At 74.9% G+C, this 57,355-nt stretch carries 49 protein-coding genes (1 of these 49 cut by a window edge); 26 read left to right on the forward strand and 23 right to left on the reverse strand.

Annotation, left to right across the window (positions count from 1 at the left end):
- Positions 1-49: 49 nt before the first annotated feature.
- The 4 genes from IPL61_39915 to IPL61_39930 all read left to right on the forward strand — a co-directional run bounded on the left by IPL61_39915 (position 50) and on the right by IPL61_39930 (position 4,407).
- A complete protein-coding gene (locus IPL61_39915) occupies positions 50-3,454 on the forward strand; it encodes a hypothetical protein (GenBank protein ID MBK9037346.1) in 3,405 nt (1,134 codons plus the stop codon).
- A 23-nt stretch (positions 3,455-3,477) separates the two neighbouring features.
- Positions 3,478-3,852: a hypothetical protein gene (locus tag IPL61_39920; protein MBK9037347.1), complete on the forward strand. Its 375-nt coding sequence runs from the start codon at positions 3,478-3,480 to the stop codon at positions 3,850-3,852.
- Complete coding sequence (locus IPL61_39925) at positions 3,804-4,073, forward strand: hypothetical protein (protein ID MBK9037348.1); 270 nt, start codon at positions 3,804-3,806, stop codon at positions 4,071-4,073. Before IPL61_39920 ends, IPL61_39925 begins: the two co-directional genes overlap by 49 nt.
- 124 nt (positions 4,074-4,197) lie before the next feature.
- Positions 4,198-4,407, forward strand: coding sequence for a hypothetical protein (locus IPL61_39930; protein ID MBK9037349.1), 210 nt, complete (start codon positions 4,198-4,200; stop codon positions 4,405-4,407).
- Here the strand turns inward: IPL61_39930 and IPL61_39935 are convergent.
- On the reverse strand, positions 4,376-6,457 hold the full coding sequence (locus IPL61_39935; protein ID MBK9037350.1) for a LysR family transcriptional regulator: 2,082 nt from the start codon (positions 6,455-6,457) through the stop codon (positions 4,376-4,378). The two genes, IPL61_39930 and IPL61_39935, sit on opposite strands and share 32 nt — an antisense overlap.
- Positions 6,458-6,544: 87 nt before the next feature.
- Between IPL61_39935 and IPL61_39940 the strand changes: the two genes are divergently transcribed.
- Positions 6,545-7,405, forward strand: a complete 861-nt coding sequence (locus tag IPL61_39940; protein MBK9037351.1) for an NmrA family NAD(P)-binding protein — start codon at positions 6,545-6,547, stop codon at positions 7,403-7,405.
- Between the two features lie 26 nt (positions 7,406-7,431).
- Positions 7,432-8,349, forward strand: a complete 918-nt coding sequence (locus tag IPL61_39945) for an MBL fold metallo-hydrolase (GenBank protein MBK9037352.1) — start codon at positions 7,432-7,434, stop codon at positions 8,347-8,349.
- A gap of 58 nt (positions 8,350-8,407) precedes the next feature.
- Here IPL61_39945 and IPL61_39950 read toward each other — a convergent pair whose 3' ends face one another.
- Positions 8,408-9,781, reverse strand: a complete 1,374-nt coding sequence (locus IPL61_39950) for a hypothetical protein (protein MBK9037353.1) — start codon at positions 9,779-9,781, stop codon at positions 8,408-8,410.
- A gap of 146 nt (positions 9,782-9,927) precedes the next feature.
- Between IPL61_39950 and IPL61_39955 the strand changes: the two genes are divergently transcribed.
- A complete protein-coding gene (locus IPL61_39955; GenBank protein MBK9037354.1) occupies positions 9,928-10,983 on the forward strand; it encodes an SPFH domain-containing protein in 1,056 nt (351 codons plus the stop codon).
- Here the strand turns inward: IPL61_39955 and IPL61_39960 are convergent, their stop codons facing one another.
- The 3 genes from IPL61_39960 to IPL61_39970 all read right to left on the reverse strand — a co-directional run bounded on the left by IPL61_39960 (position 10,984) and on the right by IPL61_39970 (position 14,553).
- Positions 10,984-11,151, reverse strand: coding sequence for a hypothetical protein (locus tag IPL61_39960; GenBank protein MBK9037355.1), 168 nt, complete (start codon positions 11,149-11,151; stop codon positions 10,984-10,986).
- Between the two features lie 104 nt (positions 11,152-11,255).
- Entirely contained in the window at positions 11,256-12,191 is a 936-nt protein-coding gene (locus IPL61_39965; protein ID MBK9037356.1) for a hypothetical protein, read from the reverse strand.
- Between the two features lie 253 nt (positions 12,192-12,444).
- Positions 12,445-14,553, reverse strand: coding sequence for a M13 family metallopeptidase (locus tag IPL61_39970; protein ID MBK9037357.1), 2,109 nt, complete (start codon positions 14,551-14,553; stop codon positions 12,445-12,447).
- Between the two features lie 206 nt (positions 14,554-14,759).
- Between IPL61_39970 and IPL61_39975 the strand changes: the two genes are divergently transcribed.
- On the forward strand, positions 14,760-15,404 hold the full coding sequence (locus tag IPL61_39975) for a DUF2807 domain-containing protein (GenBank protein ID MBK9037358.1): 645 nt from the start codon (positions 14,760-14,762) through the stop codon (positions 15,402-15,404).
- Positions 15,405-15,597: 193 nt separating this feature from the next.
- Here IPL61_39975 and IPL61_39980 read toward each other — a convergent pair whose 3' ends face one another.
- Positions 15,598-16,644: a hypothetical protein gene (locus IPL61_39980; GenBank protein MBK9037359.1), complete on the reverse strand. Its 1,047-nt coding sequence runs from the start codon at positions 16,642-16,644 to the stop codon at positions 15,598-15,600.
- A 128-nt stretch (positions 16,645-16,772) separates the two neighbouring features.
- Here IPL61_39980 and IPL61_39985 point away from each other — a divergent pair, with 128 nt between their 5' ends.
- From IPL61_39985 to IPL61_39995, 3 genes are all read left to right on the forward strand, one after another.
- Entirely contained in the window at positions 16,773-18,440 is a 1,668-nt protein-coding gene (locus IPL61_39985; GenBank protein ID MBK9037360.1) for a Re/Si-specific NAD(P)(+) transhydrogenase subunit alpha, read from the forward strand.
- 9 nt (positions 18,441-18,449) lie between these two features.
- A complete protein-coding gene (locus IPL61_39990; protein MBK9037361.1) occupies positions 18,450-19,838 on the forward strand; it encodes an NAD(P)(+) transhydrogenase (Re/Si-specific) subunit beta in 1,389 nt (462 codons plus the stop codon).
- A 609-nt stretch (positions 19,839-20,447) separates the two neighbouring features.
- A complete protein-coding gene (locus IPL61_39995; GenBank protein MBK9037362.1) occupies positions 20,448-21,929 on the forward strand; it encodes a proprotein convertase P-domain-containing protein in 1,482 nt (493 codons plus the stop codon).
- A gap of 12 nt (positions 21,930-21,941) precedes the next feature.
- On the opposite strand, the gene IPL61_40000 is transcribed toward IPL61_39995, so the two are convergent.
- Positions 21,942-22,397: a peroxiredoxin gene (locus tag IPL61_40000; GenBank protein ID MBK9037363.1), complete on the reverse strand. Its 456-nt coding sequence runs from the start codon at positions 22,395-22,397 to the stop codon at positions 21,942-21,944.
- Between the two features lie 59 nt (positions 22,398-22,456).
- Between IPL61_40000 and IPL61_40005 the strand changes: the two genes are divergently transcribed.
- On the forward strand, positions 22,457-23,902 hold the full coding sequence (locus IPL61_40005; GenBank protein ID MBK9037364.1) for an NADH:flavin oxidoreductase: 1,446 nt from the start codon (positions 22,457-22,459) through the stop codon (positions 23,900-23,902).
- Between the two features lie 15 nt (positions 23,903-23,917).
- Here IPL61_40005 and IPL61_40010 read toward each other — a convergent pair whose 3' ends face one another.
- The 4 genes from IPL61_40010 to cyaY form a co-directional block, all read right to left on the reverse strand.
- On the reverse strand, positions 23,918-24,433 hold the full coding sequence (locus IPL61_40010; GenBank protein MBK9037365.1) for a hypothetical protein: 516 nt from the start codon (positions 24,431-24,433) through the stop codon (positions 23,918-23,920).
- A 160-nt stretch (positions 24,434-24,593) separates the two neighbouring features.
- The gene (locus IPL61_40015; protein MBK9037366.1) at positions 24,594-25,451 is read right to left on the reverse strand and encodes a hypothetical protein; all 858 of its coding nucleotides are present in this window, start codon (positions 25,449-25,451) and stop codon (positions 24,594-24,596) included.
- Positions 25,452-25,462: 11 nt separating this feature from the next.
- On the reverse strand, positions 25,463-26,017 hold the full coding sequence (locus IPL61_40020; protein MBK9037367.1) for a hypothetical protein: 555 nt from the start codon (positions 26,015-26,017) through the stop codon (positions 25,463-25,465).
- A gap of 35 nt (positions 26,018-26,052) precedes the next feature.
- A complete protein-coding gene (gene cyaY, locus IPL61_40025) occupies positions 26,053-26,370 on the reverse strand; it encodes an iron donor protein CyaY (GenBank protein MBK9037368.1) in 318 nt (105 codons plus the stop codon).
- A gap of 37 nt (positions 26,371-26,407) precedes the next feature.
- Here cyaY and IPL61_40030 point away from each other — a divergent pair, with 37 nt between their 5' ends.
- A complete protein-coding gene (locus tag IPL61_40030; protein MBK9037369.1) occupies positions 26,408-27,868 on the forward strand; it encodes a serine/threonine protein kinase in 1,461 nt (486 codons plus the stop codon).
- A 1,045-nt stretch (positions 27,869-28,913) separates the two neighbouring features.
- On the opposite strand, the gene IPL61_40035 is transcribed toward IPL61_40030, so the two are convergent.
- On the reverse strand, positions 28,914-29,648 hold the full coding sequence (locus tag IPL61_40035) for a transposase (GenBank protein MBK9037370.1): 735 nt from the start codon (positions 29,646-29,648) through the stop codon (positions 28,914-28,916).
- A gap of 282 nt (positions 29,649-29,930) precedes the next feature.
- The gene (locus tag IPL61_40040) at positions 29,931-30,779 is read right to left on the reverse strand and encodes a hypothetical protein (protein MBK9037371.1); all 849 of its coding nucleotides are present in this window, start codon (positions 30,777-30,779) and stop codon (positions 29,931-29,933) included.
- 1,327 nt (positions 30,780-32,106) lie between these two features.
- Between IPL61_40040 and IPL61_40045 the strand changes: the two genes are divergently transcribed.
- The gene (locus tag IPL61_40045) at positions 32,107-32,295 is read left to right on the forward strand and encodes a hypothetical protein (GenBank protein ID MBK9037372.1); all 189 of its coding nucleotides are present in this window, start codon (positions 32,107-32,109) and stop codon (positions 32,293-32,295) included.
- Between the two features lie 426 nt (positions 32,296-32,721).
- On the opposite strand, the gene IPL61_40050 is transcribed toward IPL61_40045, so the two are convergent.
- The 5 genes from IPL61_40050 to IPL61_40070 all read right to left on the reverse strand — a co-directional run bounded on the left by IPL61_40050 (position 32,722) and on the right by IPL61_40070 (position 38,418).
- Positions 32,722-34,215 (reverse strand): tetratricopeptide repeat protein, encoded by a 1,494-nt coding sequence (locus tag IPL61_40050; protein MBK9037373.1) that lies wholly within the window; start codon positions 34,213-34,215, stop codon positions 32,722-32,724.
- Positions 34,216-34,470: 255 nt separating this feature from the next.
- On the reverse strand, positions 34,471-35,544 hold the full coding sequence (locus IPL61_40055; GenBank protein MBK9037374.1) for an OmpA family protein: 1,074 nt from the start codon (positions 35,542-35,544) through the stop codon (positions 34,471-34,473).
- Positions 35,541-35,939 (reverse strand): hypothetical protein, encoded by a 399-nt coding sequence (locus IPL61_40060; protein ID MBK9037375.1) that lies wholly within the window; start codon positions 35,937-35,939, stop codon positions 35,541-35,543. Before IPL61_40060 ends, IPL61_40055 begins: the two co-directional genes overlap by 4 nt.
- Before the next feature lie 71 nt (positions 35,940-36,010).
- Positions 36,011-36,556 carry a hypothetical protein gene (locus IPL61_40065; GenBank protein MBK9037376.1) on the reverse strand — a complete coding sequence of 182 codons (546 nt, stop codon included), beginning with the start codon at positions 36,554-36,556 and terminating at the stop codon, positions 36,011-36,013.
- Positions 36,557-36,642: 86 nt separating this feature from the next.
- Positions 36,643-38,418: a glycosyltransferase family 4 protein gene (locus IPL61_40070; GenBank protein ID MBK9037377.1), complete on the reverse strand. Its 1,776-nt coding sequence runs from the start codon at positions 38,416-38,418 to the stop codon at positions 36,643-36,645.
- A gap of 83 nt (positions 38,419-38,501) precedes the next feature.
- Between IPL61_40070 and IPL61_40075 the strand changes: the two genes are divergently transcribed.
- The 4 genes from IPL61_40075 (at position 38,502) to IPL61_40090 (ending at position 41,700) form a co-directional block, all read left to right on the forward strand.
- Positions 38,502-38,756, forward strand: a complete 255-nt coding sequence (locus IPL61_40075; protein MBK9037378.1) for a hypothetical protein — start codon at positions 38,502-38,504, stop codon at positions 38,754-38,756.
- A 133-nt stretch (positions 38,757-38,889) separates the two neighbouring features.
- Positions 38,890-39,171 carry a hypothetical protein gene (locus IPL61_40080; protein ID MBK9037379.1) on the forward strand — a complete coding sequence of 94 codons (282 nt, stop codon included), beginning with the start codon at positions 38,890-38,892 and terminating at the stop codon, positions 39,169-39,171.
- The gene (locus IPL61_40085; protein ID MBK9037380.1) at positions 39,168-40,223 is read left to right on the forward strand and encodes an FAD:protein FMN transferase; all 1,056 of its coding nucleotides are present in this window, start codon (positions 39,168-39,170) and stop codon (positions 40,221-40,223) included. Before IPL61_40080 ends, IPL61_40085 begins: the two co-directional genes overlap by 4 nt.
- 31 nt (positions 40,224-40,254) lie before the next feature.
- Positions 40,255-41,700, forward strand: coding sequence for a hypothetical protein (locus tag IPL61_40090; GenBank protein MBK9037381.1), 1,446 nt, complete (start codon positions 40,255-40,257; stop codon positions 41,698-41,700).
- 241 nt (positions 41,701-41,941) lie between these two features.
- Here the strand turns inward: IPL61_40090 and IPL61_40095 are convergent, their stop codons facing one another.
- Positions 41,942-42,238, reverse strand: a complete 297-nt coding sequence (locus IPL61_40095; GenBank protein MBK9037382.1) for a hypothetical protein — start codon at positions 42,236-42,238, stop codon at positions 41,942-41,944.
- A gap of 20 nt (positions 42,239-42,258) precedes the next feature.
- Positions 42,259-43,947: a GNAT family N-acetyltransferase gene (locus IPL61_40100; GenBank protein ID MBK9037383.1), complete on the reverse strand. Its 1,689-nt coding sequence runs from the start codon at positions 43,945-43,947 to the stop codon at positions 42,259-42,261.
- Positions 43,948-44,226: 279 nt separating this feature from the next.
- On the opposite strand from IPL61_40100, the gene IPL61_40105 reads away from it, so the two are divergent.
- Positions 44,227-44,439 (forward strand): type II toxin-antitoxin system HicB family antitoxin, encoded by a 213-nt coding sequence (locus IPL61_40105; GenBank protein MBK9037384.1) that lies wholly within the window; start codon positions 44,227-44,229, stop codon positions 44,437-44,439.
- A 9-nt stretch (positions 44,440-44,448) separates the two neighbouring features.
- Here IPL61_40105 and IPL61_40110 read toward each other — a convergent pair whose 3' ends face one another.
- Both IPL61_40110 and IPL61_40115 read right to left on the reverse strand, forming a co-directional pair.
- The gene (locus IPL61_40110; protein MBK9037385.1) at positions 44,449-45,174 is read right to left on the reverse strand and encodes a phosphatase PAP2 family protein; all 726 of its coding nucleotides are present in this window, start codon (positions 45,172-45,174) and stop codon (positions 44,449-44,451) included.
- Complete coding sequence (locus IPL61_40115) at positions 45,171-46,520, reverse strand: RsmB/NOP family class I SAM-dependent RNA methyltransferase (GenBank protein ID MBK9037386.1); 1,350 nt, start codon at positions 46,518-46,520, stop codon at positions 45,171-45,173. The genes IPL61_40110 and IPL61_40115 overlap by 4 nt, the downstream gene beginning before the upstream one ends.
- A 93-nt stretch (positions 46,521-46,613) precedes the next feature.
- On the opposite strand from IPL61_40115, the gene IPL61_40120 reads away from it, so the two are divergent.
- The 7 genes from IPL61_40120 to IPL61_40150 all read left to right on the forward strand — a co-directional run bounded on the left by IPL61_40120 (position 46,614) and on the right by IPL61_40150 (position 54,146).
- Complete coding sequence (locus tag IPL61_40120) at positions 46,614-47,924, forward strand: Glu/Leu/Phe/Val dehydrogenase (protein ID MBK9037387.1); 1,311 nt, start codon at positions 46,614-46,616, stop codon at positions 47,922-47,924.
- A gap of 91 nt (positions 47,925-48,015) precedes the next feature.
- A complete protein-coding gene (locus tag IPL61_40125) occupies positions 48,016-48,951 on the forward strand; it encodes a hypothetical protein (GenBank protein ID MBK9037388.1) in 936 nt (311 codons plus the stop codon).
- A 40-nt stretch (positions 48,952-48,991) separates the two neighbouring features.
- Positions 48,992-49,924, forward strand: coding sequence for a bifunctional riboflavin kinase/FAD synthetase (locus IPL61_40130; GenBank protein MBK9037389.1), 933 nt, complete (start codon positions 48,992-48,994; stop codon positions 49,922-49,924).
- A 90-nt stretch (positions 49,925-50,014) separates the two neighbouring features.
- Positions 50,015-50,905, forward strand: a complete 891-nt coding sequence (locus IPL61_40135; GenBank protein ID MBK9037390.1) for a 4-hydroxy-tetrahydrodipicolinate synthase — start codon at positions 50,015-50,017, stop codon at positions 50,903-50,905.
- Between the two features lie 35 nt (positions 50,906-50,940).
- On the forward strand, positions 50,941-51,687 hold the full coding sequence (locus IPL61_40140) for a 4-hydroxy-tetrahydrodipicolinate reductase (GenBank protein MBK9037391.1): 747 nt from the start codon (positions 50,941-50,943) through the stop codon (positions 51,685-51,687).
- Position 51,688: 1 nt separating this feature from the next.
- Positions 51,689-52,741 (forward strand): M20/M25/M40 family metallo-hydrolase, encoded by a 1,053-nt coding sequence (locus tag IPL61_40145; protein MBK9037392.1) that lies wholly within the window; start codon positions 51,689-51,691, stop codon positions 52,739-52,741.
- 10 nt (positions 52,742-52,751) lie between these two features.
- On the forward strand, positions 52,752-54,146 hold the full coding sequence (locus tag IPL61_40150; GenBank protein MBK9037393.1) for a hypothetical protein: 1,395 nt from the start codon (positions 52,752-52,754) through the stop codon (positions 54,144-54,146).
- Positions 54,147-54,311: 165 nt separating this feature from the next.
- On the opposite strand, the gene IPL61_40155 is transcribed toward IPL61_40150, so the two are convergent.
- A protein-coding gene (locus tag IPL61_40155; GenBank protein ID MBK9037394.1) for a DEAD/DEAH box helicase crosses the window boundary here: on the reverse strand, positions 54,312-57,355 show its 3' portion. 73 nt of this gene lie beyond the right edge of the window; 3,044 of the gene's 3,117 nt are visible here — the last part of the coding sequence; its start codon lies off the right edge, out of view; it ends in the stop codon at positions 54,312-54,314.

Raw genomic sequence — 57,355 nt, forward strand, 5'->3', positions numbered from 1 at the left:
CATGAACGACCTGCATAGAGTCGCCGCGGCGCTGTCACTCGGGTTGGCGTTGTCCGCGTGTGCGCACGACGTCACCAGTCCGGAACCGAGGCTGGCCACCGCGAGCCCCGACCTGGTGTGCAACGGCGCGTCGGTGTCGACCGCCGACGGCCGCACCGCGGTCACGCTCACGGGCGCCCACTTCACGCCGATGCCGTCGAGCACACTCGACGAGCCGGTGCGGCTGCTGCTGCCGCGGGTCACGCTGACGCCGCGCACGGCGATCCCCGGCGGCGCCCTGGCGACGACACCGATCGATCTGGCCGACGATCCGGCGTCGGCCGCGGCCAGCCGGGTCCACTGGACCAGCGAGTCCGAGATGGGCTTCGACGTGGTGCCCGCCGACGCGCTGGCTACCGGCGTGTTCGACGTCACCGTCACCAACCCCGACGGCACGAGCGCGGCCTCGATCACCCAGGCGTTCGCGATCATCCCGCCGCCGATCGTCTCGGGGCTCGCGCCACCGGCGATCTGCGACGATCAGGACGATCAGACGGTGACCATCACCGGCGCCAACTTTCTGGTCTACGCCGACCAGGCGCCCAGCGTCACGATCGGCGAGGGCGCCGCGGCCCACACCTACGCCGCCACCGCCGCCGCCGCCGACTGCGCCCCGATCGGCGGCGACCTCACCGAGGCCGACGCCGCGCTGTGCACCGCGATCACGATCACGATCCCGGTCGGCGACGTCGTCGTCACCGCCGCCACCGATCTGCCGCTGGTCGTGACCAACCCGGCGCCGGCCGACTGCGCGTCGACCAGCTCGCCGATCACGATCCGCATCGAGCCGCCGCCGCGTGTCGACGCGGTGGTCCCGGCGACCGTGTGCCAGGGCGGCAGCACGCTGACCGTCACCGGCGCCAACTTCTTGCCGGACGCCGAGGTCGAGCTCCACTGCGGCGCGGTCGTGGTCGCCGCCGCGGCCGTCACCGTGGTCCCCGACGGCACGCAGCTCACCGCCAGCTTCGGCGGCGGCGCGACGCCGGGCACCAGCTGCGAGGTCGTCGTGCGCAACCCCGACGGCTGCGAGGATCGGCCGCTGCCGCACAAGACCGTCACCGTCGTGGCGGGCCCGGTGGTCTTCTACGTCGATCCCGAGGTCGTCTACAACGGGATCAACACCCGCATCACGGTCTACGCCACGACCATCACCCAGCCGCTCGCCGCCAACGCCGTCAACATCCGGCCGACCGGCCAGCCCGGCCCGGTGACCGACCTGACGTTCAACGCGGTCCCCGGCCACCCCAACCGGCTGCAGGCGATCGTGCCGATGGGCCAGGCCCCCGGCGTCTACGACCTGGCGCTGTCCGACAGCACCGGCTGCGGCTCGATGCTGCCGATGGCGATCACCGTGACCGCCACCACGTCGGTGACGCTCGACCATGTGACCCCGCCGTTCGGCGCCACCGCCACCGACACCGCGGTGCAGATCTTCCGCGACGCCGCCGCGCCGCCCCCGGGCGATCACCCGTTCGTCGAGACCCCGCGGGTGTACCTCAACCCGACCAACCCACAGCCGACCGACGTCGCGGTCGAGCTGGAGTCGGTGGCGTTCCTGGACGGCGGCCGCGTCACCGGCGTGGTGCCCGCCGGCACGCCGGCCCACGCCTACGACGTCGTGCTGGTGAACCCCGACGGCACCGTCGGCCTCTTGGCCAACTCGGTCGCCGGCGGCTACACCGAGACCACCGCGCCGCCGCCCGAGATCGACGGCGCCACGCCGGCCTCGATCGTCAACGCCACCGGCCAGGCGGTCACGCTGAGCGGGCGCAACTTCGACGCCGCCGACGTGGTCACGCTGACCTGCGTCGACGCGACCGGCGCGGCGCTGCCGGCCCCCGCCGTCACCTCGACCGCGCCCACCTGCGTCGGCGCCAGCTGCACCCAGGACGTCACGATCAACGCGTCGAGCTTGCCGGCGGGCGCGGTGTGCCTGGTGCGGGTGACCAACCCCGATGGCACGTTCGGCGAGTTCTCGGCGATCGGCGTGACCAACAGCTCGCGCAACCTCAACACGCCCCACGCCGGCCCGATGATGCAGATCGGCCGCCGCGCGCTGGTCGCCGCCGCCGGCAACGCCACCGCCACCAACCGCTTCATCTACGCGATCGGCGGCGACAGCGGCACCCCCGCCGGCGCGCTCGACTCGATCGAGTTCGCGCCGGTCGATCCGTTCGGCACGATCGGCGCGTTCACGCTGGCGCCGTACCCGCTGGCCGCGCCACGCACGCTCGCCGGCGTCGCGACGATCGGCCGCTACGTCTACGTCGTCGGCGGCAACGCCGGCGGCGGCGCGGTGGCGACCGCCGAGCGCGCGCTGATCCTGTCGCCGCGCGAGGCGCCGCGGGTCACCGACCTCGACGTCGCGTTGCGCCCGACCGGCCTGGCGCCGGGCCGCTACCACTACCGCGTCAGCGCGGTGTTCGCGGGCACCGATCCCGACAACCCCGGGGGCGAGTCGCTCGCGTCCGACGAGTTCACGGTGCGCGTGCCGACGTTCCCGGGCCAGCAGGTCGCGCTCACGTTGGTGTGGCGCGCGCCGGTCGACGCCCTCGGCGCGGCGCTGCCCAACGTCGTCGGCTACCGCGTCTACCGCACCGCCGCCGCCGACGCGGCGCCCGGCACCGAGGTGCTGCTGGCGACGACGACCGGCGCCGGCACGACGTTCGTCGACGACGCGACGGCGACGCCGGGCACCGCGACGCCGCTGCCGCTCGGCGCCACCGGCCGCTGGCGGACGCTGCCGGCGCTGGGCACGGCGCGTGAGGGGCTGGCGGTCGCCTGGGCCCGCGATCCGGTCGCGCCGGGCACCGCCTACGTCTACGCGCTCGCCGGCCGCAGCACCGCCACCACCGCGCTGACGTCGTACGAGTACCTGCCGATCACGATCGCGGCCAACGGTCGCCAGACCGCGGCCACCTGGACCGCGGGCACGACCGCGCTCAGCCAGGCGCGCTGGCAGCTGGGCGCCTGGGTGGTGGATCGCAGCGTCTCGACCAGCTACCCGGCCGGCACCACGTACGTGTTCGCCGGCGGCGGCCAGACCGCGGCCGGCGCGGGCGAGACCACGGTCGACGCCGCGCTGGTGACCGCCGGTGGCCAGCTCGGCGTGTGGAACGACGCCGGCGTGCAGAACTTCGGCGTGTCGGTCTCGGGCTACGGCGTGTGCGCTGCCAACGGCCAGCTGTTCACGTTCGGCGGCCAGAACGGCGCGCCCAGCCGCGGCGCCAAGTCGGCGGAGCTCTCGACCCCGCCGACGCTCGCCGCCGGCGCGTGGAACGACGAGGGGCTGAGCATGACCCACGGTCGCTACCTGCTCGGCTCGGCCGTACAGAGCGCGTTCATCTTCTTGCTCGGCGGCCAGACCGACGAGCCGACCGCGGCCAGCCGCACCACCGAGCTGGTGATCTGGTGAGGCCCGCCATGCCCGGAGGTCCCATGCGCATCACGATCGCACCCGCGCTGATGACGCTGAGCGGGATCGCCCACGCCGACCCCGCGGCGCCCCACGGCTACGCCGGCGCCAAGCTCGGCGGCATCGCGCCGCTCGACGGGCTGTCGCCGTTCGCCTCGGTCGGCGTCGAGGTCGGCTACGTGCTGCCCACGGCCGACCACCGCATCTCGATCGGGCTGGTCGTCGACTACACCCAGCCGACCACCACCGGCACCGAGATGGATCCGCGCGTGACCGGCGGCACCTGCACCTGGCGACTCACCGAGCAGGAGCTCGGCGTGATGCCGATCGTGCTGTACCCGCGCGGCCGATGGGCTCGATCACGCCGTACGCCGGGCTCGGGCCGCGCCTGCTCCTGACCCGCAGCACCGTCGAAGACGATGGCGCACCGACGATCGAGGCCACCGAGGAGGTGTCGACCGAGTTCGGGGTCGGGGTGCCGATCGGGGGCGAGCTGCCGCTGGGCCCAGGGCGCCTCACCGGCGAGCTGCTGTTGCAGTACGGCACCTCGACACACCGCGACCGGCGACAGCCACACCGGGGCGGTCGCCTCGCGGTCGGCTACCGCCTGGTTCGATAGGTCGCCCCGGCGAGTGCGCGCCAGCGTACGGTCTTGCTGACCTGGGTGGGATTTCTGCAACCGCGCCCACGTTCGGCGCGACTCACCTGGGACCGCCCGACTTTGGCGGTCGCGAGGAGCCCGCATGAAGAACCCGTTCGCCGCCGCCCGTGTCTGCACCCTGATCGCAGGCATCGCGCTGTCCCTGCTCGTGGCCGCCTGCGGCGACGACGGCGGCGGCAGCGTCACCCCGCCCGCGTGCTTCGCCACCGGCACCGCGTGCGCGACCGACACCGACTGCTGCACCGGCGACTGCAACGACCTCACCGGCGTGTGCTCGCGCACCGCCGGGTGAGTGCCTCGCCGCCGGCAGCGCCTGCCAGAGCGGCCCCGACTGCTGCTCGTTCGCGTGCGTCGACTTCGCGTGCTCGGGCGACCAGTGCACCTCCGACGGCCAGAGCTGCACCGCCGACGGCGCCTGCTGCTCCGGCACCTGCACGGACGGCACCTGCGCGCCGCTCAACGCCGCGTGCCGCACCTCGGGCAACTCGTGCGCGAGCAGCGCCGACTGCTGCTCGCACTACTGCGACGGCGGGACCTGCAACAACGCGCCGTCGTACTGCACGCAGCTCGGCGACACCTGCCAGTTCGGCAGCGAGTGCTGCAGCGGCCTGTGCGACGTCGCCGCCGGCGCCACGCTCGGCGTCTGCGTGCCGGTCCCGGCCGGCGGCGCCACCGGCTGCACCAGCGCCGGCGAGGTGTGCGGCGCCGGCGCCGACTACATGGGCGGCGAGTTGCCGATCTGCGGCGGCGAGTGCTGCGGCCGGGCCTGCCTGCCCTACGGGCCGACCGGCGTGCTGATCTGCCAGCCGTCGAGCGGCTGCCGTCCGACCGGCGAGACCTGCGTCGAGGACAGCGACTGCTGCGGCTCGGCCGGGCTGCCCGACGGCGACGTCTCGAACGTGGTCTGTCAGAAGGAGGGCGACAACCCGATCGGCCGCTGCGACAACGGCAACTCGTGCAGCCCGGCCGGCGCGATCTGCCGCTTGCAGACCGACTCGTGCAACGCCAACGCCAACTGCTGCGCCGGCAACGTGCTCCAGTACGACACCTGCCACCTCGACGCGCTCGGCGTGCCGCGCTGCACCGTCGCCGAGATCGTCTGCACCAACCCGCAGGACTACGTCGGCATGACCTGCGCCACCAGCGCCGACTGCTGCGGGCTGCCGTGCCTGCCAGTGCCGGGCACCGAGTTCACGCTGCGGTGCGGCGCCAGCTGCCAGCCGACCGGCGGCGCGTGCACCACCGCCACCGACTGCTGCTCGGGCCTGCCGTGCACGACGCCGCCCGGCTCGACCGTCGGCACCTGCGGTGATCCGCAGGGCTGCGCGACCTTCGGCCAGAGCTGCGACGCCGCCAACCCGTGCTGCACCAACCTGACCTGCGATCAGGGCACCTGCACCGAGTTCATCCCGTGGAGCGGGCGGTGGCCCGGCGACCGCGACGATCTGTTCGCGCAGCCACGCCTGGGCCGGATCGGTGGCGGTGCGCTCGTGCCACAGCACGTGCACGCCGAACCCGGCCACCTCGAGCGGCGGCGGCCGCAGCGCCAGCGCGACGCCGGGCTCGAACGCAGCCGCGACCCGGCGCGGGATCGTCGCGATCAGATCGGTCGCGGCCAGCACCAGCGGCGCCACCAGGAAGTGCGGCACCGCCACCGCGACCCGCCGCTGCCGGCCGAGCGCCGCCAGCGCGCCGTCGACGAACCCGCCCGCGGTGCCGCGCGGCGCGATCAGCAGGTGGTCGAGCGCGCAGAACCGGTCGAGCGTCAGCCGCGCCCGCGCCGCCGGGTGGTCCGCGCGCATCGCGCAGGTGAAGGTCTCGTCGAACAGGTGGCGCTGGTAGCAGCCGCCGGTCAGGTCGCGCGGGCGCGCCGGCGCCAGGACCACGTCGACCTCGCCCGCGGCCATCGCGCCGCCGATGTCGTCGGGCACCGGCCGCACGAACAGGTCGATCCGCGGCGCCACCTTGGCCAGCCGCGCGACCAGCGCCGGCAAGAGCACCAGCTCGGCGAAGTCGCCGGCGCCGACGTGGAACGTGCGCGCGGTCGTGGCCGGGTCGAACTCGACGCCGCGCCAGACCAGCGCCAGCTCGCCCAGCGCCCGCGCGACCACCGGCGCCAGCGCCTCGGCCCGCGCGGTCGGCACCAGCGCGCCGCGCGGCCCGCGCACCAGCAGCGGATCGCCGAGCTGCGCCCGCAGCCGCGCCAGCGCGTGGCTGGCCGCCGACTGGGTCAGGCCCAGGCGCGCCGCGGCCCGGGTCACGTGGCGCTCGGCCAGCAGCGCGTCGAGCGCGCGCAGCAGGTTGAGATCGACCGCCGCCAGCTCATCATGAACGGTACGCATGACGCGTATGAATACCATCATCTTGGCGCATGCACTCGGGCGCCCCATGATGGCCGCACCCAACCACCGCACCCGAGGAGCTCGCCCATGTTCGCCATCGCTGGAGTCACCGGAAACACTGGCGCCGTCGTCGCCGACACCCTGCTCGCCGCCGGCGCCCCCGTCCGCGTCATCGTCCGCGACGCCGCCAAGGCCGCCCCCTGGCGCGCCCGCGGCGCCGAGATCGCCGTCGCCGACCTCGCCGACCCCGCCGCGCTGACCGCGGCCCTGCGCGGCGCCGCCGGCGCCTACCTGCTGATCCCGCCGCGCCCGACCTCGGCCGAGCCGCTCGCCGAGAACCGCGCGGTCGCCGCCGCCCAGGCCGCCGCCGTCGCCGCCGCCCGCGTGCCGCACGTCGTGCTGCTGTCGTCGGTCGGCGCCCAGCACGCCGACGGCACCGGCCCGATCGTCTCGGCCCAGGTGGCCGAGCGCGTCCTGGCGCCGCTGACCCAGCTCACCGCGATCCGCGCCGCGTTCTTCATGGAGAACTGGGCCGCCGCGCTCGGCATGCTCGACCAGGGCGTCGTGCCGACGTTCGTGCCGCGCGGGCTGACCATGCCGATGGTCGCGACCCGGGACATCGGCAAGGCCGCCGCCGCCGCGCTGCTCGAGGGCCCGCGCGGCGACGTCCGGGTCGAGCTGGCCGGGCCCCGCGACTACAACGCCGATGACGTCGCCGCGGTGCTGTCGACCCTGACCGGCCGCACGATCACCGCCACCGACGTGCCGCTCGACGCGGTCGTCCCGACCTACACCAGCTTCGGCCTGTCGCCGGCGTTCGCGGGGCTGTTCCGCGAGCTCTACGCCGGCGCGGCCAGCGGCCGGGTGGCGTGGGAGGGCGGCCACCGCGCGCTCCGCGGCCAGACCGACCTCGCCACCGTGCTCGCGCCGCTGCTCGCGCGCGCCTGACCCCGTCGCCATCCAGGAGACCGCCCATGCGCTCGCTCATCGCCCTCGCCACCGCCACCACCCTCGCCGCCGCGTGCGGCGGCACGTCCCACCCGCCGCCGACGCCGACGGCCAAGCTCACGATCACGCCCTACGCCGCCGCCGAGTCCGACGTCAACAGCTACGTCATCACCGACGGCGCCGGCGCGATCGTGATCGACGCCACGCGCAACCCGACCGACGGCGCCGCGGTCGCGGCCCTGGTCCGCGCCCGCACCAGCGGACCGGTGACCGTGCTCATCACCCACGGCCACCCCGATCACTTCCTCGGCCTCGGCGCGCTGCGCGCCGCGCTGCCCGACGCGCGGTTCGTCGTCGCGCGCCCCGAGATCAAGGACGACATCATCGGCATGGCGACCTGGATGACCGGCGCGGGCTGGCTGGCCGCGCTGCCGGCGATGCAGCCCCGGACCGTCGATCACCCCGACGGCTTCGACTACGCCGGCGAATTGACCGTGCTGGCCGAGCCGCGCCTGACGCTGCCCGGCGGCGCGCGGCTCGAGCTCCGCGCCGACTACCCGGCCACCGAGGCCGAGCACATGACCACGGTCTACAGCCCCGACGCCAACGCGCTGTTCACCGGCGACCTCGCCTACCACGACGTGCACCTGTGGCTCGGCGTCGGCGTGACCCGCGCCAGCGCCGCCGCCTGGCAGGGCACGCTCGACCAGCTCGACGCCGCGTGGCGCGACCGCGCGCCGACGATCTATCCCGGCCACGGCGCGCCCACGGATCTGACCGTGCTCGCCACCGACCGCGCGTACATCGACGACATCCTCGCGGTCACCGCCGCGAGCGCGTCCGACGACGACGCCCTCGCCCAGATGGCCGCGCGCTACCCCGACCACGCCAACCGCGACCTCCTCCTGAAGATGAGCGTCGCCAACCTGCGGGCGCAGCGGTAGCGACGCGCGCGCCCGTCGCGGCCCGCCGCCGATCGTCACGAACCGTCGGCGCGCGGCCTCAGCCGATCGGCGGGTTGTCGTTGCACACGCCGAGCTCGAGGATCAGGTACAGCAGCACGCGCTCCTGCGGCAGCAGGCCGCGGTGGGTGCCGGGCGCGGTGTGGTAGGTCGAGAACAGCACCCGGCCGCAGCCGGGCGGGTTGAACGTCACCGTCAGCGGCCGCTTGCCGGGGCCGGCGGCGGGCGCGCCCGAGCCGACCACGTACGCGTGGGGCTCGTCGAACACCGGCGCCCCCTGCGCGTCGACGCCGACCTGGACGGGCGTCGTCGCCGCGATCCAGTTCCAGTTGTCGTAGACCCGGAACGCGCCCGGGTCGATCGGGCCGACGTCGCCGCCGGTGTCGTTGCGCGGGCCGATCTGGCCGTCGAGCCACGCCGCCAGGCCCGGATCGGTGACCTCGGCGTCGACGGCCTCGTAGAAGTCGCCGTCGGCGTCGCCGAACCGGGACGGGTCCCAGGTGTCGGTGGCCGGGTCGTAGGCCGCGGCCGGGGTGTCGACGGCGGTGCCGGTGACCGAGGCGCCGAGCTGGATCGGCGCGGGGTAGACGTTGTCCATCCACTCGCCGGACCAGTCGGTGACGTAGAGCCGCCCGCCCTCGGCCACGTAGTCGCGCAGGTTCCGCAGCGCGCGCGGATCGTCGAGCACGGCGACGTTGGCCGTCGACGCGCACGGGATGAAGACCATGTGGTACTGGCGCAGCCGGTCGAGGTCGAGCACGAGCTGGGTCAGCGTGCCCATCGCGACGCCGAGGTCGGTGCCGCCGTTGCTGTACAGGTCGAACTCGCCGGCGGTGCTGGTGAGCCCGCCGTCGACGCCGACCTCGCCCAGGCCCATCTTGCCGAGGATGTCCTGGACCGAGTCGTAGTTGCCGGCCGCGATCGCGACGTGGGGGATGGTCTTGCCGCCGGCCACGTCGAGCGCCGACGGCAGCGTCGTCTCGGGATCGGTCAGGGCCCGGGTCCCCGAGGTCAGCTCGACCTGCTGCTCGAGGCGGAACTGGCCCTTCTCGATCACCAGCCAGAACGTGCCGGCCTCGAGCGTGCCGACGTCGAACCGGCCGTGGGCGTCGGACACCGCCGCGCCGGTGGTGTCGACGCAGCGCTCGCAGTAGACGCCGGCCGGCACCGGCGCCGGCCGCGCGCGCTGCAGCGACACCCGGGCGCCGGCGATCGGGATCTCCTCGCCCGGGGGCACCAGGCCCGGGGCCATGCCCGGCGCCCAGACCGTGCCGGTCAGGGCCGCGAGCGGGCCGCCGTGGGCGTCGGGCCCGTCGTCGTCGCCGGTCACGCCCGAGCCGGGACCGCACCCGCCCGCCATCGCCACGGCGCCGACGACCGCGGCGGCCAGCGACAGGCGACGACCAGGAGGCACGCCGCAATTACAGCCCCGGACCACGACGACGGCAAGCGCCAATCCGACGCCACCGCCAACTGCGTGCGCCCGACCACGCGCGCCGCCGCGGGTGTGCTAGTTTTCTGGTCCGCCGCGTTCTCGCCGGTGCGAAGGAGCAAGCGTCCATGGGCATTCTCGACTTCGTGAAGGGTGGAGTCAAAGAGCTGGCGATCGCCCGCCCTGACTCCTCCAAGGATCAGTGGGTCTACAAGCACCCCGATCAGACCATTCCTTGGAAGGCCCAGCTCACCGTCGATCAAGACGAGGTGGCGCTGTTCTTCAAGAACGGGCAGTTCGTGGGCAGCCTGGCGGCCGGCCGCCACACGCTCGACGGCAACAACATCCCGTTCCTCGGGCAGCTGGTCGACAAGTTCACCGGCGGCAACGTCTTCATCTCCGAGGTGTTCTTCGTCAACACCCGCGAGCACCCGTCGATCAAGTTCGGCACGTCGGTCGGCGACATCCCCGACCCGCAGACCTCGCTGCGCGTGCGCCTGATGGTCCACGGCGAGTTCTCGGCCAAGGTCTACGACCCGATGAAGTTCCTCATCGGGCTCGTCGGCCAGCGCATGGCCGACAACGAGATGTTCATCGGCTGGTTCAAGAGCCAGGTCCAGAAGACCATCAAGGACCACATCGCCGAGCTGATCGTCAAAGAGAACTGGCCGGTGATGAAGGTGTCCTCGGGCGCCTACACCGAGGAGATCGAGACCTTCACGGTCGGCGCGGTCCGCAAGCACATCGAGAGCTACGGGGTCGAGATCGTCCGCTTCGGCGACTTCACGATCTCGATGGACCCGGCCGACAAGGAGCGCCTCGACAAGCTGATCGAGCGCCAGGCCTACGCCAACATGGCCGGCGGCTATCAGCAGATGGCCCAGGCCGAGATGATGCTCGGCGCCGCCGAGGGCATGAAGAAGGGCGGCGGCGGCGGCGCCGGCCTCGAGGGCATGGGCATGGGCATGGGCTTCGGCATGGCCAACCAGATGGCGCAGATGATGAACCAGCAGCCCCAGGCCCGTCAGGGCGGCGGCGGCGGCGGTGGCCCGGCGCCCGCCCCGGCCGAGAGCCGCGACCAGATCATGAAGACGCTCAAGGAGCTGGGCGAGCTCAAGACCGCCGGCATCCTCACCGACTCCGAGTTCGACGCCAAGAAGAAGGAGCTGCTCGCCAAGCTCTAGCTAGGCGTGCACGCTCACGACGATCGTCACGACGATCGACGCACGGCCGGCTCCCGCGAGCCGGCCGCGGTCGTTTTCGGGGGCCGCTTCAATGGCCGCCAGCGAGGGGACGAGCAGGGCGGACCCGGTCGGATCAATGGCCGCCAGCGCCGAGCTGCGCGCGCCCAAGCGCGACCTCGACGCTGTCGCCGTCGACCACCGCGAACCGCGCAGCGCTCAGCAGCCTGCCGAACGCCCGCTCGACCTCTTGTGTCTGGCAGTCCGCGACCGGCTCAGTCGTCGCTGGCGCTCGCGGTCGGCAGTCGCGCGAGCAGGCGCTCGACCGCGACGCGATCGGCCGCGCCGGCGATCTCGACGGCCAGCGCCTGCAGCTGCGCCGGATCACCGCACGCGCTCACCCGGGCCCGCGCGTCGTCGCTCACCGCCCCGTGGCGGTCGGCCAGCGCCAGGACCAGCTGGCGCGCCCCTTCGAGCAGGCCCTCTTGCCGCCCTTCTTGCTGGCCCACCTGCCGGCCCTCGCCGTAGTAGCGGCGCGCGAACTCGCTCTGGTACTCGTACTTGCCGGGCTGCATCTCGTCCTCCAAGGCGCGGCGCGCGGCCTGGTTCAGCGACGCGCGGATCAGATCATAGCAGACGGTGGCCTCGGGATCGGGCAGCGCATCGAGCGCGGCGAACGCGGCCAGCGTGACCGCGGTCCCGTCGGGGCCGTTGCCATGGGTGAGCGCGGACAGCACCGCCATCCACGGCTCGTCGCGGGCCCGCGCGCCCGTGACGCGGGGGATCCGCCCGGGGCCGAGCACCAGCGGGGTGAACGGCGAGCCGGGCTGCAGCGTCGCGATCGGGGTCGCGGCCCAGCGCGCGGTCGCGTCGTCGGTGGCGATCACGACGAGGCACGTCGGGCACCGCAACCGCGCGTGGAGCGCGGCGACGTAGAACGGCCACGAGCGCCGCTTGGCGTCGTCGCGCGCGCGCTGGACCTCGACCACGATGCCCATCACCGGCGCGTGGTCCGGCGGCCCGCCGCGGAGGTGGATCACGAGGTCAGCGCGGAACTCGGCCGGCAACGCCTGGGTGAACCCGGGGTCGCCGACATCGACGCTGGCGAAGCCTGGCAACGCGACGTCGAGCGACTCGCGCAACAGCGCCGGGACCAGGGCCGGATGCTCGCGCAGCACCACCAGCGGCGCTTCGTGGACGAGCGATGGCACGACCGGGACCGCAGCAAGACGCGTGCCTCGCGCAACGCCGCGACCGCGCGTGTGCACTGTCCCGCCAGCCGGACACGCGCGGCCGACACCCGGACACGCCGCCGGATCTCGGACGGGCCGCCGCCGCACGGGCGAGCCGCAGGCGACGTTGACCTGGCGCGCCCCATCGCCGGCGTCGACGGACCGCCCGCGCGGTGGCGCCGCCGCCGCGGCTCATATGCTCGGCGCCGTGACCTGGACCGCCCCCCCGCCGCTACCAGACCTGGCACATGGCCGCAGGGCGCATGCGCGCGCCGGGCTTGCAGCCGAAGGCGTCGGCGAACTCGGGCGTGGCCTGGAGCGCGCCGTTGACGCGCCACTGCGACGGCGCGTGGACGTCGACGGTGGCGAGCAGGGCGGCGAAGTCGGGGCGCATCTTGGCGCACCACGCCTGGCCGAAGCCGAGGAAGAACTGCTGGTCCTCGGTGAAGCCGTCGGCGACCTGCGCGGGCCCGGTCCGCAGCGCCCGGTACGCGCGCAGCGCCAGCTTGACGCCGCCGATGTCGGCGATGTTCTCGCCGACGGTGTTGGCGCCGTTGAGCTTCACGCCCGGCAGCGCCTCGTAGGCGTCGTACTGCGCGATCACGCACTGGGTGCGCTGCTTGAACTGCGCGCCGGTCGCGGGCGCCCACCAGTTGGCGAGGTTGCCGACCGCGTCGAACTGCGCGCCCTGGTCGTCGAAGCCGTGGGTCAGCTCGTGGCCGACGACGACGCCCATCGCGCCGAGGTTGACGGGGAGCGCGGCCGCGGGATCGAAGAACGGCGCCTGCAGGATGCCGGCGGGGAAGACCATGCCGTTTAGCTGCGGCTCGTAGTAGGCGTTGACCGTCGGCGCCGACAGCAGCCACTCGTCGCGGTCGAGCGGCTTGCCGATCTTGGCCAGCAGCCGGGCGTGCTCGGCCTTGCGCGCGGCCAGCTCGCTCGCGGCGTAGGCCCCGGCCACCGGCGTGAACCCGACCGGGCGCCACTGCTTGGGGTAGCCGATCTGGTAGGCCATCGCGTCGAGCTTGGTCGCGGCCGCGGCCTTGGTCGTCGCGTCCATCCACGGCAGCGCGTCGAGGTTGGCGCGCATCGCGTCGGCGATCGCGCGGACCTGCTGGTCGGCGCCCTGCTTGGCGGCGGCGCCGAAGCGCTCGCGCACGAACACCTGGCCGAGGAGCTCGCCGAGCGCGCCGTCGGTGGCGGCCACGCACCGCTTCCAGCGCACCTCCTGCTCGGCCTGGCCGGTGAGCGCGCCGACGAACGCGAACTGCGCGTCGTCGAAGCGCTTGGGCAGGAGCGCGGCGGTCGCGCTCAAGAGGTGCAGCCGCAGGTACGTGCGCCACACCGCCGGCTTGGTCCTGGTCACGAGCGGGTCGAGCCCGCGCAGGAACGCCGGCGAGCCGACAGTGATCGCGGTGACGCGGGGGGCCCCGACCGCGGCGAAGTACGTGTCCCACGCGAAGTGCGGCGCGGCCTTCTTGACGCCGGCCCGCTCGAGCCGGTTGTAGGTCGCGACCGGATCGCGGCGCGCGACCTTGTCGAGCGAGACCTTGGCCAGCGCGGTCTCGAGCGCGATCACCTCGGCCGCGCCGGTCGCGGCGTCGGCCGGGCTCCGGCCGTCGAGCTCGAGCAGGCTCGCGAGGTACGCGGCGTACGCGGCGCGCAGGCCCTTGGTCGCCTCGTCGTCCTTCAGGTAGTAGTCGCGATCGGGCAGGCCCAGGCCGCCCTGCTCGATGCCGCCGATCACCTGGCGCGCGTCCTTGGCGTCCTGGGTGTGGCCGAACGTGAACAGCGCCCCGGCGCCGGCCTGGTGCAGCGCCGCGGTCGCGACCGCCAGCGTCGGGCCGTCCTTGACCGCGGCGATGGTCTTGTCGAGCGCGGCCAGCGGCGTCACGCCCGCGGCCTCGACCGCGGCCTCGTCCATGCACGCGCCGTAGAAGCTGCCGAGCGTCGCCAGCGCTGGGTCGGCGCCGGGCGCGGCGCGCGCGCGCTCGAGCACGTCGTGCAGGAACTCGCGGTTGCGATCCTCGATCGAGATGAAGCTGCGCATCGCCATCGGCTTGTCGGCCGGGATCTCGGTGCGCGCGATCCAGCCGCCGCACGCGTACTGGTAGAAGTCGTCGCACGGGTCGACGCTGCGATCGAGCGCGGTCGGATCGAGCCCGATCGCGGCCAGCGTCGTGGTGCTGCCGTCCGGCGGCGGCGTCGCGGGATCGGGCGCCGGGGGCGTCGGCCCGGGGTCGGGCAGCGGCGTGGCCGGCCGCGGGGTCGGGCCGGAGCACGCGGCGCCGGTCGCGCCGGCGAGCGCGAAGAACAAGGGGACGAGGCGCGAGTGGGTCATGGCAGCTCCGGGCGGCAGGGTGCAAGGCGCACCCGCGTCGGTCAACTACCGCTGCGGGGCGATCGATGGCGGCCGGGCCCTGCCGCGCCCTGACCAGGCCGCGACCGCCAGGCGGCGCTGCGACGTCGGGGCCCGGGCAGGCGGTCGCACCGGTCGCACCGGTCGATCGCGGTCAACCGACGGTCCGGGTCGTGGCTCCTCCTGCCATGCGCCATCACCTCGTGCTCCTGGTCCTCGCCTCCGCCGCCAGCGCCTGCGCCGTCGCCGACGCCCACGTCCAGGGCAGCGGCACCGCCAAGACCGAGCCCCGCACCACCGCCGACTTCACCGGGGTCTCGGTCGGCGGCGCGATCACGCTCGACGTCACGCTCGGGCCGACCACCTCGATCACGGTGTCCGCCGACGACAACGTCGTGGGGCTGATCACCACCGACGTCGTCAACGGCCGGCTGGTCGTCGGCCAGCGCGACAGCTACAACTCGAAGCTGCCGGTCCGGGTCACGATCACGACCCCGGCGCTGCGCAGCGTGTCGGTCAGCGGCGCCAGCACCGCGGCGATCCACAAGCTGCGCGGGGTCGCGCTCGCGCTCGACGCCTCGGGCGCCAGCACCGCCGCGCTCGACGGCGAGATCGGGCAGCTCACGCTCGACGTCAGCGGCGCCAGCAAGGTGACCGCGCGCGGGCTGGCCACGACCGACGCCACCGTCGCCGCCTCGGGCGCCAGCCAGGTCGAGGTCGCGGTCGCGCGCGGCCTCACGGTCGACGCGTCGGGCGCCAGCGCGATCGATTACTGGGGCAAGCCCGCGGTGACCAAGGCGACCTCCGGCGTCAGCCACGTCCGCGCGCACTGAGGTTCCGCACCGCGTCGCCCGGCCCCGCGGTGAGGACGCGAGACTCCCGGCGCGTGGACCGATCCTCGACCGAGTTACGCCGCGCGCACTGATCAGCGGGTGAGCGCGGCGACCGCGCGCCGCCGCGATCGGGGCCACGACGCGAGACTCCCGGCGCGCGGACCGGCGCTCGACCGACCTACGCGCGCACCGTTCAGCGCGTGAGCGCCGCGACCGCGCGCGCCGCCGCGACCGGCGTGAGCGCCTCGGCCAGCGCCAGCGCGACCCGGGCCAGGCCGTGGGGCGCGAGGTGGTGCCAGAGCCCGACGTGCAGGACGATCCGGTCGCCGCGGTCGGCGGCCGCGGCGAGCCCCGCGTCGCCCCAGACGATCGGCACGTCGGCGACCGCGGCTGGGGTCAACGGCGCGGGCAGCGCCGCGGCGCAGAGCTCGAGCAGCGCGGCCTGCAGCGCTGGCGGGAGCGCCTGCCCGGCCGGATCACCGTCGGCGGGCGGCAGCTGGGTGCGCGCGCGGACGGCGCCGTCGACGCCGAACCGCCCGACCTCGCCCCAGGCGCGGTCGCCGAACCACAGGGCCGCGGCCCAGCCGTCGTCGACGGCGACCAGCCGGCGCACGCCGGCGCCGCGCTCGAAGCCGATCCCGTCGATGATCACCCGCTCGAGGCCGTCGCGCAGCTGCGCGATCACGCCGGGCCCGCGGGCGACCCGCTCGTGCGGCGCCGGCGCGAAGTCGATCGCGATCGGCGCCAGCGCGCCGCCGTGCCAGCGGGCCGCCGCGTCGGCGGTGAACGTGGCCTCGTCGCCGTCGGCGCGGAGGCTGTGGCCCAGCGACGCCCACAGCGCCGCGGTCGGGTACGGGCCGGCGTAGCGCAGCGCGGCGACGCCGGCGGCCGCCGCCAGCCGGGCCAGCACGTCGAGGAGCATCGTGCCGGTGCCGGCCGGCAGCGCGCCCGGCCGATCGATCGCCGGGATCGCGGTCGGCCGCGCCCACGCCAGCGCGCTGAGGTGCGCGCACGGCGTCGCGTCGACGTGGAGCGCGTGGGCCGGCCCCAGGACCGGGTGGTCGACGATGGCGCCGTCGAGCGCGAGCGCGCGCGGCCCGAACCCGGCGACGCGCATCGCGACCAGGCGATCGTCGGCCCAGCGCAGCTCGGCCTGCGGCGCGCCGTCGGCCCCGTGGCGGGCGACCAGCCGACCGTCGCGCCACGTCAGCGTCGTGCCGTGGGCCAGGGTCTCGATCACGGCGCATGCTACCGCACCAGCGGTCGCAGCCACCGTCGCTGCCACCGGTCGCGGATCCCTCGGGCGGCCGGAGCGCAAGACCCGCCGCCGCCATCCTCAGGGGTCGCCCCGACAACGGCGACGACATGATGCCGCAACCCGGCGGTGGCCCTTGCGCGCCTACCCGCCCCCGGGGCAAGGTCCGCCCGATCATGAAGCTAGGCATCGTCAAGGAGATCCGCCCCGACGAGCGCCGGGTCGCTGCCGCCCCGTCGACCGTAGGTCGCTGGATCAAGGCGGGCTGGGAGGTGGTGGTCGAGGCAGGAGCGGGCACCACAGCGAGCTTTCCCGACGATCTCTACCGCGCCGCTGGCGCAACCATCGCCGAGACCGCCGCCGAGGTCTGGACCTCAGCCGACGTGGTCTGCAAGGTCCGCCCCCCGGGGGACCGCGCCGACGGCACCAGCGAGATCGACTCGGTCCGCGCCGGCCAGGTGCTGATCTCGTTCATCTACCCGGCCCAGAACCCCGACCTGGTCAAGCGGCTCGCGGAGCGCAAGGCCACGGTCCTGGCGATGGACTGCATCCCGCGCATCAGCCGCGCCCAGAAGGTCGACGCGCTGTCGTCGATGGCCAACATCTCCGGCTACCGCTCGGTGATCGAGGCCGCCCAGAAGTTCGGCTCGTTCTTCACCGGCCAGATCACCGCGGCCGGCAAGGTCGCGCCGGCCAAGGTGCTGGTGATCGGCGCCGGCGTCGCGGGCCTGTCCGCGCTCGGCACCGCCAAGGGCCTGGGCGCGATCGTCCGCGCCTTCGACGTGCGCCCCAGCGTCGCCGACCAGGTGAAGTCGATGGGCGCCGAGTTCCTGACCGTCGAGATCGCCGAGTCGGGCGAGGGTCAGGGCGGCTACGCCAAGGAGATGAGCAAGGAGTTCATCGACGCCGAGATGGCGCTGTTCCGCAAGCAGGCGGCCGAGGTGAACATCGTCATCACGACGGCGCTCATCCCCGGCAGGCCGGCGCCCAAGCTGTGGCTGACCGACATGGTCGAGGCCATGAAGCCGGGCTCGGTCGTCGTCGACCTCGCGGCCGAGGCCGGCGGCAACTGCGAGCAGACCAAGCCGGGCGAGGCGGTCGAGCACAAGGGCGTCACGATCATCGGCTACACCGACCTGCCCAGCCGCATGGCCAACGTCGCCAGCGAGCTCTACGGCACCAACCTGTGGCACCTGCTCGACGAGCTCGGCGGCGTCGCCAAGTGGAAGGTCGATCACGGCAACGACATCGTCCGCGGCGCGCTCGTGCTCGACGCCGGCGAGGTCACCTGGCCGCCGCCCAAGCCCGCGGCCCCGCCGACCCCGGCCGCGCCGCCGCCGGCCCCGCCGGTCAAGCACGAGCCGGTCAAGGGCCACGGCCACGGCCACGGCGCCAAGCCGGCCCAGCCGATGCCCCCGGCGTTCCTGCTGGCGATCCTGACGTTGTTCGCCGCCGCGTTCCTCGGCATGCGCTTCGGCATGTCGCAGACCGACGTGGCGCCATCGACCTTCGCGCTGGTGCAGCACCTGACCGTGTTCGTGCTGGCGGTGTTCGTCGGCTGGCAGGTCGTCTGGAACGTGACCCCGGCGCTGCACACCCCGCTGATGAGCGTGACCAACGCCGTCAGCGGCATCATCGTCGTCGGCGGCCTGCTCGCCACCGGCTCCGGCGAGCTGACCACCTCGAGCGTCGTCGCCATCGCGGCGGTGCTGTTCGCAACCATCAACATCGCCGGCGGGTTCTGGGTCACCCGCCGCATGCTCGCGATGTTCCGGAAGTAGGAGCCCGCCATGGAAGCGATCTACACGCCACCCATCGCGCTGGCCTTCCTCGTCGCCGCGGCGCTGTTCATCCTGGCGCTGCGCGGCCTGTCCAACCAGGAGTCGGCCAAGCGCGGCAACCTGTTCGGCATCGTCGGCATGGCGATCGCCATCGTCGCGACGCTGTTCATCCCCGAGTTCAAGATCCACCCGCTGGTCGTGGTCGCGATCGCCGGCGGCGCCGCGGTCGGCGCGTTCCTGGCGGTGCGCGTCGGCATGACCCAGATGCCCGAGCTGGTGGCGCTCCTGCACAGCTTCGTCGGCGTGGCCGCGGTGCTGGTCGGCTTCGCGCTGCAGCTGGCCGGCGGCCACACCGACCTCACCCACAAGATCGAGGTCTACCTCGACGTCATCATCGGCGCGATCACGATCACCGGCTCGATCCTGGCGTTCCTCAAGCTGCGCGGCTCGGTGTCGGGCAAGCCGATGCTCCTGCCGGCGCGCCACCTGCTCAACCTCAGCATGCTCACGGCGATCATCGTGTTCGGCGTGCTCTACGGCAGGGACGGCCAGACCTGGGCCCTGGCCGGCGGCGCCGCGGTCGCGTGCGTGCTCGGCGTGCACCTGGTCGCGGCCATCGGCGGCGCCGACATGCCGGTCGTCGTGTCGATGCTCAACAGCTACTCCGGGTGGACCGCGGCCGCGGCCGGCTTCATGCTCGGCAACGATCTGCTGATCGTCACCGGCGCGCTGGTCGGCAGCTCGGGCGCGATCCTCTCGTACATCATGTGCCGGGCGATGAACCGGTCGATCTGGAACGTCATCTTCGGCGGGTTCGGCGCCGCGCCGCCCAAGGCCGCCGCCGGGGCCGCGGCCCAGCCGGCCGGCGAGGTGCTGGAGATCGACCAGGCCGGCCTGACCGATCGCCTGCTCGACGCCAAGCACGTCGTGATCGTGCCGGGCTACGGCATGGCGGTGGCCCGCGCCCAGCACGCGGTCCGCGAGCTGACCGAGATCCTGCGCGCCAAGGACGTCGAGGTCCGGTTCGCGATCCACCCGGTGGCGGGGCGCCTGCCCGGCCACATGAACGTGCTCCTGGCCGAGGCCTCGGTGCCGTACGACATCGTCCTCGAGATGGACGAGATCAACGGCGACCTGCCCTCGACCGACGTCGTCATCGTGATCGGCGCCAACGACATCGTCAACCCCGGCGCCGAGGACGATCCGGCCTCGCCGATCTACGGCATGCCGGTGCTGCAGGTGTGGAAGTCCAAGCTCGTCGTCGTCAACAAGCGCTCGCGCGCGGCCGGCTACGCCGGCGTCGACAACCCGCTGTTCTACAAGCCGGTGACCCGCATGCTGTTCGGCGACGCCAAGAGCGCCATCGAGAAGCTGGTCACCGAGCTGCGCACGCGCTGACCCGCGGACAAGCGTCGTCGGCAGGACCCCGTCGATCAAGGGCGGCGCGGGCCGCTGACACGGCGCATTCCGGCTCCGGCTCCGACTCCGGCTCCGGCGCCCGCTCCGGGTCCGGCTCCGGCTCCGGCTCCGGCTCCGGCTCCGGCTCCGGGTCCGGCTCCGGCTCCGACTCCGGTTCCGACTCCGGCTCCGGTTCCGACTCCGGCTCCGGCTCCGGTTCCGGTTCCGGTTCCGGTTCCGGTTCCGGCTCCGGCTCCGACTCCGGTTCCGCCTCCGGTTCCGGCTCCGGCTCCGGTTCCGGTTCCGACTCCGGCTCCGGCTCCGGTCCGGCTCCGGTTCCGGTTCCGGTTCCGGTTCCGACTCCGGCTCCGACTCCGCTTCCGGCTCCGGCTCCGGTTCCGGTTCCGGTTCCGGTTCCGACTCCGGCTCGCGATCGCCGCGCTGCAAACGCCCGTGGGCACCTGGGACCGTTCGTGGGGAGTCGCGTCCCTGGCCACGCCATCGGCCGGCCGACCGCGCCGCCACCGCCGTGCCGCCACCGTGCCGGCCGCTCGTTCCGCACGGTTACGCACGGTCGCGGGTGGCACGGATCGCGCTAATCCGGGGGCCATGCGCCGCTCCCTCCTGGTCCTCGCCCTCGCGACCCTGCCGCTCGCCGCCTGCGCGGGGGATCCGCCGGGCTCGCCCTACGACGACGACTTCGCGGTCTCCAGCGCCGACCCGCTGCTCGATGGCGCGCCCGACAACGGCTCGCTGCCCGACGAGAACAAGGCCGACGCGATCTACCCGGCCCAGTTCTTCGACCTCGTCGCCGATCAGTCGCCGGTCAAGAGCCAGGGCAGCCGCGGCGTGTGCTCGATCTTCGCGACCACCGCGCTGATGGAGAACCTGTACATCAAGGCCGGCATGCGCGACGCCGACTTCTCCGAGCAGTACATGCAGTGGTCGGCCAAGGAGCAGGTGCGGAGCTTCCGCACCACCGAGGGCTCGAACGCCTCGTCGAACCTCCAGGCCGCCAGCGACTACGGCATCGTCCTCGAGCAGTTCTGGCGCTACCAGTCGTCGCCGTGGAACAGCAGCAACGACCCGGGCTGCACCGGCGGCGAGGACCTGCCGGTCCAGTGCTACACCAACGGCGCCCCGCCCCAGGACGCGGTCGAGGCGCAGAAGTTCAAGCTGCCGCGCGGCCGCTACCTCAACACCAACTCGATCAAGGCCCACCTGACCAGCAAGAAGTCGGGCGTCGTCGTCGGCATGACGTTCTTCTACCAGAGCTGGAACCACCGCCGCTCGGCGCTGCCGGTCTCGAGCGCCTACTGGCGCGAGGGCATCGTGCTGGCGCCCAACGCCCAGGACCGCGTCGAGTCGCTCAAGAAGCGCGCCGGCCACGCGATCCTGATCGTCGGCTGGGACGACGACAAGGAGGTCGCGATCGTCGACGAGGCCGGCGAGATCGTGAAGGACGCCGACGGCAACCCGGTCACCGAGAAGGGCTTCTGGATCTTCAAGAACTCGTGGGGCACCGGCAGCTTCGGCGTCGCCAACCCGCACGGCGACGGCTACGGCTACCTGTCGATGAAGTACGTCAGCGAGTTCGGCACCGCGTACGTCTCCGACGTGCCGACGGTGACCACCGCCGAGATCTGCGACAACGGCACCGACGACGACCACGACGGCCAGACCGACTGCGACGACAGCCAGTGCGCGACCGCGCCGGCGTGCCAGGCCCAGCCGACCGAGCACGTCTACAGCGCGACCCCGGGCGTGGCCATCCCCGACAACGACCCGATCGGCGTCGCCAGCACCCTCGCGGTGACCGACGCCGGCACCGTCGGCACGGCCAAGGTCACCGTCTCGATCGACCACACCTACCGCGGCGACCTGCGCGTGGTGCTCCGCCACGACGGCCGCGAGGTCCTGGTCCACGACCGCACCGGCGGCTACGAGGACGACCTCGACCTGACCATCGACGCGCCCGCGCTCGCCGGCGCCGCCCTGGCCGGCGACTGGACGCTGACGGTCAGCGACAACGCCCGCGCCGACACCGGCACGCTGACCAGCTGGTCGGTCGCGGTCGTCACCGCGCCCTGACGCGGCGACGGGTCAGGCCGGGGCGAGTTGCTTGACCACCGCGAGCGCCTCGGCGATGTGTCGCCGGGCCTGGAGCTGCGAGTCGAAGCGCATGCGCACGATCCCGCCGCGATCGATCACGAACGTCACGCGCCCGGCGAACAGCCCCAGGCTCTTCTTCACGCCCAGCGCGCGCGCGGCCGCGCCGCCGGGGTCGGTCAGCAGCGTGAACGGCAGCCGGTGGTGCTGCTTGAAGCTGGCGTGGGAGCCGGCGTCGTCGGCCGAGACCCCGACCACGTCGGCGCCAGCGTCGACGAAGTCCTGGTACTGATCGCGGAACGCGCACGCCTGGGCGGTGCAGCCCGGCGTCTCGTCCTTGGGATAGAAGTAGAGCACCACCGCCCGCGCGCCGATCAGATCGCGCAGGTGGATCGGGCCCTCGGGCCCGGTGAAGGTGACGTCGGGGACCTTCGAGCCGACCTCGGACATGCGGCACCGTAGCAGACCCGGGGCGGGGTCCGCCGCCGCGCGTGGTATCAACGCGGGCGATGTGGCAGCCGCCCGAGCGTCGCAAGCACGCGCTGCCGCTGGCGGCGGTGCCGACCCCGGCCGAGGCCGCCGCCGCGCGCTGGTTCCAGCCGATCGCGCTCGGGCCGCGCACCGCGCGCACGCGCACCTGGGTGCCGGCGATGGTGCCGTGGCGCGCGACCGCGACCGGCGAGGTCACGCCCGAGGTCATCGCCTGGTACCAGCGGTTCGCCGCCGGCCGCCCCGGCGTGCTCGTGGTCGAGGCCACCGGCATCCGCGACGTGCCGTCGGGCCCGCTCCTGCGCATCGGCGACGATCGGTTCGTGGCCGGGCTCCGCGCGCTGGCCGACGCGGTCCGCGTCGCGTCGGACGGCCACACCCTGCTGCTGATCCAGCTGCTCGACTTCCTCGCGATCCGGCGGCGCCCGCCGCGCGACGTGTACCTGGCGCGGCACCTGGTGCTCACCGACCGCCATCGGGCCGCGGTCGCCGGGGCCGCGGCGCCCGACGACGACGCGGCGGTCCGCGCGGCCCTGGCCGCCCTGCCCGACCCGGCCCTGATCGAGCTCCTGACCGAGCGCGAGCGCGAGGATCTCGAGCGCGGCTACCGCGAGCGCGTCACCGACACCCACCTCCCCCACATCGCGGCGCTGCCGCAGGTGTTGCCGCCGCTGTTCGCGGACGCCGCGCGCCGGGCCGAGGCCGCCGGCTTCGACGGCGTCGAGCTGCACTTCGCCCACGCCTACACGATGGCGTCGTTCCTGTCGGCGCGGAACACCCGCGCCGATGGCTACGGCGGCGACCGCGCCGGCCGGGCCCGGCTGCCGCTCGAGGTGATCGCCGCGACCCGGGCCGCGGTCGCGCCCACGACCGTGGTCGGGTGCCGGCTGCTCGGCGACGAGCTGATCGATGGCGGCGGCACGCTCGACGACGCCGTCGACTACGCGGCGCGGTTCGCCCAGGCCGGGCTCGACTTCGTGTCGGTGTCGGCCGGCGGCAAGTTCGAGGACGCGCGCCAGCCCAAGGTCGGCGCCGCCGCCTACCCGTACACCGGCCCGTCGGGCTACGGCTGCATGCCGACGATCTACAGCGACGCGCGCGGCCCGTTCGGGCGCAACCTGCCGCTGGCGCGCGCGGTGCGCGCGGCGATCCGCGCCGCCGGGCGCGCGACGCCGGTGGTCGGCGCCGGTGGCATCGCCTCGTTCGACCAGGCCGAGGCCGCGCTCGCGGCCGGCGACTGCGACGTGGTCGCGTCGGCGCGCCAGACCCTGGCCGACCCCGACTGGTTCGCCAAGCTGGCGCGCGGCGACGGCGCGACCGTGCGCCGCTGCGAGTTCACGAACTACTGCGAGGCCCTCGACCAGCGCCACCAGCCGGTGACGTGCAAGCTGTGGGACCGGCTCGACCTCGACGCGCCCGGCGTCGCCACGACCGCCGACGGCAAGCGCCGGCTGATCGCGCCGTGAGCCCGGCGACGCGACTCAGCCCCCGAACTGCAGGCCGAGCGCGACGGAGCGCAGGCTGGCGTCCCCAGCCGTGACGCCCATCTCGGTGCCGGCGTACAGCAGATCGGCCCAGTGCACGTCGATGAACAGGTGCACACCGGCCCCGCCGACCAGCAGCCCGAGCCCGTAGGCCAGGCCGACGCCCGACGACAGCTCGCCGGCTGCGCTGTCGTAGAGGAGCGCGCGCATCGGCCCGCCGTGGACAAACGCCGCGACCGGACCGCGCCGCACGGGCACGAGGCGCAGCTCCATGCCGACGTCGGCCGCCAGCCACGGATCGTCGGCCAGCGACAGGTCGTGTCCGTGCGCGACGATCTCGACCCCGGCCGATCGGGTGCCGAACCCGAAGGCGAGCGAACCGGTCGCCTGACCTGCGGTCGGCATGCCGGTCTGGACCGGCCCGCTGGGGCGCGCGCGCAGATCGTAGCTGAGCGCGGTGTAGGAGTGCGCGCACCCGCCCGCGAGCGCGGCCACGACGACCAGTCGACGCATGCGGATCAGGTCGACCGCCGGCGCCGGTTGTTGAGGCCCTGATCCCAGGGCGCGCCTGGGTCGATCCCGCTGGGCACGGCCGCTGGCGCGAGGCCGCGGCGCCGCGGCGCCAGTTGACCGGAAGGGATCGTCGCGGGTTCAGGCGCACCGGGTCGGGGCGCTACTCGACGACGGTGATCTTCGCCAGCCCGCGCAGCTCGCCGGTCATCTCCCACGTGCTGCCGCGCTTGCCGTAGCGCCGGAACCGCAGCTGCCCGCCGCGGTTGAGCTTCATGTACAGCACCGTCGCCGCCCGATCGAAGTCGGCGCCCTCGAGCCGCAGGCCCGCGCCCTCGCTGTCGAGCAGGCCGATCACCTTGGCGTCGGCGAGGCCGGCGGCGGCGAGCACGTCGACCAGGCTCCAGCCCGGGGTCTGGGTGTCGCCGGTGGGCGCGGTGATCGTCGGCAGGCTCGCGAGCTTGTCGCCGGTGAACGTCGCGTCGCCCTTGGGCGTCGAGATCGCGATCACCAGATCGGCGGTCGCGGTCGGGCGCTCGCCCTCGCCGTCGTGGCGGTTGCCATCGCTGTCGCCGCCGCCGTGGCCGTGGTCGCTCGCGGCGAGCTCGGCGGCGATGGCGCCGCGGTCGTCCTTGGTCTTGATGATGATCTTGGCGACGCGCTCGACCGGGGCGTCGAGCGCGCCGGCCCGCGCCAGGCCGAACCGCACGCCGTCCGCACCCGCGGCCAGGGCCGGCGGGGTCCCGGCGTGCTCGCGCTCGGGCGCCATGATCGTCGTGGCCTTGCCGGTCGCGTCGATCGCGATGACCGCGAGCCAGGCCTCGGGCGCCGGCGCGCCGGGCGCCAGCTCCATCAGCGGGCGCGGCGTCGTCGACAGCATCGCCTCCGTCGCGACCTGGCGATCGTCGAGGAAGATCGCCACCGGCAGCGCCTTGGGCGGGGCGCTGGGCGGCGCGGCCTTCTTGCAGGCCCCCAGGGCCACCAGAGCGATCAGGACGACGACGCGGGCGCGGGCGGACATCGCCCTCGAGCCTACTCGATCCAGCGCACGACCGAGAGCCGCGCGGCCTCGTCCCGCGCCTCGTGCGGCACCCGCGCGCGCAGCGCCCGCGGCCCCTGCCACAGCACCTGGCCGCCGCGCCAGGTCACCCACGCCGCCACGGCGGCGACCTCGTCGGTGGTGGCGTCGGCGAACAGATCGATCCGGACCTCGGGCAGCTCGGTGGCGCGATCGGCCAGGAGCCCGCGCCGGTCGCTCGGCTGCAGCGGCGCGACGCTGGCGATCGGCGGGCGCGTCGCCAGGGCCGCCAGCGCCGGCGCGTCGAGCCGGACGACGTAGCCGTCGGCGCCGACCAGATCGTCGGTGGCGCCGAAGCGGGCGGCCTCGGCGGCGCGCTCCTCCGCGCTGCCCCGCACCCGCACCACGTAGGCGCCGCGGTCCTCGGGCGCGTAGCGCTCGATCGCCTCGGGGTACGACCACAGCGCGATCGGCGCGCCGGCCGGGGTCAGCCGCGCCCACGGATCGGGGGCCGGCACCACGGACCGCGGCGACGAGCCGCAGGCGGCGCCGATGACAAGCGCGAGCACGAGCGCGAGCGCGCCGCGTGAACCCCGCGCGCCGCTCACAGCGTGACGTCGACCCCGGCCCGCTCCCGCAGCAGCCGCGTCACGGTCGCGCGCAGCTCGTCGCCGGTGCGCGCCGCCAGCCACCGGCCGTCGTCGAGGGGATCGAAGTGCCAGGCGGTGGCCACGGCCGCCATCCAGATCTGGCCGGCGGCGCGGTGGCTGTTGATCACGACCCGGGTCCCGTCGCGGAGGTCCAGCCGCAGGACGCCGGCGCTGGTCGAGACCTCGACCAGATCGGGGTCGAGTTCCCCGAGCTGCTCCTCGAGGTAGGTCAGCTCGGCGTGCGCGCGGGAGTCGAAGCCGGAGTCGTCCACCCCGATCGTGTAGCACTTTTCGGATACACTGCGCGGGATGGGGGACGGATCCAACGCGGTCGACGACGTCGACGACGCTGACGACGGCGGCCACGAGACCCTGCTGCCGTCGATCACGCTCAGCATCCTGAGCCGCGGCGACAGCAGCCCGCAACACCTGCTCGACCCTGGCGCGCTGGGCCTGGCGGCGCCGGTCGCCGCGCTCACCGCGGCCCCCAGCGACACCACCGAGCGGATCCGAGGCGCCCGCGTGGGCGACGTCATCGGCGGGCGCTACGCCGTCGAGGCCCAGCTCGGCCGCGGCGGCATGGGCCGGGTGCTGCGCGCCCGCCACCAGGCGCTGGGCAAGGCGTTCGCGCTCAAGCTCATCAAGACGCCGATCGCGATGGACCCGCGCATCCGCGAGATGTTCTACCGCGAGGCCCGCCTGGCCTCGGCGTGCAGCCACGACAACATCTGCTCGATCGTCGACTTCGGCGAGGATCCGCAGTTCGGCCTGTTCATGGTCATGGAGCTGCTCGACGGGCAGACCATGCACTCGAAGCTGCGCCAGGGCGGCCGGCTGGCGCCGAAGGTCGCGTGCGACGTGATGTGGCAGGTGTGCGAGGCGCTGCGGTACATCCACGGCCGCGCGATCATCCACGGCGACATCAAGACCGAGAACATCTTCCTGGTGCGCGGCGCCGCGCAGCGCCGGGTCGCGAAGCTGCTCGACTTCGGGCTGTCGCGCCCCGATCGCGCCAGCGCCGGCGGCCAGGTCGACGGCACGCCCGAGTACCTCGCGCCCGAGCGCATCAGCGGTGGCCCCGCGACCGTCGCGTCGGACATCTACGCGCTCGGGATCGTGCTGTTCGAGCTGCTGACCGCGCGGCTGCCGTTCAGCGGCACGCTCGACGAGGTCTTCGAGCACCAGCTCAAGGACACGATCCCGGCGCCCTCGACCCTGGTCGACGGCGAGGCGCTCGACGAGCGCGCCGACGAGATCGTCGCCAAGGCCACCGCCAAGAACCCGCTCGAGCGCCACGCCGACGTGGCCGGGTTCATGTACGAGCTGCGCACGCTGATGAACATGCTCGGCATGGAGACCCAGCGCCGCCGCGCCGGCAACACCGACGCCACCCGCGAGCGCCGCGAGGCCGACCACCGGACCAAGGCCGCGTACGAGGTGTTCATCGCGGCGCCGATCCCGATGGCGGCGGTCGACGTGACCGGCAAGGTCCGCATCGCCAACCAGGCCTTCCTCGAGTTCCTCGGCTGCGCCGGCGACGTCGGCGGTATCGACCTGCGCGACTCCGGCATGCTCGAGGTCTACCCGACGCTGCTCCGGGACCTCGCCGCCGCGATCGCCCGCCGGGCCACGGTCAAGCGCGTCATCTACCTGTCCGAGGGCGGCGGCGCCACCGTCGAGGTCGCCGTGCTGATCACCCCGGCCGCCACCAGCGCCGAGGTCACCGCCGGCGAGCTGCACCTGGCGCTGCACCCGCTCCGGCACGTCTGACCGCGCGCCCCCACGGCGGACCGCGCGCCCCCGCGGCTGCCCGCGCGCCCGCGCTTCTGCGAAGGACATCCACGCGTGTGCCAGGCCGGCCGGAGCCCGCGCGGTCGAGCACCCGCCGCAGCTCGCGCTCCGCCTCCGGGCGGCGTGGCACCTCGACAACTTCGTGATCGCTCGCCAGGAGCGCATCGATGGCTCGGCCGGCACGAACCTGCCGCTCGACGCGACGCAACGGATCACCCACCGCCCGGCTGCCCGCGCGCCCCCGCGGCTGCCCGCGCGCCCCCACGCGACGCAACGGATCGCCCACCGCCCGGCGGCCCGCGCGCCCCCGCGGCCCCGCGGCTGCCCGCGACTGCCCGCGCGGCTGCGAAGGACATCCGCGCGTGTGCCAGGCCGGCCCGAGCCCGCGCGGGCGCGCACCCGCCGCAGCTCGCGCTCCGCCTCCGGGCGGCGTGGCACCTCGACGACTTCGTGATCGCTCGCCAGGAGCGCATCGATGGCTCGGCCGGCACCAACCTGCCGCTCGACGCGACGCAACGGATCGCCCACCGCCCGGCTGCCCGCGCGCCCCCGCGGCGGCCCGCGGCTGCCCGCGGCGGCCCGCGGCTGCCCGCGGCGGCCCGCGGCTGCCCGCGCTTCTGCGAAGGACATCCGCGCGTGTGCCAGGCCGGCCCGAGCCCGCGCGGGCGCGCACCCGCCGCAGCTCGCGCTCCGCCTCCGGGCGGCGTGGCACCTCGACGACTTCGTGATCGCTCGCCAGGAGCGCATCGATGGCTCGGCCGGCACCAACCTGCCGCTCGACGCGACGCAACGGATCGCCCACCGCCCGGCTGCCCGCGCGCCCCCGCGGCGGCCCGCGCGCACCCACGCGACGCAACGGATCGCCCACCGCCCGGCGGCCCGCGCGCCCCCGCGGCCCCGCGACTGCCCGCGCGGCTGCGAAGGACATCCGCGCGTGTGCCAGGCCGGCCCGAGCCCGCGCGGGCGCGCACCCGCCGCAGCTCGCGCGCCCACGATTGCCTCGAGCCTCGCTGACCACCCTCGGTCACCCGTCGATCGCCCCCGGCACCTGCCACAGGCTCGGCGGCGCGCCGCCGCGGCGCCAGCCGTCGGCGAGCAGCCACGTCTGCGGCCGCGCTGACGGCAGCGGCTCGAAGCCGCGCGGCCACGCGAACGGCACGCTGTCGCGCTCGGCCCAGCCGACGAACCACACCGCGGTCGAGTACGGGTCGACCTGCGCGCGGCGCTGACCGAGCGCCGGGTGATCGGCGCGGTGCCGCCGCCAGTTGTTGAGCACGTACGCCAGCGCATTGCGCGCCTGGCGCGGAGTCGTGATCGGCGTGGCGTGGTAGCGCGCCGCGAACACCCGGCCGCGGCGCTTGACGCCACGCTCCTCGGAGATCGCCAGGTTCAGCCGCCGCGCCGCCGAGATGCACAGGCCGCGCACGCCGTTGGCCAGCGCGATCCGGTCATCCGCCTCACACAAGAGGTGGATGTGGTTGCCCTGGATCGACACGTGGACCACGCGGAAGTCGTGACGCCCAAGCGCGCGGACCATCGCCCAGCGCATCGCTTGATACGCGCTGCGCCGCCGCAGCCGCCCGACGTCGCCGACGACCTTGAGCACGACGTGCACCGGCTGCCGCGGATCGTGGACCGGCCGCGCGCGATGCGGCGGCGTCGGCGCGCCTCGGCGCTTGCGGCCCGCACCCTTGCGCCGACCGCCATGGCCGACCCGCGTCTTGGTCACTACGAACTCCAGTTGCCGCCGCCCAGTCATGATTGGGCCAATATATACTTTATTATGATGTTGTCCAGCGGACGATGAGGCGAAATATCGAATGTCGAGTTTGGGCTCGGGCGACGGCGGCGACGACCTTCAGCACGACGTGCACCGGCTGCCGCGATCGCGGACCGGCCGCGCGCGATGCGGCGGCGTCAGCGCGTTTCGGCGCTTGCGGCCCGCACCCGTGTGCCGACTCCGTGGCCGACCCGCGTCTTGGTCACTTCCAACTCCAGCGGCTGCCGCCGCCGCCCAATCATGATTGGGCTGATATTTGCCTTATGGTGATCGACGTCGGCGACGGCGGCGGGCGCGGGCGGCGGGCGGCGGCGGCGGCGGCGGCGGCGGCGGGCGGCGGGCGGCGGGCGGCGGGCGGCGGGCGGCGGGCGGCGGCGGCGGGCAGCGGCGGCGGCGGCATCGGCGGCGGGCGGCGGGCGGCGGGCGGCGGGCGGCGGCGGCGGGCGGCGGGCGGCGGCGGCGGGCGGCGGGCGGCGGGCGGCGGGCGGCGGCGGCGGGCGGCGGCGGCGGCGGCGGGGTCGCGTCGGCGTCGGCGGCGGGCGGCGGCGGCGGGCGTCGGCGGGCGGCGGCGGCGGGCGGCGTCGGCGGCGGCGTCGGCGGCGGGCGTCGGCGGCGGGCGGCGGGGGCGTCGGCGTCGGCGTCGGCATCGGCGTCGGCGGCGGGCGGCGGGCGTCGGCGTCGGGCGTCGGCGTCGGGGTCGCGTCGGCGTCGGCTTCGGGCGTCGGCGTCGGGCGTCGGGCGTCGGCGGCGGCGGCGGGCGGCGGCGGCATCGGCGGCGTCGGCGTCGGGCGGCATCGGCGGCGTCGGCGTCGGGCGGCATCGGCGGCGGCGTCGGCGGCGGGCGTCGGCGTCGGGCGGCATCGGCGGGCGTCGGCGTCGGGCGGCATCGGCGGCGTCGGCGTCGGGCGGCGGGCGGCGGGCGGCGGCGTCGGCGTCGGCGTCGGCGGCGGCGTCGGGGTCGCGTCGGCGTCGGCGGCGGCGGGCGGCGGGCGGCGTCGGCGGCGGCGGCGGGGGTCGCGTCGGCGTCGGCGGCGGCGGGCGGCGGGCGGCGTCGGCGTCGGCGTCGGGGTCGCGTCGGCGGGCGGCGTCGGCGGCGGGCGGCGGCGGCATCGTCGGCGTCGGCGGCGGGCGGCGGCGGCATCGTCGGCGTCGGCGGCGGGCGTCGGTGTCCGCGCAGCGGATCAGGACGCGGACTGGCTCCCGGAGCGCTGATGGAGTTGACGCGGTGTGGACAGCCCACCGCAGCCAGCGATGGCGGCGAGCTGAGCGCGGCGATGGGCGGTGTGGCTGCCCACACCGCTTGGACACCGGCGAGGCGCACATGCGGGCGGCCGCGATCGAGTTGGCGCCGGTGCCCACAACCCCACAGCGCTTGCCGGCCCGTGATCTCTTTTGATCCTTGAGAGAGAGAACGCCGGGACGGACCCGATCCCGGCAACCTGGACGGGCGGCGCACCGGGGGGCGCCAACCTGGATTGCATCGGGTCCAGCGACCTCACGGTCTCTGGAGATCAAGATAACTCACGGAACCGGCGGGCGCTGTGGGGTTGTGGGCACCGGCGCCAACGCCAAGCGGCCGCCCGCATGTGCGCCTCGCCGGTGTCCAAGCCGGGGTGGGCAGGCGCACCGCCAACACGACCGACCAGCTCGCCACCACCGCCATGCGCGGTGCGGCTGTCCACGCCGGCGGCAACTCCATCAGCGCTCCGGGAGCCAGCGGCGACCGCCACCCGCGCGCGCCAGGAGCCAGCGGCGACCGCCACCCGCGCGCGCCAGGAGCCAGCGGCGACCGCCACCCGCGCGCGCCTGGAGCCAGCGGCGCCCGCCACGCGCGCGCCGGGCGCCAGCGCCTACCGCCACCCGCGCGCGCCGGGAGCCAGCGGCGACCGCCACCCGCGCGCGCCAGGAGCCAGCGGCGACCGCCACCCGCGCGCGCCAGGAGCCAGCGGCGACCGCCACCCGCGCGCGCCAGGAGCCAGCGGCGACCGCCACCCGCGCGCGCCAGGAGCCAGCGGCGACCGCCACCCGCGCGCGCCAGGAGCCAGCGGCGACCGCCACCGCGCGCGCCAGGAGCCAGCGGCGACCGCCACCCGCGCGCGCGTGGAGCCAGCGGCGACCGCCACCCGCGCGCGCCAGGAGCCAGCGGCGACCGCCACCCGCGCGCGCCAGGAGCCAGCGGCGACCACCACCCGCGCGCGCCAGGAGCCAGCGGCGACCGCCACCCGCGCGCGCCAGGAGCCAGCGGCGACCGCCACCCGCGCGCGCCGGGAGCCAGCGGCGACCGCCACCCGCGCGCGCCGGGAGCCAGCGGCGACCGCCACGCGCGCGCGCCGGGAGCCAGCGGCGACCGCCACCCGCGCGCGCGCCAGCCACGACCGTCACGCGTGCGCGCCAGGAGCCAGCCGCGCCGGGGCGCAGCCGCAGCCGCGATCACTCGATGATCGCCAAGGTCATCGTCCACGACGTCGATCACCACAGCGCGATTCGTCGGGCGGGCCGCTGCCTCGTGATCGAGTGGCCCCGGACCAACCTCCCATTCCTGCGCGACGCGCGCGAGCAAGCCGTGACCGCACGCCGCGGCGCCCGGGCGAGCTGCGACCGCAACTCGTGCGCGCGCCAGCCGTGACCACGATACACACGCCATCCGCGCCCGTGCCCGTGACCGCAACTCGCGCGCCAGCCGTGACCACGATACGCACGCCAGCCGCGCCCGTGCCCGTGACCGCAACTCGTGCGCCAGCCGCGACCGCGCCGCGCACGCCAGCCGCGCCCGTGCCCGTGACCGCAACTCGTGCGCGCGCCAGCCGTGACCGCGCCGCGCACGCCAACCGCGCCCGTGCCGGCGGCCGCAGCTCGTGCGCGCGCCAGCCGTGACCACGACGCGCGCCCCGACCGCACCCGTGCCCGCGACCGCAACTCGCGCGCGCTAGCTGGGCCTGCGGCCGCGACGCGCGGGCCGACCCCGCCCCGCGACCGTCGACCTGTCCCGCCCGTCTGCCGGCAGCCGCGCCAGGGAGGAGCCCGCGAGCTCCTCGACCCGACGTCGGACGTCTCAGAAGCCGATGACGAGGCCGAGGTTGGCGTCGATGTGGACGCCGAAGTTGAGCCGCGACGTGTCGATCTCGGACACGACGGGCACGCCGACGATGGCGTTGAACTGCGCCACGAACGCCAGGCTCGAGCCGAGCGACGCGGCGTAGCCGGCGCCGGCGTTGACCAGGAGCGGGCCCATCGCGACGATGTCGACGTCCATGTCGCCGGCGGGCACGCCGTCGAGCTGGATCGTGTCGCGCAGGATGCCGCCGCCGATGCCACCGGCGACGTGGAGCCCGCCGCCGCCGGGCGAGAACGAGTGGATCACGCGGACGAGCCCGGCGATCGCCGCGGTGGCGTGGCCGTCGCGGTTGGCGCCGATCGGGAAGCCGACGCGGCCGGCCAGGCTGATCGAGGTCTGGGGCGACAGGTAGTAGCCGAGCTCCGGCATCACGTGGACGAGCTGGGGCGCGAAGCAGCACTTCACCGAGTTGCCCGCCTGCTCGGTCTTGCCGCTGACCAGGCCGCCGCCCGAGCCGACCGCGAGCGACAGGAACATCGTCTTCTTGCCGGGCTTGCCGCCGCCACCGCCGCCGCCGCCACGATCGTCGTTGCCGCCGCCGCCGCTACCGCCGCCGCCGCCGCCGCCGCCGCCGCCGCCGAGCGGGTTCTCGTCGTCGACGAAGCCGCTGCCGCCGCCGCCGCCGCCACCGGCGACCTCGATGATGTTGGGCGACCCGGCGGAGCCCTTGGACGCGATCAGCTTGCCGGACGCGTTGTAGGCCGCGATGTAGTAGTGAACGATGTCGCCGCTGAGGGCGTCGGGCGGGATGGCGCCGTTGTAGACGCACTCACCCGACAGGGTCATCTTGGCCTCGGTGAAGTCGGTCGCGCCGCGCGGGCGGTACATCACGACCATCTTGGCCGGCTGCACATCGGCGCCCACCGCCGCCTGCATCGCCACCGGGCGACCAGCCTTGGCCTCCTCGACGATCGTGTGCTGGACGCCGGTCACCGACGCGCAGTCGACGTCGGGCGCGCCGCCGCCGCCGCCGCCGGTATCGACCGGGTCGCCGCCGCCACCGCCGCCGCCACCGCCGCCGCCGCTCTCGGCCTTGGCCTCGTCGAGCAGCTTCTGCATCTCCGCGGTCGAGTAGGCCTTGTCGAGCGCGATCGACTTGTCGATCTCGGCCGCGTTCAGGAACGACAGCTTGGCGCTCTCGGCGTCCTGCAGGCCCGCGAAGTAGACGATGCCGAGCCGCAGGTGGACCTTGGCGGTCACCGGGTCCGACTCCATCTTGGCCTTCTTGGCGATGGTGAGGGCCTGGTTGAGGATCTTGCGCGCCTCCTCGTACTCGAGGAGGTCGTAGTTCTCCATCGCCTCCTTCATCTTCTGCTCGATGTCTTTTTTTGCCTTCGCGTCGGCGTGGGCGACGCGCACGTGGCTCAAGCCGACGAGCAAGAACACGACCGCGACGATCGCGGACAGGACGGGGACACGACGGGCTCGCATGCGGGAGTACGTAGCACGGCGCCCCCTGCGATTGGCGGTTTTTGGCGTCCCACGACAGACCGGGACAGGCGCCCGACCCGTCGGGGGCGGCCGCCCACCGAGACAGCCGGTCCCGCCCCACCTGCCCATCGCCGCGGCTCGTCACCGCTCGGCCATCCAGGACTCGCCCCGGCGCCGGGAGCACGCGCCCCCCAGACCCTCCCCCCCTCCAACACCCGGGGTACAGCCCCGGCCGCGGCGACGCGCCGCCGCCGGTCACCGCTCGGTGATGAAGAACTCGACCCGGCGGTTCTGGGCCCGCCCGTCCTTGGTCCGGTTGTCGGCGATCGGCACGGTCTCGCCGAAGCCCTGGGCCGCCATGCGGAACCCGTCGACGCCGCGGGCGATGAGGTACTTGCGCACCGAGTCGGCGCGCTTGCCCGACAGCTTCATGTTGAACTTGTCGGAGCCCTGGCTGTCGGTGTGGCCCTCGATGCGGACCTTGATGGTCGGGTTGTCGGCCAGCGCCTGGGCGACCTCGTCGAGCATCCTGAAGCTGACGCGCTTGATCGTGGCCTTGCGGGTGTCGAAGTAGACCGTCTGCGACAGCTCGATCTTGTCCTGCGTGACGACGATCAGCGTGTACTTCTGCGGGCAGCCGTCGGCGGTCTGGGCCGGCTCGGCCGGGCACTTGTCGATCGCCTGCGGGCACTCGGGCACGCCGTCACCGTCGTTGTCGCAGTCCGGGCAGCCGTCGTCGTCGGCGAACCCGTCCTTGTCCTCGGCCTCGTCGGGGCACTGATCGATCTTGTCGGCGATGCCGTCGCCGTCGTTGTCGGGGTCGGGGCAGCCGTCGGTGTCCTCGGTGCCGTCGCGATCCTCGGGCTCGTTCGGGCAGTCGTCGATCTTGTCGGCGATGCCGTCGGAGTCGTTGTCGTCCTCGGGGCAGCCGTCCTGGTCCTCGAAGCCGTCCTTGTCCTCGGGCACGCGCGGGCAGTCGTCGTCGGTGTCGAGGATGCCGTCGCCGTCGAAGTCCGACGGCTTGGGCTCGTCGGGCGGCGTCGCGGTCGGGTTGCACAGGTCCTTGGGCGACTTCTCGACCGCGGCCCGGGCGTTCTGCTCGGCGATCGCCGCCTCGCGCTTGGCCGGGAAGTAGTTGCCCTGCGACAGCGCCTCCTTGGCGAAGTCGTTGTGGGCCTCCGCCATCGCGAGCTCGACCGGCGCGCACCGGCGGGCGCCGTTGGCGCGCGCGGTCTTGATCAGCTCATCGACCGTGCCGGTCCGCGCGCGGACCTTGGTGCCGGCGCACCCGGCGACGACGATCAACAGGATCAGGAGCGCGCGCCTCACGGCTTTCCCTCCAGCGCGGCCGGGGTCTCGTCGTCGACGACCGGCGCCAGGCCGCCGCCACCGCGCGCGGGGCTGGGGGCGCGCCGCGGCGGCGTGATCTCGTCCATCAGGCTCGGGTCGGCGGCGCGCCGGATCGCGTCGACCTTGGCGTGCTCGGCCGCGTCGGTGGCCAGCCGGCCGAAGCGGTTGGCGGCCTGGAAGTTGGCGTGGGCCGCCTCCTCGCGCGCCTTGTGCAGGTACTCGATCGAGCGGGTCCACCAGTACGGCGCGAACCGCGCGGCGTCGACGGACCGGGCCTCGTCGACGGCGTTGGCCGCCGTGCGGGTCACGCCGCTGACGTACTCGATCGGTCCGCACGCGGCGAGGGCGACGAGGAGCACGAGCGCGCGACGCATCTCGCTCTGGAGTACCACCTTGACCGGAATACGGTCAAGGATTCCAAGGCCTTGACGTTGGCGTTGGGCGCTCACCGGGACCGCACTCGCCGGCTGTCGCGCGACAGCTCGATCGCGACGTACACCGCGGCCGCCGCGGTCGCCACCGACGACACCAGGATCGCCCAGCCCAGCTCGACGCTCATCAGCCGACCGACCACGCCGTCCTGGTACGCCTGATAGCTCGACGCCGCGACCAGCCGCGGGAACAGCGCCGCGACCGCGACCGCCGCCGCGACCGCCACGCCGATCGTCCCGTACAGGTGCGTGCGCGCGCGGTCGGCGCGCACCAGCGCCGCGCCCAGGTACCACCCGCCGATCACGACGAGGCCGTGGCACACCACCAGCGGGACGACCGCCAGCCCCGGCACCTTGGCCGGGTCGACGAGGTAGTGCGCGGTCCAGGCGGGGTGGACGACGTAGAAGTACAGCGCGATCGGCACGGTGATGATCGCGGCGTTGGCGAGCACGAGCAGGATCGCGGGCGGCGCCGACGGGCCGTCCGCCCGGATCCGATCGCGCCCGACCCGGGCGTAGACCAGCCCGAGGGCCAGCTGGACGAGGAGCGCGACTAGCATGGACCTTCACACACCGGTGTCGGGCTCCTTGGCGCCGAGCAGGTGCGCGGCCGCCGTGAACGCGTCGTCGTCGAGCACCGGCTCGATCAGCTCGGGCGTCGGCGTCGGCACGTCGATCTCGCCGGCGACGAAGGTGCCGGCCTCGAGCGAGCCGGTCGTCGGCGCCGGCGTGGTGTCGAGCGGCGTGCCCTCGTCGGCGGGCCGCCGGCGGCGCCGCCCGGGGTGGCGCACGACCCAGTCGTCGCTGGCGCGGCGCCGGCCGTGGCCGCGACCGGCGCGCACGGGCCGGTACTCATCGCTGGGCGGATCGACCGCGAGCACGGCCTCGAACGTGATGCTGGGATCGCTGGCACGTCGACCGAGCGCTCCTGGGTCTCGTCGGAGGGCGGCAGCACCCGCTCCTCGGTGAAGTGGTCGCGGTTGTCGGCGTCGAGCGTGGCCAGCGCCGCGTCGAGGTCGGCGCCGTCGTCGGTCGTGGTCGAGCGGCGCGCCAACCCGGTCGCCGTCGGCGGCCCCAGGCGATCGATCGCGTCGACGTCGTCGCTGGCGGGATCGAGCGTCACGTCGATGACCACCTCGCTCGGATCGGCCGACGTCGGCGCCACCTCATAGACCGTGGCCTCGAACTCGTCGTCGACCGCGATCGGATCGCCGACCGCGATCGCGTTGGGCAGGCCGTGGCTGCCGGTGGTCTGCTCGGTCATGCGCCCGCGCCACTCGGGCCGGTCGGCCAGCTCGGCGTAGGCGGTGCGGATGGCGCGGCGCGCCGCCGAGGCGGTGAACTCGCGCCGGACGCGATCGTAGCCGTTGGCCGCGAGCCGCTCGCGCAACCCGGCGTCGTCGATGAGCCGCCGGACCTTGCGCGCCAGGTCGATGTGATCGCCGGGGGCGAACAGCAGGCCCTCGCGGCCGTGATCGATCAGCATGCCGACCGAGCCGCGCCGCGGCGCGACCACCGCCCGCCGACACGCCATGAACTCGAGCAGCCGGGTCGGGTACAGCGCGTAGGGTCGCGGGGACAGATCCGGCGCCGCCGGGATCACGCAGACCCCCGCCGTCGCGATCAGCGCCGGCATCTGCTCGTGGTCGACCGCCGGGCGCAGCTCGATGCGCCCGGTGAGCCCGAGCTCGGCGATCGCGGCCTTGAGCGGGCCCTCGAACCCGCGCGCCACCGGCCCCACCATCGCCAGTCGGCTGGGCGCGGTCTTGGCCACCTCGGCCATGGCCCGGAGCAGCGTGCGGATGCCGCGGCCCGGCCCGATCGCGCCGACGTAGAGGATCAGCGGCGGCCCGGCGACCGAGGCCTCGTCCCAGTCGAACCGATCGACGTCGACCCCGGGCGGGGACAGCACGACCCGGTCGGGCAGCCCGCGGCCGAGCGCGTAGCGGTGCGCGGCCTCGGTCGGCACCAGCACCAGGTCGGCCGCGAGCAGGCACGCCTCCTCGTCGCGGTCGAGCTGCGCCGCGAGCTCGGCGTCGAGGTCGCTGCGGTCGTCGCTGCCCCGCGTCAGGTCGAAGACCACCGCGTAGCCGAACCGGTCGCGGGCCTCGAGCACCGCCGCCGCGCCCCAGGCGTCGCGGCAGTGGACGACGTCGTAGTCGGCGCCCTCGAGCTGGCGCCGCAGGGCGCGCTGGTAGGCCTGGACCTGGCTGCGCAGGTCGGCGTCGTGGGTCGGCACCCGCAGCAGCCGGCCGTTGCCCTGGCGCTCGACGTACGGCTGATCGGCCTCGCGGACCACGAGCAGGTCGACCACGTGCGACGCCAGCGCCCGGACCACGTGCCGCACCTGCACCCCGGCCCGGGACGGCCCCGGGACCGCGCAGAATCCGGTGACCAGGATGCGCGCCATCGACCCGTCCATGCTCGCCAAGGTGGCGCGGCGCTTCAAGGGCCGCGGCCGGCCTGTGCTTGCAATTCGACATCCGTCTGGGGTACATCGCGCCGGTGCAACGCCTCGTCGCTTACCTACGAGACAACGTGTTGGTCGACTTTCAAGGCGACCTCGACCTCGACAAGGTGCGGGAGCTGCTGGCTGGCGACGACAGTCGCGACGCCCGCGCCATCCTGGGCCGCCTCACCCGCGATCGCGGCACCAGCGACATGATGGTGACGCTCGCCGACTGCCTGCTCGAGGTGGTCCAGCAAGCGCTGACCGACGACGTCATGCGCGAGCAGCTCCGGGCCTACAGCGAGGCGTGATCGACCACGGGGACGACGCGCGCCACGCGCCGCCGCGCGGCCCGGCCCAGCGGCCTGAGGGTCGGCGTCCCCGCCCGCCGTCACCGGCCGCGGCCGTGGCGCCGGGGCGGGTTCCGAGCTAGGCTTGCGCGCGATGGCGCAACCGGTCTCCGACTCGAAGCTGCCCGCCGCGATCGCCTTCGGGCTGTGCGCCGTCGGGCTCATCCTGGGCTTGATCGGCGGGATCACCCATGGCTCCTACGCCGGCGGCATCATCGCCGGGCTCGGCGCCATCCCGGCCATGGTCGGCATGTGGAAGGGCATCCAGCAGGAGACCCAGACCACGCTGGGCCTGTCGGTGCTGGCGGTGCTGACCTCGCTCGGCGTCGGCGCCGTGCTGCTGGTGCTCGCGATCGTGCACACGGTCCGGTCGTGATCCGGAGGCTGGTCGTCGCGCTCGCGCTGACCGGCGCGATCCTCGCCCCCGCGGCGCGCGCCGATCAGCCCAGCGGGCCGACCGCGCCCGGCGACCGCAAGCTGGTCCACACCGCGACGACGATGGGCACGATCGTCCAGGTGACGATCTGGACCGACGACGAGGACGGCGCCGCGCGCGCCGCCAAGGCGGTCTTCGCCGAGTTCGATCGCCTCGACGCGATGATGACGACGTGGACGCCCGACAGCGAGATCTCCCGGATCAACGCGGCCGCGGGCTCGGGCAAGGCGGTCAAGGTCTCGGCCGAGGCGTTCGCGGTCATCGCGCGCGCGGTCGACGTCAGCCGCGCGTCACACGGCGTGTTCGACATCACCGTCGGCGCCTACGCCGGCCTGTGGAAGTTCGACGAGGACATGGACGGCTCGCTGCCGGCCCTGGCCGACGTGCTCAAGCGCAAGAAGCTGGTCAACTGGAAGGACATCGTCCTCGATCGCAAGCAGCGCGCGGTGCGGCTCAAGCGGGCCGGCATGAAGATCACGCTGGGCGGCATCGCCAAGGGCTACGCGGTCGACAAGGCCGCCGCCGTGCTCGAGGCCGCCGGGTTCACCAACTTCATCGTCCAGGCCGGCGGCGACATGTACGTGTCGGGCAGCAAGGACGCGACCCCGTGGGTCGTCGGCATCCGCGACCCCCGCGGCCCGCGCGATCAGAGCTTCGCGGTCGCGCCGATCCGCGATCACGCGTTCTCGACCTCGGGCGACTACGAGCGCGGCTTCGTCAAGGACGGGGTGCGCTACCACCACATCCTCGACCCGCGCACCGCCCAGCCGGCCCGGGCCAGCCGATCGGTGACGATCATGGCCGTCGACGCGTTCACGGCCGACGCGTGGTCGAAGGTGCTCTTCATCCTCGGCGCCAAGGACGCGATGGCGCTGGTCGAGCGGATGCCCGACTTCGACGCGGTGTTCGTCGACGCCGACAACCACGTGATCATGTCGAGCGGCCTCAAGGACCGGGTCAAGGTCCTGACCGAGCCGACGCCCGGGCCCTGAAACCGATCCGCGGCGCCGGTGTCGGACCGACATGCGCGCCACCCTGATCGCGATCTGCGTGCTCGGCGCTGGCCTGGCCCGCGCCGGCGAGCCCACCGCCACCGAGCCGGCGCCCGGCGCGGTCGCGCAGGCGCTGGCGGCCGCCGACGACACCGCCCGCGCCGCCGACGCGGCCATCGGTGACGCCGCGCTGGCGCTGCACGAGGCGTGCGGGCGGGCCTACCTCGAGATCGCGGCCGGCAGCCCGAGGCTGCCGAACGTCGACGAGCTGCTGATCAACGCCGCGCGTTGCTTCGCCCGCGGCGGCTCCGCCGGCGCCGCCATCGCGCTGGGCGAGCGCCTGGTGGCCGAGCACCCGCAGAGCCGGCTGGCGGCGGCGACGCTGGCGCAGCTCGGCGCGCTCCACGCCGCCCTCGGCCAGTACGCCCAGGCGGCCGACGCGCTGGGGCGGTTCACGGACCGCTACCCGGCCGAGGCCGACGCGCCCGACGCGCTCTGGAACCTGATCGCCTACCGCGCGGCGCTCGGCGACGCCGCCGGCGCCGATCGCGCCGCGGCGCTGTTCGTGCGTCGCTACGCCGGCAAGCGCCTCAGCGCCGCCGCGCTGGTGCGCGTCGACCTGGCCCAGCGTCAGGCCGCCCGCGGCGAGGTCGCGGCCGCGCTCGTGACCTACGCCGGCCTGCTGAAGGACGGCCGGCTCGAGCCGGCCCTGCGCGCGCAGGTGCTCGCGGCGCAAGGCGAGCTCGCGTGGCAGCGCGCGTGCCCGCGCCCGACGATCGCCGGCCTGTGCGTGCGGACCACGCCCGCGGGCCTGGTGCCCGTGCCGCGCCGCGCCGCCGACGCGACCGCCGCGCGGGCGAGCTTCCGCGCGGTCCTGCACGGGGTCGACCCGAGCGATCCGAGCGTCGTCGCCAGCGTCGCGCGCGCCCAGGTCCACCTGGCCGAGGAGAAGATCGAGGCCACGCTGGCGCTGGCGCCGATGCCGAACCTGGCGTTCGGCAGCGACCACCAACCGACGCCGGCCAGCCTCAAGGCGACGCTGGCGTGGCTGACCGCGTGGCAGCGGTCGATCGCCGACGCCGACCGCGCGATCACCGACGCCGTCGGCGCGCGCCACCCGGCCAGCGCCGTGGCGGTCGCGGCCCGCGCGGCCGTGTTCTACGACCAGCTCGCGACGACGCTCGCCGCCGCGCCGACGCCGACGGCGATCCGCGGTCAGCCGGCCGAGCAGGCCTACCGCGATGGGCTGGCCGAGCACGCCGCCCCGCTGCGCGAGCGCGGGCGTCAGGCCGGCGCGCTGTGCCTGCAGCAGGCCGGCGAGCTCGGGATCGTGACCGACGACGTCGCCGTGTGCGCGGCGCTCATGGCGCGGGTCGAGCCGCGCTGGGCCCTGGCCGAGCGGCGAAGCCCCGCGGCGCCGACGACGATCGACACGATGCTGGCACCGGCGCTGCCCGAGCCGCCGCCGGCGCCATGACCCGTGTTGCCCCGCTGCGCTGCCCCGGTCGCGCGATCGCTCGCGGTGGACGCGCCGGGGGCACCCGGTGACCGGCTGCGCCGCACCTCACGCCACCCGCGACCGCGGTGGTCGTCGACCACGCGCCGGCGTCATCGCGGTGGTGCACGGTGATGCGGCGCTCGCGGTGGACGACCGGATCGGGATCAGTTCGGGATCGCCCCAGGCGGACCCTTGGGTCGGGCCCGTCAGGCCGCGCGCGTCACGGTCGGAACGGCTGCTCGTCCTTGCCGCGCACCGGGTTGGCGAGGCGCCGGGCCACCGCCTCTTGCTCATCCTTGCCCAGGCGGCGCACGTAGATGCCGGCGGCGTCGATCGAGCGCGCCCCGAAGAACCCATCGGCGACCAGGTACTCGACCTCGACGACCATGTACGGGTCGTCCCCCATCCACACCAGCTCGTGCTTGCGCGGGACGCCGACCCACGACGACAGCATGAACTTGTCGCGGGTGCCGTCGTCGTTGATGACGACCATCGTGATGCGCTCGGTCGCGGTCATGGCTCTCCTTGACGGCGATCCTACGCCAGTCCGAGCAGTTCCTTGGCCTCGGGATCGGGCGGCCGGCACATCACGCGATCGACGCCGCCGACCCGCGCGTAGATGACGTCGCACACCGGCGTGAAGCTGGCCTTGGCGAACGCGCGCGTCGACGGCTGGTTGCCGTGGCCGATCAGCGCCCACGACCGGTAGACGTCGAGCTCGCGCAGGTCGCGGGCGATGGCCTCGAGCATGACCGGCGCGACCGCGCGGCCCCGGGCCGACGGCGCCACGTAGACGTCGTGGACGTAGGCCTCGTACTTCGACAGCGCCAGGGTCCGGCCGAGCTCGGGCACCTCGACCGGGCCGCGGGCCGCCCACGCGATCCCGGCCGGACGATCGCCCAGCCGCGCGATCCACGCCTGATCGCCGCGCTGCCAGGTGGCGCGCGCGTGGGCCTCGTCGAGCGCCAGCTGCTCACACAGCTCGGTGCGCGCGGCGGGGGCCAGCGCCTCGAAGCCGGCGAGGTCCATCGTGGTCAGCTCGAGGCCGGCCGGCGCCGCGATGCCGCGGGTCCACATCTGGCCGCGGTACAGGTGCATGCGCTGGTACTGCGCGACCTCGGTCGCGGCCGAGCGGATGCGCGCCCACGCGGCGCGGGCCTGGGCCGCGGCCACCGCCGGGGTCTCGCGGACCGAGCGTGCGTGCCGCTTGACGCTCTCGACCCGGCGCGACACCGACGCGGTGGTCGTGGCGTTCCAGATCGTCACCGCGACCGCGCTCTGCTTGGACACCGGCAGCGGCGGCAGCGGGTACTCGGCGGCGCCGGTGACCACGTCGAGCGCGACCCGGCCGCGCGCGCGGGCGGCCATGGCCTCGGCCGCGAGCAGGCGCTCGGCGGCGCCGTGGTGCTCGGGGTCGACCGCCATCGCCAGCACGACCGCGCGATCGCCGTCGTCGACGATCAGCGCCGCGGCGATCGCCTCGCCGGCGTCGTCGGCGCGCGTCGCCACCCGGGCCCGGCCGGTGAGCGCGAGCGCGACCGCGACCTCGTCGAGCAGGCCCGCCGCCTCGGCGTCGGCCAGCGGGCTGTGCTCGTCGCGCTCGGCCCACTCGAGCCGGCTCAGGCGCCGGAGCGCGCTCATGCCCTTGCGGATCGCGGCGGCGTCGCCGCTGACCGCGGTGGTGAGCCCGTCCTCGGTCGCGGCCCGGGCCAGCCCGAGCGCGATCCGGCGGGCACCGCCGCCGGCGGCGGCCGACTCGACGGTGAAGCCGGCGGCGCCGAGGCGCGCGACGAAGTTGGCGCGCACGCGCGACGGCTCGGCCAGCGGCTGCAGGTCGAGCACGTCCCAGCTCTTGCCGAGCTCGGCGACGGCGCGCGCGAGCTGCGTGCCGGCCTTGTCCTCGAAGCCCGGCGCGACCAGGAAGTCGAGCGCCGGCGGGCGCGGACCGGCGTCGCCCATCATCCGCAGCTCGCGCGCCTTGGCCAGCGCGCGGTTGTTGGTGCGCAGGTACAGCGGCGCCAGGCACACCAGCTCGCCGTCGGACCGGCCGACCATGACGTGCAGCTCGCCCGCGAGGATCTCGCGGTACGCGCGCCACCACGGCAACAGCCAGTCGGGACCTCGGAACAGGGCGCCGGCGCCACCGGCCGCGGCCAGCGCACGCCACGCCGGCTCGAGCTCGCGCAGCCCGGCCACGTCGCGGATGACAGTGAACTCGACAGACATCGTTTGGGTGCGGACCTTAGCACCCGCGCGCACGACGTGCTCCCGCGCGCGCCGTCGACGCGCGCGTTGCGAAAGTCAACGTCGCGCGATCACGCGCCGCGGTCACGGCGCCGTTCACATCAGGAATCAGCGCAGTTCGACGAACTCGGCGGCCGACCTCTTCGCCTGCCCTCAGGATCGACCGCAGGGTGCCGTGCTTCAGCTCTGGGTGATCGGGGACGATCACGGTGGCGTCCCACGCGCGCGGACGCTCGAACGCCGACCTGGTAGGCCGCCGGCATGCGGTTCACCGCGTCCGTCCAGCGAGAAGGCGATGGCTACGTCGCTCAGGCGCTCGAGATCGACGTGGCCAGCCAGGGCCCGACGATCGAGGCGGCCGTCGCGAACCTGCGCGAGGCGATCGAGCTCTTGCTCGAGGAAGAACCCACGCCGAGCGCGATCGAGCCGGCGCTCGTCACGACCATCGACGTCGCCCTGCCCGCAGCGTCGTGAGGCGCCGCGTCACGGCGCCCGCGGCGGCGGCGGCGGCTGGTCGAGCTGGCCGCGGCGCCCGAGCCGGAACGCCAGCGCGCCGCACGCCAGCGCCCACGCCCCGCCCGCGGTCCAGCCGGCGATGACGTCGGTCGGGTAGTGCACGCCCAGGTACATGCGCGACGCGCCGATCAGGAACGTCAGCGCCAGGCCGACGACGATCGTGAAGCGCCGCAGGCGCGCGGTCGGCAGCGTCCGCGCGACCAGCACCGCCAGCGTCATGTAGAGCGCCATCGCGATCATCGAGTGCCCGCTCGGGAACGACATGCCCCCGGGCGGATCGAGCTGGGTCACGATCGTCGGGCGCGGCCGCTCGTACAGGCCCTTGAGCAGCGCCATCAACCCGACGGTGCCGAGCGAGCACGCGGCCACGAGCGCGGCGAAGCGGGGCCGCCCGGCCAGGAGCGCGTACCCGATCGCGATCAGCGCGATCAGCGTCGTCACCGCGCCCGAGCCGAGCGCCGAGATGTGGACCACCGCGGCCTCGAACCACCGCGGCCCGAGGGGATCGTCGGGCGCGGCCCGCAGCGCCAGCAGGATGCGCTGATCGAGTCGATCGGTGGCGCGCTCGCTGACCTCGGCGCCGACCTTCGCGAACACCAGCGCGAGCACGCCGACGGCGACGAGCACCACCGGCACCGTCAGATCCGCCGCGGCGATCCAGGCCCGGGCCCGGCGCCAGCGCGACGCGGTCACGCCCCAGCCCGCGGCCGCTCGAGCACCGCGGCGAAGAAGCCGTCGGTGCCGTGGCGATCGGGATCGACCTGCAGGAACTGACCGTCGGCGGTCGCGACCGCCGCCGCCCGCGCGTCCCAGGCCTCGGCCAGCGGCACGATCCGCAGGCCGCGCGCGCGCGCGACCTCGGCGACGACCGCCTGGTTCTCCTCCGACAGGATCGTGCAGGTCGCGTAGATCATCCGCCCGCCCGGCGCCAGCAGCGCCGCGGCCCGCCGGGCCAGCTCGACCTGGGTCGCGGCGAAGGTCGCGAGGTCGGCCTCGCGCAGCCGCCAGCGGGTCTCGGGGTTGCGGCGCAGCGCGCCCACGCCCGAGCACGGCGCGTCGACCAGCACCCGCGCGGCCTGATCGCGGCGGCGCTCGAGCGCGTCGGGCCAGGCGCCGCCGTCGAGGTGGAGCGGCTCGACGGTCGTGAGGCCGGCGCGGCGCGCGCGCTTGCGCAGCTCGCCGAGCTTGCGGCCGTCGATGTCGCACGCCACGACCCGCCCGCGGTTGCCCATCTGCGCCGCCAGCGCAAGGGTCTTGCCGCCGGCGCCAGCGCACAGGTCGATCACCAGGTCGGGCGCGTCGCCGCACAATTCGGCGAGGAGCTGGCTGCCCTCGTCCTGGGCCTCGAAGTCGCCGGCGGTGAACTCCGGCAGCGCGTTGAGGTTGGTGCGGGTCTCGACGCGCAGGCCGTCGGTGGCGAGCGCGCACGGCGTCGTCGTCAGCCCGCGCGCGGCCAGCGCCCCGGCCAGCGCGGTCCGGGTCGTGCGCAGCCGGTTGGCGCGGATCGTCGTCGGCGCGCGCCGCCCGAGCGCGCGCGCGATCGCCTCGGCCCGGGGGCCGTGATCGCGCACCAGCCGACGGGCGAGCCAGTCGGGCATGGAACACCCGACCGCGACCCGCACGACCGGATCGCGCTCACGCGCGAGCGTGGCGTCGAAGTCCGCCACCACCGCCCAGTCGATCGACGGCGCCAGGGGCGCGGCCGCGGCGGCGGTGATCGCGCCCTCCAGCACGAAGTACGCGATCAGGCGCTCGTCGTCGCTCGGGGCCCGCGACGACGTGCCGCGGCGGCCCGCGGCCAGCGCCGCGTCGACCCGGCGCACATGACGCACCAGGCCATAGACCACCTCGGACATGAACCGGCGCTCGCTCCCGCCGACCCACGTCTCCTTGCGGAACACCTGGGAAAGACGATCGTTCACGAACCCCCAGTCGAGCCGGGTCCGCTGCCACAGATCGAGCACGAGCGCGCGGATCCGGCCGCCGGTGAGCGCCGCCGCCACCAGCCGGTGGTCAAGAACCTGGTCGTCTTCGGTCATCGCTCGCTGCTCGCGGATCGCGCGGAGTTGCGACCGCGCGCGCCCTCGTATACACCGCGCGCGCGGGAAGTCCCCGCCAACCAGGACCACTTCATGAGCAAAGATAGCGACAAGGCCGGCAAGCCGGCCGAGAAGCCGAGTCTCAAGGACCGCGGCAACCTGTTCGAGATCGCGACCAAGCAGTTCGAGCGGGCGATGAAGCTGATCGACCTCGACCCCAACGTGGCCGAGATCCTCGCGCAGCCCAAGAACGAGATCATCACGAACTTCCCGGTCCGCATGGACGACGGGAACGTCAAGATGTTCAAGGGCTACCGGGTCCAGCACAACAACGTGCTCGGGCCGTACAAGGGCGGCATCCGCTACCACCACGAGGCCAACCTCGACGAGATGAAGGCGCTCGCGGCGTGGATGACCTACAAGAGCGCGCTGCACGAGATCCCGTTCGGCGGCGGCAAGGGCGGCGTCAAGGTCGACCCGCGCCAGCACTCGGTCGCCGAGCTCGAGCGCATCACGCGCCGGTTCACCGCGGCGCTCGGCAACAACATCGGGCCCGAGTGGGACATCCCGGCGCCCGACGTCGGCACCAGCGGCCAGACCATGGCCTGGATGATGGACACGTACGTGAACATCGTCAGCCAGAACGAGCGCAACTCGGGCCGCGGCGTCGTCACCGGCAAGCCGATCTCGGCCGGCGGCAGCTACGGCCGCGCCGAGGCCACCGGCGCCGGCGTCGTCCACTGCATCACCGAGTGGGCCAAGGACAAGAGCTTCAACCTCGACGGCGCCCACGTCATCATCCAGGGCTTCGGCAACGTCGGCAGCTACACCGCGCGCCTGCTCGCGCAGAAGGGCGCGGTCGTGATCGGCGTCGGCGACGTCGGCGGCTACCTGGTCAACCCCGAGGGCATCAACCCGCACAAGCTCGGCGAGCACGTCGCCAAGGTCGGCTCGGTCGCGGGCTACCGCGGCGCCGCCAAGATCGCGCGCGAGGAGTTCTTCGCGCTCGACGCGGACGTGTTCGTGCCGGCGGCGCTCGAGCTCGAGATCGGCGTCGCCGAGGCCAAGGCCCTCAAGGCCAAGGTCGTGGTCGAGGGCGCCAACGGCCCGACCTACCCCGAGGCCGAGGAGATCCTGCTGGCCAAGGGCACCGACGTCATCCCCGACATCCTCTGCAACTCGGGCGGCGTGATCGTCAGCTACTATGAGTGGCTGCAGAACAAGCGCAGCGAGCAGTGGGACCACGCCGACGTGCTGGCCCGGCTCGAGAAGCGCATGAAGCAGACCTACGCCCACGTCCGCGGCTACGTCGCCGCCAAGCGCACCGACTGGCGCACCGCGAGCTACGCGGTCGGCCTCGAGCGCCTCAAGACCGCCTACAAGGAGCGCGGCATCTTCCCGTGAGCGCCGCGGTGGCGTGAGCGACCGACGACGGCCTGGGCGCCCCCCGGGCCGTTTTTTTGCCCCGCGCGCGCAGGCCCCGTAGCGTCGGGGCGTGGAGCCGTCCGCGGATCGCCGCTGGGATTACCTCGTGCCGCTGGCGACCTGCGCCGGCGCCGCGACCGCGCTGGCGCTGACCGCGCCGCGCCCGGCGGCGGTGGTCGACGCGCGGGTGCCGGTCGCGGGCGCGCTGGCGCACGCGCTGGCGGCGCTGGGCGACGGCGCCGCGGTCCGCGCGGCGGCGATCGTCCTGGTCGCGGCGGCGGCGACGGTGATCGGCGCGCTGGTCGCGGGCGCGCGCGCCGGTTGGCCCGGCCGGCTGGCGGGGGTCGTCGCCGCTGGCTGGCTGATCGCCTGCCCGCCGGTGCGCGCGCTGGCGGCGGGCCTGGCGCCCGGGACCGTGGCGCTCGTGGCGCTCGCGGTCGTGGCGCTGGCGATCGATCGGATCGCGCGCGGCGGCGGCGCGGTGTCCGGACGCGCGCTCGGCGCGGCCGGCGCGACGGCGGTGCTGGTCGAGGCCCGCGCCTGGCCGGTGGTGCTGCTGGGCGCCGCGCTGGTGCTGTACCGCGCGCGGCGCGGCGCGCGCTGGGCCGCGAGCGCGGCGCTGGTCGCGGCGGCGAGCGCGGTGGTGTGGCTGGTGCCCGCGGCGCTGGCCGGCGGCCCGCGCTGGCCCGGCCTGGCCCAGGGCGCCGGCGATCTGGGCCGGGTCGTCGACGAGCTCGGCCCGCTGGCGCTCGCGCTCGCCGCCGCCGGCGCGCTGGCGGCGCTCGGCACCCGCGGCGATCGGTGGCTGTGCGCGGCGATCGCCGCGGTCGCGGTCGCGGGCGCGCCGGGCACCACCGCCGTGCCGGCCGGCCTGATCGTGGCGGTGGCCCTCGCGGCGGGCCTGGCGGTGGCGAGCCTCCTGGCCCGGGCGCCGGCGCTGCGCCACCAGCTGGTCACCGCCGGATCGGTGCTGGCGCTGATCGTCGGCGCAGTCGCGTGGGCGTGACGCTGGCATCCGGACCGAATCTGGGTAGGCTGCCCCCGCGATGGAAGTAGTCGACGGCTACCGCGCCCTGCCCCGGCCGCTGGTGCGCCCGGCCATCGCGATCGGCAACTTCGACGGCGTCCACGTCGGCCACGCCGCGCTGATCGCCGCGGCCCGGGACGCGACGGCCGGCGGCGACGCGTGCGCGCTCACGTTCGAGCCGCACCCGGCCCAGGTCCTGGCCCCGGCCGCGGCGCCGCCGCGCATCACGACGCCGGCGCGCAAGCTCGAGCTCCTGGCCGCCGCCGGCGTCGACGTCGCGATCGTCGTCCCGTTCACCGCGGCGCTGGCCCAGCTGACCGCGACCGCGTTCGTCGACGAGGTCCTCGCCGGCGCCCTCGGCGCGCGCCACGTCGTCGTCGGCGCCGACTTCGTGTTCGGGCGCGGCCGCGGCGGCTCGGTCGCGACGCTGACCGCCGACGGCGCCCGCCACGGCGTCGCGACCCGCGTGGTCGACCCGGTGCTGATCGGCGACCGGCCGGCGTCGTCGACCCGGGTCCGCGCGGCGCTGGCCGCCGGCGACCTCGCGGCCGCGGGCGCGCTGCTCGGCCACGGCTACGACCTCGACGGCGTCGTCGTCCGCGGCGCCGGCCGCGGCAAGGGCCTCGGGGTCCCCACCGCCAACGTCGCCACCGACGGCGCGATCGTCGCCCAGCCCGGCATCTACGCGGTCACGCTGACCCGCCTCGAGCGCGACGCCCGGCCGCTGCCGGCGGTCGCCAGCCTCGGCACCAACCCGACGTTCGTCGACGGCGGCGGCCTCGTGCTCGAGGTCCACGTGCTCGACTTCGACGCCGATCTGTACGGCGAGCGCGTGCGGGTCGACTTCGTCGCGCGGCTCCGCGCCGAGGCCCGCTACGACTCGGTCGCGGCGCTGCTGGCCCAGATCGATCAGGACATCGTGGACGCGCGCGCGGTCCTGGCGCGGCGCTGACCGCGCGGCCCGCGACGTCCGATCGCGCGCGAAATCGATGCGCCGGTCCGGGCGTTCTGTTATGTGAGCGACAGCACCAGGAGCGTTCCCATGACCCCGATCCGGTTCGAAGGCGCGATGACCGCGCTCGTCACCCCGATGCGCGACGGCGCGGTCGACTACGCGGCCTTGACCCAGCTGGTCGAGTGGCAGATCGCCAGCGGCATCGACGCGATCGTCGCGGTCGGCACGACCGGCGAGTCGGCCACGCTCGACGTCGACGAGCACATCGCCGTGGTCCGCGCCTGCGTCGAGACGGCCCGCGGCCGGGTCCCGATCATCGCCGGCGCCGGCGGCAACGCCACCGCCGAGGCCCTCGACCTGTCGCAGCGCTCGGCCGACGTCGGCGCCGCCGCGCTCCTGCACGTGACGCCGTACTACAACCGCCCCAACCAGGACGGCCTGCTCCGCCACTACGAGGCGATCGCCCGCGCCGTGCCGCTGCCGATCATCCTCTACAACGTGCCGACCCGCACCGGCTGCGATCTGCTGCCCGACACCGTCGTCAAGCTGGCGGCGTTCGACAACATCGTCGGGCTCAAGGAGGCCACCGGCAACATGGTGCGCGCGGCCGAGCTGATCGCGCGCGTCGGGGATCGCCTCGCGATCATCTCGGGCGACGACGGCACCGCGTTCACGATGTACGCGCTCGGCGGCAAGGGCGTCATCTCGGTCGTGTCCAACGTCGATCCCGCGCGCATGGCCCAGATGTGGGACGCCGCCGCGGCCGGCGACTGGGCCGCCGCCCGCGGCCACCACTTCGCGCTGCGCGCGCTGATCGAGCTGCTGTTCGTCGAGCCGAGCCCGGCGCCGACCAAGGCGTGCCTGGCGCTGGCCGGGCGCTGCACCGACGAGATCCGCTCGCCGCTGTTCCCGGTGACCGCGGCCCTGCGCGACCGGCTGCGGGCCGAGCTGGGGCGCCTCGGGCTCGGGGCGTCGTGACCACGGCGATCACCGTGCTCGGCCCCAGCGGCCGGATGGGCAAGGCGATCCTGGCGGCGGCGGCGACGCGCACCGACGTCCGCATCGCGGCCGCGCTCGACCGCAGCGACGCGCCCGATGTCGGCAAGACGGTCGCGCCCGGCGTCGTCGTCAGCTCGCTGATCGACGCCGCGCTGGCCGCGGCGCCGGTCTACATCGACTTCACCACGCCCAACGCGACCGCGGCGATCGCGCAGCAGGCCCGCGGCCGTCGGGTCGCCGCGGTCGTCGGCACGACCGGCCTGACGGCGACCGCCGAGCGCGCGCTCGACGAGCTGGCCGAGGTGGTCGCGGTGGTGGGCGCGCCCAACTTCTCGGTCGGCGTCAACCTGCTCATGGGCCTGTGCGCGCTGGCCGCGCGGGCGCTCGGCACCGACTGGGACGCCGAGATCGTCGAGCTCCACCACAAGGCCAAGCGCGACGCGCCGTCGGGCACCGCGCTGGGCCTGGCCCGCGCGATCGCGGCCGCCCGCGCGCAGGACCTGGCCGAGGTCGGGCGCTACGCGCGGTCCGGCGACGTCGGCCCGCGCCCGGCCGGCGAGATCGGCGCGGTCGCGGTGCGCGGCGGCGACGTCGTCGGCGAACACACGGCGTACTTCTTCGGCGCCGGCGAGCGCATCGAGCTGTCGCACCGAGCGACCGATCGCGCGATCTTCGCCCACGGCGCCCTGCGCGCGGCGATCTGGGCCGCGCAGCAGCCGCCCGGCCGCTACGACATGATCGACGTGCTCGGGATGCGCTGACGTGCGCCGCCGCAACCTGGCGGTGGCGGTGCTCGTCGCGCTGGCGGCGGCGAGCTGCCGCGGCGGGACCAAGGGGCACCGGCCGCCGCCGGCCGGGGCCGTCGACGCCACGCCCGCGCCCGACGCGAGCGGGCCGTCCGGGTGGTTCCCCGACGACGCCAGCATCGCCGCCCACGTCGCCGAGCTGGCCGGCCCGGCCCTGCGCGGGCGCGGCGACGGCACCGCCGACGAGGTCGCGGCCGCGGCCCGGGTCGCGACCTGGCTGCGCGAGGCCGGGGCCGAGCCCGCCGGCGACGACGGCTTCATCACGCGCTTCACCTACCCCGGCGGCGCCAGCCAGAACGTCGTCGGCGTCATCCGCGGCACCGAGCCCACCGCCGGCCACGTCGTGGTCGGCGCCCACTACGATCACCTCGGCACCGACGCCACCGGCACGTACTTTGGCGCCGACGACAACGCCTCGGGCACCGCCGGCCTCGTGGCGATCGCCGGCGCGCTCGCCCGCGCCGGTCAGCGGCCCCGCCGGACCGTGGTCGTGGTCGCGTTCGGCGCCGAGGAGGCTGGCCTCCACGGCTCGGTCGCGTACGTCGCCCGCCCGACGCTGCCGCTGGCCGACGCGGTCGCGATGATCAACCTCGACATGATCGGCCGGGCCACGTTCCTGTCGGCCAAGGAGTACGGCCTGGTCCACGCGTTCGTGCCGGTCGACGCGATCGGCGCGTTGACCTCGCCCGGCGCCAGCGCGCTCGCCGACGTGGCCCGGGCCGCCGCGGCCCCCATCGGGCGCCCGGTGGTCGCGGCCAGCGACTTCGGCCCGCTCGAGGACCAGATCCGCCCGCTGATCGAGCAGCGCGGCGACCAGGCCAGCTTCGCCGCGGCCGGCGTCCCCTACCTGTGGCTGTCGACCAGCATGCACGACGACTACCACCTGCCGACCGACACCGCCGACAAGGTCGACCCAGGGACCATCGCCGCGGTCGGCCGGATCGTGGTCGGTGTGATCGCCGCCATGCCCGACCGTGCCGCCTTGCAGCCCGCCGCCGCGCCGCGGTAACGTCGGGTCCTTGCGCCGCTTCGCCTTCGTGCTCGGCTCGCTCGCCGTCGCCGTCACCGCCTCGCCGGCGGTCGCCGGGCCCGACTCCGATGTCGCGAGCGCGTTCGATCGCGACGACGGGTTCGACCTGCACCTGACGTTCGACTACCAGCTCGACATCCACCGCGCGGCGATCCGCCGCGAGCAGGCCGGCCGCCCCGGCACGCCGACGACCGCGCCGGTGCCGGTGGTCGACGACCTCGTGTTCGCGAGCACGCGCCACACCGTCGTGCCCAAGCTCGAGCTCGGGCTGTTCCACGACGTGTCGCTGTCGGCCGCGCTGCCGATCACGCTGGCCTACGACCGCACGCTCGAGCTGGACCAGCGCGACACGCCGTGCACGTACGACATCCCGGGCGCCACGTGTGTCAGCCGCACGTCATCAACGACGCTCACCGACGGCCTCCTGCCGATGGCCGGCTACGACGGCCAGAACGCCGGCGCCGGGTTCATGGGCACCGACCCGACCGTGTTCCGCGGCCCGACCCGCAAGGGCGTCGACCAGCTCCACCTCGGCTTCACCTGGGCGCCGATGAACCAGCTGCGCGACGACACCAAGCCGACCTGGAAGCTCGGCGCCGAGTTCCGGATCGCGGTCGGCAAGGTCGCGGCGATGAACCGGCTCGATCCCGGCGCGTCGACCGGCGTCGGCCGCGGCGTCCACGACCTGCGCCTGTCGACCTCGATCGCCAAGCAGCTGGGGTGGGCCGAGCCGTTCGTCGACATCTGGTGGCAGGTGCCGATCGGCATCAAGGATGGCTCGCCGTTCGAGAGCCCCGGGTTCGGCGCGCGCTCGACCGAGCCCAGCCAGCGGGCCGGGACCCGGTTCGGGTTCGAGGCCTACGCGGTCGACCAGGGCGACGAGGGCGCGCGCCTGTCGATCGAGCTGTCGGCCCACCTCGAGAGCCACTTCGAGGGCCGCGAGCAGACCGAGATGTGGGAGGTCTTCGCGCTCGCCGGCGACGCCTCGGGCGCCGGGCCGCTGCGCCTCGACGCCGACCCGACCCAGGCCGGCATGCAGACCATCGATCACCCCGGCATCACGACCGTCGAGAACTACCTCGACCTCGGCGCCCGCGTCGCCGGCCGCATCGCCGTCGGCGATCGCTTCCGGATCGCCGCGCACTTCGAGATGCTGGCGCAGACCGAGCACGTGATCACGTTCACCGACGCCGGCGTCGACCTGCCGCAGTGCACCGGCTCCCTCAACCCCAGCTGCGAGCTCGACAACAACGACCTCGTCACGCCCAACACCAACGAGGTCAACCCGCTGCACGTGCCGCTGATCGACCTGATCGGCCACCGCTACCACGCCGACGACTCGCTCGACTACCAGGTCGGCGTGAACGTCCAGCTGTTGTTCTAGGAGGAGCGTTCGCAGAGCTCCTCCCCAGCATGCGCTGGGGCCCTCCTCCTGAAACGGCCCGGATCGTTCTGCGGGCGCCGGCGATCGTTCGGCCCGGATCGTTCTGCGGGCGCGCGCGGTCGAGGTCGCGCCCTTGGCGAACGTGGGGGGCGACGCGAGCGGGGCTCACGCGTCGGTGACGCGGCGGTAGATCGCCTGCAGATCGGCGGCGGCCAGGTGGGTGACGCCGCCGTCCTCGAGCGCGGCCGCGGTCAGCCGGCGCTTGTCGTCCTGGAGCGCGCAGATGGCGTCCTCGACGGTGCCGCGCGCGACCAGCTTGTAGACGTGGACCGGGCGATCCTGGCCGATGCGGTGGGCGCGATCGGCGGCCTGGGCCTCGGCCGCGGGGTTCCACCACGGATCGTAGTGGATCACCGTGTCGGCGCGCGTGAGGTTGAGCCCGACGCCGCCGGCCTTGAGGCTGACCAGGAAGATCGGCGCGGCCCCGGCCTGGAACCGCCGCACCACGCCGGCGCGATCGCGCGTGGCGCCGGTGAGCGTCAAGGTCGTGAGCCCGGCCGCGCGGCACGCCTGCTCGATCAACCGCAGCATCGAGGTGAACTGCGAGAACACCAGCGTCGTGCGCCCGGCGTCGACCAGCTCGGTCAGGCGCGCCAGCAGGTGGTCGAGCTTGGCCGAGCCGGTCGCGGTGCGCGCCGCCGGCAGCGCCAGCAGCCGCGGATCGCAGCAGCACTGCCGCAGCTTGAGCAGCGCGTCGAGGATCGCCATCGACACGCCCGGCAGGTTCGCCACGGCCAGCGCCGTGCGGACGTCGACGTCGAGGCTGGTGCGCAGGCTCTCGTACAGATCGCGCTGGCCGACGTCGAGCTCGATCCGCTGGATCACCTCGGTCCGCGGCGGCAGCTCGATCGCGACCTCGGCCTTGGTCCGGCGCAGCAGGAACGGCCGGATCCGCGCGCGCAGGTCGGCCAGGATCGGCGCGGCCGCGAACTTCTCGATCGGCCGGCGCACCGTCGCGTCGAACGCGGCCCGGCGCCCGAGCAGCCCCGGCACCGCCAGATCGAGCTGGGCCCACAGCTCGCCGAGGTGGTTCTCGATCGGCGTGCCGGTGACCGCGAACCGGCTGCGCGCGGTCAGCGCCACCGCCGCGGCCCGGAGCTGGGTGTCGGGGTTCTTGAGCGCCTGGGCCTCGTCGAAGATGATCGTGGTCCACGCGATCGTGCGCAAGAGCGGCAGGTCGCGCGCCAGCGTCTGGTACGACGTGACGATCACCGTGGCCTGGGTCAGCCCGGCCGCGTCGTCGGGCCGCGCGGCGCCGAGGTGCCGCGCCAGCGCCAGCCGCGGCGCGAACCGCGCGGCCTCATCGAGCCAGTTGTCGACGACGCTGCGCGGCGCCACGACCAGCGCCGGCGCCCGCGGCGACAGCGGCAGCCCGTCGAGGAACGCCAGCACCTGGACGGTCTTGCCCAGGCCCATGTCGTCGGCGAGCAGGCCGCCGAGCCCGGCGTCGTGGAGCGCGCGCAGCCACGCCAGCCCCAGCGCCTGGTACGGCCGCAGCGCGCCGGCGAAGGTCGCCGCCGGCGCGGCCGGCGCCAGCGCCAGGAGCGCCTCGAGCTGCGCCCGCGCGCCGGCGGTGACGCCGTCGGGACGCTCATCGATCGCCGCGGCCACCGGGGCCGGCAGCACCAGGCGTTCGCCGTCGAGCCCGCGCAGCGCCAGCTCGAGCAGCGGCGCGAACCACCGGGCCAGGCGCTCCGGCGGCAGGTACACCAGCTCGCCCTCGGGCAGCCGCAGGTTGAGCCCGGCGCCGCCGGCGATCGGCGCGCCCGGCGTCAGCACGATCTGGCCGGTGCGGATCGCGGTCAGCAAGATCGGCAGGAGCGGCACCGTGCGGCCGTCGATGCACACCCCCAGCTCGAGCTCGAACCACAGCGGCCGCTCGGCCATCGGCCGCAGGGTCTCGAGCCAGGTGGCCTCGGCCGCCGGCGCCTCGATCGGGAAGCTGTCGTCGAGCACGCACCGCCAGCCCTCGGCCCGCAGGGTCGGGACGATCACGTGCGCGAGCGCGCGCGCGCCCGCGAGCAGCGCCACGCTCGACGGCGCCACCAGGCCGTGGGGCAAGGTCGCCACCAGCTCGTCGAGCCGGGCCCGGGCCCGGCCCTCGGCCACCAGATCGCGCGGCGCCGGCCGGGTCGGATCCCAGGCGCCCAGCGGATAGCGCAGGTCGCCGTAGCTCGCCTCGGCCACCAGCGCCAAGACGTTGCGCAGCCCCGGCTCGAGGCCGACCGTCAGCCGCGGCACCAGCGGCTCGGTCACCGCCGGCTCGTCGACGATCGGCGCCGCGGGCCACAGCGGCCGCAGGCTCCGGGCGACGGTCGCGCGCATCGGCGCCGGCACCGGCGGGCTCGCCAGCAGGCGCGCCACCAGCTCGGGCAAGACGCCCAGCTCGAGCGGCCCGATCTGCCCGGCGTCGGGATCGACGTAGTGGGTGCGCGCGGCCGCGACGATCACCTGCGGCGCGGCGACGCCGAGCCGGAAGCTGCCCGCGGGCGCGCACGGCTGCCACGCCAGCGCCTCGGTCCGGCCCGGGCCCCAGGTCAGCGCCGGGCCGTCGACGCCGCGCCAGAACAGCCGCTCGGTCGCGGCCAGCTCCTCGAGGACCTCGGCCGGGATCCGATCGACGCGCAGCCGCGTCACCTGCGGCGTCGCCCGCGCGATCGCGCGCACCAGCGCGATCCGCCGCAGATCGTCGACGTCGACCCAGCGCGGCGCGCCGCGCTGCGGATCGGCCAGCGCCGCCAGCGGCAGCCCGGCGCTGAGCCCGCCGCCGCGCAGCCGGGCCGCCGGCACGATCGTCAGGCCGACGTCGCGGTCGCGCTCGTCGAGCACGTAGGTCACGACCTGGCTGGTGGTCGGCGGCGCCGCGGTCGGCTGGTGGCGCCCCAGCTCGGCCAGCCACTCGCCGACCCGGGCCTGGCGCTCGGCCTCGATCGCCGCCTCGGCCCCGGCCTGCTCGTCGGCCAGCGCCGCCAGCGCGGTCGCGGCGGCGTGGCCGCAGTCGGTGGCGACCGCGCACGAGCACTCGCCGCGCAGGAGCTCGCCCTCGGCGCGGAACCGGACCGTCACCACCTCGCCCGCGACCCGCGCCACCACCGGCCACGGCGGCGGCTTGACCACGTGCACGCGCCCGCTGGCGATCGCCGCCAGGC

This window comes from Myxococcales bacterium, assembly GCA_016717005.1.
In the GTDB taxonomy this organism is placed as follows: Bacteria; Myxococcota_A; Polyangia; order Haliangiales; family Haliangiaceae; genus UBA2376.

What these genes read in the sequence shown, in the direction of transcription:
- IPL61_40120 (MBK9037387.1), top strand. Translation starts at nt 46,614, where the DNA reads ATGAGCAAAGATAGCGACAAGGCCGGCAAGCCGGCCGAGAAGCCGAGT.
- IPL61_39925 (MBK9037348.1), top strand. Translation starts at nt 3,804, where the DNA reads ATGGGCTCGATCACGCCGTACGCCGGGCTCGGGCCGCGCCTGCTCCTG.
- IPL61_39930 (MBK9037349.1), top strand. Translation starts at nt 4,198, where the DNA reads ATGAAGAACCCGTTCGCCGCCGCCCGTGTCTGCACCCTGATCGCAGGC.
- IPL61_40010 (MBK9037365.1), bottom strand. Translation starts at nt 24,433, where the DNA reads ATGCGTCGACTGGTCGTCGTGGCCGCGCTCGCGGGCGGGTGCGCGCAC.
- IPL61_40130 (MBK9037389.1), top strand. Translation starts at nt 48,992, where the DNA reads ATGGAAGTAGTCGACGGCTACCGCGCCCTGCCCCGGCCGCTGGTGCGC.
- IPL61_39985 (MBK9037360.1), top strand. Translation starts at nt 16,773, where the DNA reads ATGCCGCAACCCGGCGGTGGCCCTTGCGCGCCTACCCGCCCCCGGGGC.
- IPL61_40050 (MBK9037373.1), bottom strand. Translation starts at nt 34,215, where the DNA reads ATGCGAGCCCGTCGTGTCCCCGTCCTGTCCGCGATCGTCGCGGTCGTG.
- IPL61_40135 (MBK9037390.1), top strand. Translation starts at nt 50,015, where the DNA reads ATGACCCCGATCCGGTTCGAAGGCGCGATGACCGCGCTCGTCACCCCG.
- IPL61_40080 (MBK9037379.1), top strand. Translation starts at nt 38,890, where the DNA reads ATGGCGCAACCGGTCTCCGACTCGAAGCTGCCCGCCGCGATCGCCTTC.
- IPL61_39955 (MBK9037354.1), top strand. Translation starts at nt 9,928, where the DNA reads ATGGGCATTCTCGACTTCGTGAAGGGTGGAGTCAAAGAGCTGGCGATC.
- IPL61_39945 (MBK9037352.1), top strand. Translation starts at nt 7,432, where the DNA reads ATGCGCTCGCTCATCGCCCTCGCCACCGCCACCACCCTCGCCGCCGCG.
- IPL61_39970 (MBK9037357.1), bottom strand. Translation starts at nt 14,553, where the DNA reads ATGACCCACTCGCGCCTCGTCCCCTTGTTCTTCGCGCTCGCCGGCGCG.
- IPL61_40035 (MBK9037370.1), bottom strand. Translation starts at nt 29,648, where the DNA reads ATGACTGGGCGGCGGCAACTGGAGTTCGTAGTGACCAAGACGCGGGTC.
- IPL61_40095 (MBK9037382.1), bottom strand. Translation starts at nt 42,238, where the DNA reads ATGACCGCGACCGAGCGCATCACGATGGTCGTCATCAACGACGACGGC.
- IPL61_40115 (MBK9037386.1), bottom strand. Translation starts at nt 46,520, where the DNA reads ATGACCGAAGACGACCAGGTTCTTGACCACCGGCTGGTGGCGGCGGCG.
- IPL61_40005 (MBK9037364.1), top strand. Translation starts at nt 22,457, where the DNA reads ATGTGGCAGCCGCCCGAGCGTCGCAAGCACGCGCTGCCGCTGGCGGCG.
- IPL61_40070 (MBK9037377.1), bottom strand. Translation starts at nt 38,418, where the DNA reads ATGGACGGGTCGATGGCGCGCATCCTGGTCACCGGATTCTGCGCGGTC.
- IPL61_40140 (MBK9037391.1), top strand. Translation starts at nt 50,941, where the DNA reads ATGGGCAAGGCGATCCTGGCGGCGGCGGCGACGCGCACCGACGTCCGC.
- IPL61_40065 (MBK9037376.1), bottom strand. Translation starts at nt 36,556, where the DNA reads ATGCTAGTCGCGCTCCTCGTCCAGCTGGCCCTCGGGCTGGTCTACGCC.
- IPL61_40045 (MBK9037372.1), top strand. Translation starts at nt 32,107, where the DNA reads ATGATCGCCAAGGTCATCGTCCACGACGTCGATCACCACAGCGCGATT.
- IPL61_39975 (MBK9037358.1), top strand. Translation starts at nt 14,760, where the DNA reads ATGCGCCATCACCTCGTGCTCCTGGTCCTCGCCTCCGCCGCCAGCGCC.
- IPL61_40100 (MBK9037383.1), bottom strand. Translation starts at nt 43,947, where the DNA reads ATGTCTGTCGAGTTCACTGTCATCCGCGACGTGGCCGGGCTGCGCGAG.
- IPL61_40030 (MBK9037369.1), top strand. Translation starts at nt 26,408, where the DNA reads ATGGGGGACGGATCCAACGCGGTCGACGACGTCGACGACGCTGACGAC.
- IPL61_40105 (MBK9037384.1), top strand. Translation starts at nt 44,227, where the DNA reads ATGCGGTTCACCGCGTCCGTCCAGCGAGAAGGCGATGGCTACGTCGCT.
- IPL61_39940 (MBK9037351.1), top strand. Translation starts at nt 6,545, where the DNA reads ATGTTCGCCATCGCTGGAGTCACCGGAAACACTGGCGCCGTCGTCGCC.
- IPL61_40015 (MBK9037366.1), bottom strand. Translation starts at nt 25,451, where the DNA reads ATGTCCGCCCGCGCCCGCGTCGTCGTCCTGATCGCTCTGGTGGCCCTG.
- IPL61_39935 (MBK9037350.1), bottom strand. Translation starts at nt 6,457, where the DNA reads ATGCGTACCGTTCATGATGAGCTGGCGGCGGTCGATCTCAACCTGCTG.
- IPL61_40060 (MBK9037375.1), bottom strand. Translation starts at nt 35,939, where the DNA reads ATGCGTCGCGCGCTCGTGCTCCTCGTCGCCCTCGCCGCGTGCGGACCG.
- IPL61_40040 (MBK9037371.1), bottom strand. Translation starts at nt 30,779, where the DNA reads ATGCCGCCGCCGCCCGCCGCCGACGCCGCCCGCCGACGCGACCCCGAC.
- IPL61_39920 (MBK9037347.1), top strand. Translation starts at nt 3,478, where the DNA reads ATGCGCATCACGATCGCACCCGCGCTGATGACGCTGAGCGGGATCGCC.
- IPL61_39990 (MBK9037361.1), top strand. Translation starts at nt 18,450, where the DNA reads ATGGAAGCGATCTACACGCCACCCATCGCGCTGGCCTTCCTCGTCGCC.
- IPL61_40000 (MBK9037363.1), bottom strand. Translation starts at nt 22,397, where the DNA reads ATGTCCGAGGTCGGCTCGAAGGTCCCCGACGTCACCTTCACCGGGCCC.
- IPL61_39995 (MBK9037362.1), top strand. Translation starts at nt 20,448, where the DNA reads ATGCGCCGCTCCCTCCTGGTCCTCGCCCTCGCGACCCTGCCGCTCGCC.
- IPL61_40090 (MBK9037381.1), top strand. Translation starts at nt 40,255, where the DNA reads ATGCGCGCCACCCTGATCGCGATCTGCGTGCTCGGCGCTGGCCTGGCC.